Genomic DNA, 57,671 nt, shown 5'->3' with positions numbered 1-57,671 from the left:
TTCCACCTCCTCTGCCGACTGCGGTCCCAGATTATCGCCTGTATGGGCGAACTCCAGCACCTCATCCATCCCTTCCACATACCCCGGCGCCCCGTACTGGGAAGAATACTGGACGATGATCTGCTTCGTTCCATGTCTCCAGACGAATGTCTGCGGAATCTCAGGTACCATGGATGAAGCGTTGACTCCGATATGCAGGAAACGGATTCCCTTATCTGCCAGCGCATCCACTACTGCGATCGTATGCCCCGGCACGTCGGTCATTTTGGCCGCAATGGTATGTCTTTTGTAACGCGCCTCCAGCCTGCTGCCCAGCTCCAGGCCATATTGGAATAAATCCATGTCCAGAAGCTCCGTGTGAGTGGTGCTGGCAATCCCGTGCCAGCAGATATCTCCTCTCTCAATGGCGGCCTCCAGTTCGCTTAAGGCCTTCGCATCTGCATGTTTTAAATAGTAATCAATCAGGTACGATCCCACCGTCCAGATAAACCGTTTTTCCTTTCCTCCATTCATCTCCTCTGCCAGGCGGACGGAATGAGGGATATATTCCTTTACATAACGGTCCAGTACATTCCGGCCCATATCCGTGAAGCCGATGTCTAAGTGAGTCTTGTATACGACGTGCACTTTCTTGATTTTCTGATAATCCATGATACTCCTCCATTGATTAAGGCTTATTTTACTGAAGCGGCAATCACAGCCACCGGTTCTTTTTTATCGGCTCCGGCCGGCCGGACGCGGTATTTCTTTACAGCCGCCGGAATAATAAAGGTTTCTCCATAATGAACTTCAAAGGGTTCAAAGGCGCCTTCCGGACTTTCAATAAACGCTTTCTCCCCTTCCACCAGGTTCAGCACGTGAACGCTGTCTTCCATGGAACATTCTACCGGCTTTGTCAGTGTGTAACGGTGGGTTTCGATAAACTCCCGGCTGTGAAGTCCCGTACGTTCCAGCTTAAGGCCTTCCTCCTCCCGTATGGTCCGTTCCTGATGAACCAGATTGTCGTATACCCAGTCCGTATCGCGGTCCCACTGGATGTTCGCTGCTCCGTGCTCTAAATGGATGGGGCGCGGAAGACCGTCCAGGCCCACTCTGCCCCAGTCCCACAGCTTAAAGGTAAAGATATAAGGCGTGGCGCTGATTTCCAGCACCATGGCATTCTTTCCGGAACAGTGGATCGTTCCGGCCGGGATCAGAACGTGATCGTGCTTCTTCACCGGAATCCGGTTCACGTAATGCTCTGCCGGAAAGAGGATTTTCCCCTCTCTCGCCTCCTCTAAATCGTGGAACATGGCGTCTCTGTCCACGTCCTTTTTAACGCCCAGATAGACACAGGCGTCGTCTCCTGCATCCAGAATATAGTAACTCTCATCCTGGGTATAATGCATCCCGAACTGATCCTGGATATATTCGGTCAAAGGGTGCACCTGCAGTGATAAGTTTCCGCCTCCCATGGTATCCAGAAGGTCGAAGCGGATAGGGAATTCTGCCCCGAACCTTGCATGGACACGGTCGCCCAGCAGCTTTACCGGCTGGTACAGCACCAGGTCCATGGCCGGAATTTCCACCGTCACCTCGCCGAATTTTAAGTTTAAGCTGTTCTCCTCCGGCACGCCGTCAAAGCTCCAGGCAAAATTATCTTCCGACGGGTCCAGACCGAATCTGGTTTTCATCCACTGGCCGCCCCACACGCCGGGATCGAAGTAGGGCTGCAGGCGGAACGGCTCGCTGCTGACTCTGCAGAGCGCCTCCCGGAACGCTTCCCCGGTGATCATCTTCGGATTATTTCTCTCATTGGTATCCACTACATAATCGAACCGCTGGAACCGCTCCTTTTTATAGCGGTCCGCCAGCCTCCATTCAATAAAAAAGCCCCGTTTGTATTTACTTAAGACCGGATCCCCGGTATTGGAACAATTCCAGTTAGGCATTCCGGCCCGGTAACGGAGCTGGATCTCCCAGCGGGCCATATCAAAATATACGTACACATCCCCGTATGTAATATAGGAAGCGCCGGTGCCGTACACCACCACAAGACCCGATTCCGTCTCTTCCACCGCTTTTCTTGCCGCTTCCAGCTTCTCCTCCGAAAAACAGTCCTTAAAGCTCTTATGGCATATCACGCCAAAGACCCGGTCATCGGTTAAATAGTCCTTCCACTGTGCGGTCAGCTCCTCTTCCGGAACTGCGCACGCATCTGCATCGATGAGCAGCGCCGGTTCCAGCTGTTTTAAAAGTCCGGCAGCCTCTTCCCGGTCCACGCCGGGATAGAAATCACAGACGATCACCCGTTTTCCCGCTTTCTCTTCTGCTTTTAGCTGAGCCAGAACAGCACAGCCGCCTTCCAGGGCGTGCCCCTCATATCCTTTTATCTCTTTATATGGATGCAAATCGTAATTTCCATAGCCTTCCCGATTTATCATAACTTAGTTTCCTTCCATTGTATTCATTTCGCCCCGGTAACCGGTTCCATCACGGCGTACAGGCCCTCCATCGCGCGGATTGAAGTATCCGGCTCGGTAAATACAGCAGTTCCCGTATGCCTGCATACCTCACGCAGCTGCATTCCAAAGTGGGGAAAGCTCTTTGCGATCTGTCCGCCCAGCACCAGTCCCTGGGGCCGGAACGACTTGAGGAAAGGCGTCAGCGCTTCACTTACATCCTCACCAAATGCAGCAAAGACTTTCGCGGCCTCCTCGCTGCCGGCCTCTGCCAGTTCAAAAAGCTTCGCCCCGTCAACAGCCTCCGGCCGCGCAAATACGCCTTCCGTAAGCCTTTTTAGCCCTCTGACTGATACGTAATCATCGATCACGCCCTCTTTAAAGGGTGTATTGTAGATCCAGCCGTTTTCCGGTACGCCTCCGCCCGCTTTTTTTACAACACAGCCGTTTTCCACAAATGCAGAGCCGGCGCCTGTTCCAATGCACACGCACATCACCTTTTTACACCCGGCCATGCGTCCCTGCCGACAGGCGCCGATGGCAAACGCTTCTACATCGTGAAGAAACAGGAACCGGCAGCCGCGCGCCACGCTCTCGGTTTTGCCGATTCTCTCCAGCTGTTCCATCACACCCTCCCGGACGGGAATCCCGTAGACCGAATCGTATTTGTCCAGCCCTCTCATCAGGCTGATTCCCTTTTCATAGTCAAAGGGACCGGGAAATGCCATGCCAATCCCTTCCACCATCCGGTCTTTTGCCATCTCCTGTATGATACAGGCAAAATTCCGGAATATCTCCTCACGCCCCTCCTTCGCCCTTGCCGGAAAGGAACGGACGCGTTCCACCATCTCTCCGGACCGGGAAAAAAGCCCTGCTTTTATCCCGGTACCGCCGACATCCATCATCAGATAACAGGATTCCATACTCTTCCTTTCCCGGTCAGCATGAAGCTACGCCTTCTCTATGTAGAAGGCCAAAAGTCCCTCATTGTCTGTTTCACAGCTTTCAAGGGCTTCCGGCGCAGATACGTTCTCCATGGTTCTGACCGTATAGGCAAACTCGTAAAAGCCGCCTAAGTCTGCCTTAAAATTCGTTTCCCAAAAATTGTTCATCACCCAGGAATACAGCGGCCCGCGGTTCTTCCCTTCATCTGCTCCGTCACAGAGACGGACCGGCGACGCCTTTAGATCACCGAACACTGCCATGGGCGAGTCTTTGAACGCCGCCGTCACGATCCGGCCGTCCTGCTCCCACGCCACGCCGTTCTGGAGTAAATAAAAATCCTGGCAGCTTCCCGGAAGCTGATCGATACCGGGGCGGATCACACAGCCGGTCTTATCTAAATAGCTGACACCGCCGTCTCCCGCAGTAAATGGAAGTGCGATATAGAGGTTTTCCGGTTCCCATACACTGTTCTTATGAATCCGTACACGTGCCTCCAGCTTTCTCACAGTTTCATAGATTTTCAGATACACGTTGTAAAAACCGCAGCCCTCGAGGCTGTATTTCAACTCCACGGCCGTATAGACAGGACCGCGTTCCACCACCTCTATGCTCCTTAAACTGCTTTTGTACCGTCTGGTGGCGGTTGATTTCCGGTTTCGGCCCATACTTCTCCTGATCTCCTGTGGACCGCCCTCCATGGCGGTTATCTCGTAGATTCCTGAAAACGGCGCCTCCGTCCGGTCACTCCTTAAAAGCTCTCTTCCCCAGATCTTATCAGTAACAGACGAGATACCGGACTCCTGGTCAAACACCACGCGGTAATATGGCGTCTCCACACAGCCATGGTCCTTACGCAGCCCTGCTTCCATCAGATCGGCTACGCCTTCCGCCCCCATATAAGGAGTATTCCGATATGTAACCAGCGTTCTCCTGTGAACCAGCCGGATCTCCACATCTCTTTCTTCCTTCGGCTCCATAGCCAGTGCGATCTGGACCGCGGCAGCTCTGGCCGTCATACGGACCTGGCTCAAAATCACTTCTCCGGTGGCGCAGTCTCTCACCTCCACCGGTATCGCTGTATCATACCGGACACCTTCCACATACTCCCAATGCTCTATATACAAATCCACGCTGTCGTGAACCTTCCTGTTGTGAGGGTTGATAATCCGGTAACGCTGTCCTTTTTCGCTGCAGATGGTGATCTCCCCTCTTTTTGCCAGAAGCCGGTCCAGCCATTGGGAGGCCGCTGAATTCCCATTAACCGCGTAAGAGGCCTTCTTCCATTCCAGGCTTCCCACCAGCGGTTCCCACGGCTCTATGACAGAGGACGAGTATCCCCATGTATGTTCGGCGTACAGCATCATGTTTTCGGCCGCCTCTTCCTTTAATTCCTTTTCCCATGAATCCTCTTCTTCCGACAGCTTTCCGCAGATATCATACTTTCGCCTCGCATCCAGATAGATCCGGACGGCCGCAGGCGTTGATCCGACACCGTCTGCCCACCAGTCATTCCAGTCTCCCCGGTAACACGGTATTTCCCGGCACCGTTCCTTCACCGTTTCAAAAAACTGGTCCAGATTCACCATCTGAAACGTGATCTGTCCCCCGTACACCCGGTTCAGCTCATTGACCCGCTCTGCCACGGCCATGCTGGGAGGCGCATTGTCCGTGATGCAGCCCGAAATCATAAAAGGTACGAAATCCCAGGGATACCCCTCAGCCTCCAGATTCTCCAGGTAGCGCCCCAGACGGATTCTTCCGATCTCCCGCTCCCTCTCATCCGTGTCTTTAGAGGATCGGTTCAGGATCATATGGCGATTCATGGGGTCATGAAACTCATCCCTGATCTGATACGTATTTCCCCCGTGAGGGGCAAAGAACAGCTCGTTTCCCAGATGGTAGTAGTCTCCGTTCCAGACAAGAATTCTGTTTCCCTTCGGTGTTTCCCAGTAAAATGGAAGCTGTTTCTTATACAGGGGAAACATGCCGTGATGGGGATGAATACAGGTAAAGAAATTCGTCACACCGTGATCATACAGGGCATCCCCGTATCCCCATGCCATGCCGTTGATATCCGCACACATACCGCTTACAACCGGCCGTCCGATCCGTTCTCCGTATTCTTCCGCCAGACGGATTCTGCTGTCTAAAACATCTGCAGATACCAGCTCTGTCATATTTAAGTAATTGCCGGACAATCCGATCTCACCGGTCTTTACATAGCGCTCGAAGTCCCGGATGTACGGTTCCGGCGCATTCTCATAAAAGTTCCTGACCTGCCAGAAATTCTCACACTGCCATACGAAGCCTTTCGCGTCTTCTGCCCTGCCGTCGTGAATTCTGTTTAAAATATCGATGGCCTGCATCACAAAATCACAGTGGTATCTCATAATTTTATCCTGGCGCTCCGTGTACCCGATGTCGGTATGGGAGTGATGAATCAGATACACCTTCCAGGCTTTCTTACATGCCATATTCTTCCTCCTGTTCCACAGCCCATTTCCCGATCCGGTTCATCTTGCAGAATCCCGCTTCTGCCGGATCGCGGTGCCGCTTCATCCAGTCTGCAAAGTTGTTTTTCATTTCCAGCAGAAGCGGAGCCCACTCCGCTTTCCGTGCCAGATTATTCATCTCAAACGGGTCCGCCTCCAGATCGAAGAGCTGATCCATATCACCTGCGGTGAAGATATATTTATATCTCCCCTTCCGGTACATCCGCTGGGTCGCTACGATATCCAGCGCCCCCATTCCCTCGGTCACGATCTCATCGCTCCATGCCTGTTCCGGGTTTGTGATAAATCCGCTTAGATCACGGCCGTCTCCGAAGCCGTGGTCATCCTCCGGCACAAAGCCTGCCTGCCCCAAAATTGTGGCATAGATATCACACGTGCCCACCAGCGCCTTCTGATGATACCCTTTTAAGCCTTCCCCAATCTCCGCTCCATCGGCTGCCGGTTTTATCATAAGAGGGATTCTGGCGGTGTCATCATACATTCCGTAGGACTTGTTCTCCAGCTTTCCGTGGCAGCCCTGATTGTCCCCATGATCAGCGGAAAACAGAATCACCGTGTCATCATAAAGCCCGTTGTCCTTCAGCCATGTAAGATATCTTCCGATCTGACTGTCAATGTGGCTGACACATGCATAGTAATGGCGCAGCGTCTCCTGGAAAAACGTCCAGTTTTTCTCCGGTCTTCTGAGCATCTCGTAGATCCGCGGCATATTCTCCGCCGGTTCCTCAAAGCTGGGCCACTGCGGAAGCTCCATATGGCGGTAGACATCCAGCCAGGCAGAAGGTGCGAAGAACGGTTCGTGGGGGCCCCAGAAGTTTAAGTTCATGAAAAACGGCTTTCCCAGTCCCGCCATCTCTTCCGTCAGCCTGATGGCCCGTTCAGTTACATAATATTCAATTGTCGTTTCAACCGGTGAAACCACCTCCCCCATAAAGGAGTGGTCCCCCGGCCTGCGGTCCGGCCCCTGATTGATGATCTCAAGGGTGAGTCCGTGATCCCTTAAATACTCCTGATACTGCGGATAAGCCCAGCCGCCGTTTCCATGGCCCGGAAAATCGTCTCCCAGATAGCCAACATCTGTGGGAAGCGTGCCGTACCCCATGTAGGCCGCGCCTTCCATACTTCCGTGCTTCAGCCGGTCCAGCAGAATCTGCCCCTCTGCCGACGCCTCTTTATCCCGTCCAAAGCCCAGATGCCATTTCCCGGTATAGGCCGCGGTATAGCCGGCCCGGAGGAGCCTCCGGCTGAGTAAGTAATCCGTATCCTGAAGCTCATGGGTTCTCGTTCCGGTCTGGTATAAATTGGTCTCCATTCCGGTCTTCGACGGATACAGTCCCGTCTGCATGGAACATCGGGCCGGTGAACAGACCGGATTGCTGGCATATGCGTGGTCGAACACCACGCTCTCCGCCGCCAGGGCATCCAGGTTCGGCGTGCGGCATACGGTATCCCTGCAGTATGCCGACAGCGTATCGGTCCGGTGCTGATCCGTACAGATAAAGACAATGTTTTTCTTTTTCATGCAATTCTCCATTTCCTTTACAGCTCTACCGAATATTTATACCGTTCTCCGGGATAATAGCAGATTGTGTACTCCAGGACGTCGTTATCCTGGTCGTACGTATTGCGGATCCGTTTAAACACAGGCTGTCCGGGATCAATATTTAAGAATTTCCCTGTCACTTCCGTGGCTAAAACCGCTTCAAATGTATCCCTGCCCCTGGCTATCACGATGCCGTATTCTTCCTTTAAGAGCTTATACAGCGAATCTTTATACAAATCGTTGTCAATGGGCAGACGGTACTTGTTGGTCAGCCATGTGATGGAATACACAACAGGAATATTCTGTGCACAGCGAACCCGCTCCAGCTTATAGCAGTAACTGTCCTGATCCAGTTTTAAGTTCTCAGCCACTGTTTTTCCGGCCCTTTCCCGGCTCATGACGCAGTGACTGGTCATCATGGTGATGCCGTGGCGGCCCATTTCCTCGGAGAAGCTGATCACCTGCTTTAAATTCTCGTCTATTTTATTAAATACCACGGTGGTTCCGACGCCTCTGGAGCTTTGCAGATACCCTTCATTCACCAGTTCGCTGACTGCCTGGCGGACGGTGACCCGGCTCACATCGTATTTCTCCTGAAGCTGCCGTTCCGTCAGAAAGATATCGCCTTTCTTATATTTTTCTTCTTCGATCTCCTGCTTCAGGATCTCCTTCAGCTGATGGTACAGAGGCGGCGCACCTTTTTCCCGGTTAAGCATCGTTCTCCCCTCCTCTCTCACTTTGTCGTGTATACAAAACCGCTGTCAAAATTCTTCTGCAGAAGGATAAAGAGAATGATCGTCGGCAGAGACGCCACAAGGCACGTCAAAAACAGCACCGGCACATTTCCCCTGTCCATGAGGGAAACCGTAGCCATCACGGTCCGTATCCCCTGTGTCTTGGTAAATGTCAGACCAAACATCAGATCGTTCCATGACCAGTTAAACTGTGACATGAATAAAATCGCAATCGGCGCCTTGGCCATGGGAACGAAGATCCGCGTCAGCACCTGAAGCTTTGATGCGCCATCCACTCTGGCAGACTCACTGATCTCCTTATCGATTCCCATAAAGAAATTGCGCAGTACAAACATGCAGAACGGAATGCAGATCGCCATATAAAACAGGATCATGCCGGTTCTCGTATCATAGAGCCCGACCCTGGAATACGCTTTATAGATGGGAATTAAGTAAATCTGAAACGGGAAAATCGTTCCGCTGTAAATAAACAGAAACCAGAACATCGGGTGCTTAATCCGTAAATGTGCAATTGCATACGCCGCCAGAATCGCCATAATGAGCGCTCCTCCGGCTCCCAGCACCGCGTACAGAAAGCTGCTGGCCATCCCGTCAAAGATCACTTTACTGTCAATGATGTATTTGAAATTCTCAAACAGCTGACTGCCCTTTGGAAGATCCCACAGGCTGCCTAAGTTGTACTCCTGTTTGCCCTTTAATGTATTCAGCAGTACAAAGACCACCGGTGCAATCCACACAAGGGTCATCAGACACAAAATGCCGTTAATCAGCCACTTATACTTACTCTTCATATCTTCCTCCCTTTCTCAGTCTTCCTGGAACGTATTTCTGATATTAAAATAAGAGACAATCAGAATGACAACCGTCAGCACCACGGCTACCGCCGCGCCCGCTCCAAGCCTTCCGTATGCGAAGGATTCCAGATACATGGTAAGCGCCAGCGTCTCACTGGTCCGGTAGGGACCTCCCTTTGTCATGACCCAGATGCTGTCGAATACCTTGAAGCTGTTTACCAGAGACATCAGAAGCACTACGATGATCGTAGGCTTTAACAGCGGCAGAATAACCTTCCGATACAGCTGTATCGTCCCTGCCCCTTCGATCTTTGCCGCCTCCACAGGGCTTCTGTCCATGCTGTTCAGCCCTGATATAAACAGCAGGATATTGAGTCCGATTCCCTGCCACAGTCCGGTTGCAATCATGATAAACGTATTCACGTATGGAATTGACAGCCAGTCATAGACCAGTTCATCCATTCCAAGCAGCTTAAAGATCTGGGGAAGTCCGGAAAGGGAGAGGATGGTTGCAATCACGATGCCGCCCACGGTCCCTGACAGTGCAGTTGGAAAATAGAATACATTTTTAAATCCTGACGGCCAGAAGCTGTTGGATATGAGAATTGCAAACAACAGGGGAATGATCAGAGAGACCACCAGAGAGCAGACTACCCAGATAATGGTATTCATGCAGGAAATTCTGAAATTGGGGTCCTGGAACAGTTTGACATAATTAGAAAAACCGGTAAACTTCATGGGAGAAAAGCCATCCCACTCAAAAAAGCTTAAATTAATGGTAAAAATAATAGAACTGATAAAAAAACAGCCGACGAACAGTACCGCTGGCGCCAGGTATAAGTAGTCGGTATTCCATTTTATTTTTCTGTTTTTCTTCTGCTCCTCCATGTTAATCCTCCTTACAGAACGCCTTGGCGGCAGCCTTTATGAACCCGGCGCCGCCGCTTACGGGGACGCCGGGTCTGTAACCTTACTATTTTGCGCTGGCCCAGTATTCATCGGCCTTTGCCTGAATCGTGGCAAGCACGTCTTCAATGGTGCCGTTGCCAAGTTCAAAACGCATCAATTCATCCAATGCCACATTTCTGATATCTTCCGGAGTATTCTCATAATATCTCAGCATCAGTGTTATCTCATCCGGTTTCGCTGAGTATTCCAGGGTCCTCTTGTATGCCGGATCCGTGACATCGACTGTGCTCGTATTGGCTAAACCAATGTTCTCGTAAATATAATTCTGGAGTTCCTTGTTATACCACGTCTCCATAGCCTTCATGGCAGAACCTTTGTCCGCACTGGCTTTTGCCACACAGATGGGAGCCGCCTCAAAGAAGATTACCTTCTTATCCCCGTTCATGGAAGGAACTACAAAGGACTCCAAGTTCTCCCCGGATACCATGCCGTAGTCCTTCACCAGCGGGCTGATCTCACGATTCGGTTCAAGCATCATGGCAATCTCGCCGTTTGCCATCTGCTTCTCCATATCGGTAATGGAGATCGGTTTTGTAAAGTAGCCTTTATCAATCATATCCTTCCAGATATTCATCACCTCTGCAACACGCTCATCGGTGTACTTAGCCGTCCCGTCACACAAATCCTGATAAAGCTGCGGCTCATACGCTGCAATCAGCGCCTGGAACCAGATAAATCCCGCCCAGGAATCGTTCTTGAATGCAATCGGAGTAACACCGGAGGCTTTCAGCTTCTCACATACCCCGAGGAATTCATCGAAGGTTTCCGGTTCCTTTACGCCGGCCTTGTCAAATACTTCTTTGTTGTAAAGAATTACATTGTAAAGGATGCTGTAAGGAGCCGCATAGACCTTTCCATCATAGGTAAATGCATCGGCGATATCTGCAGAAACGCCCGCCGGAGTAATATAGTCCTTCCAAAGGCCGGTTAAATCCTCAACCAGCCCGTTGTCAACCAGCGTCTGAAGCTGGTAACCGCCCCACCAGGTAAACATGCCTGGCGCACTTTTATCATGAATGCTCTGCTGGATAGATGTTTTGTAAGCGGCCACATCCGGTGAGGTCACAATCGTCACGTCAATTCCCGTTACGTTTCTGGCGCTCTCCTCGTATCCCTGAATGATGCTTAAGTCGAGATTAAGCAGCTTGTCATTGGCGAACTCCGTCTTACCGGTAATCTCCCCGCCTTCCGCTGCCGCCGTGGTTTCTTCCCCCTTCGCCGCCGGCTCCTCTTTCTTTGCAGTCTCCTGTTTCTCTGTGGCCTGCGTGTCCGCCGTCTGCCCGCTGTTTCCGCCGCATCCTGTGATCGAACATGCCATCATAGCTGCAGTCAATAACACCGCTATTGCTCTCTTCCTCATGCGATATGTACCTCCCTGATATTTGGTATTTAAATGTAGTATTATTACAATATTATATTATCATAATTATTATTTATTGTCTATAATGTATATTTATTTCATGATTATGCTGTTTTTTTAAGATATTTTTGATGTAAATTGCCAAAATCCGGCTGGCACATGTATTAAATTCACTTCATTTTTAATACATTCAGGCTTTAACTATGTATTAATTCCGATACAGGACAGCCGGTAGGCCGCCAAAAAACACAGCAAAAAAGCCCGGCGGAATGTTGTTCATCTCCGCCGGACTTCCGGTCTGCAATTCTATTTACAATATGGCCCCGTTGCTCTTAATCACATCTCTGTACCACCAGAACGATTTTTTCCGGTATCGTTTCATGCTCCCCGTACCATCGTCATTCCGGTCTACGTAGATATACCCGTACCGCTTTCTCATCTCTGATGTGGAGGCACTCACAAGATCGATACAGCCCCAGGAGGTATATCCCATGACTTCCACTCCATCGCGGATGGCCTCCCGTACCTGCAAAAGATGGTGATGCAGGTAATCAATCCGGTAATCGTCAAGGACCGTCTTCTCCCCGTTCACCGTCACCAGCTCATCCTCGGCTCCAAGCCCGTTTTCCACGATAAACAGCGGAAGCTGGTACCTGTCGTAAAGCCGGTTCAAGGTGTAGCGCAGCCCCTTCGGATCGATCTGCCAGCCCCAGGCTGAGGCCTTTAAATACGGGTTTTTATAGCCTCTCGATAAATTTCCGCCGGTCGGTTCGCTTAACTCGGGATGCGTTGTGGCGCAGATACTGGAATAGTAGCTGAAGGAGATGAAATCAACAGTATGCTTAAGCATCTCCTCATCTCCAGGTTCCATACGGATTGAGATTCCGTGATCCTCAAAGTAGTTTAAGAGATACTTCGGATATCTTCCTCTGGCATGAATGTCCGCAAACAGCAGCGTCTCCCTGTCCTTTTCCATCACCGCAATCATATCGTCGGGATCGGGGGTCAGAGGATACACGGTAATTCCCAGGATCATACAGCCGATCTTTGCCCCCGGCATCAGTTCATGGCCCAGCTTTACCGCCATGGCGCTGGCTACCAGCTCGTGGTGCATCGCCTGGTATAAATCCTGTTCCGTAAGCTGGTCCGGCGGTGTTTTAATTCCGCCGCTCATAAACGGAGCATGAAGAAGTGAATTGATCTCATTAAATGTCAGCCAGTATTTCACCTTACCGCCATATCTGGTAAATATGGTGCGGCAGTACCGCTCGAAAAATTCTACCAGCTTTCTGCTTCTCCAGCCGTCATATTTCTCCGCCAGCCCCAGCGGGGTCTCATAGTGGGAGATCGTAACCAGCGGTTCAATTCCATATTTCAGGCATTCGTCGAACACAGCGTCATAAAACTCAAGTCCTTTTTCATTGGGCTGCTCTTCATCTCCCTGAGGAAAGATTCTGGTCCAGGCAATGGAGGTACGGAACACCTTAAAGCCCATCTCCGCCAGCATGCGGATATCCTCTTTGTAATGATGGTAAAAATCAACCGCTTCCTGCTTCAAATTATCAGCAGACGGTCCTTCCGCCCGCTCTCCCCGCAGGCCATGGGGGAGTACATCCTGAACGGAAAGGCCTTTCCCGTCCTCGTTATAAGCGCCCTCGCACTGATTGGCTGCAACTGCCCCGCCCCACAAAAAGTCATCAGGAAATGTTCTCATTGTTACCTCCATCGCTCAGCCGCAGCAGATCTGCTCCCGCCTCCACCTGGCCCCCGGCCACGGTTTCGACAGCGCTGTAGTTAAAATGATTCGATATTATGACAGGTGTAATCACGTCATATCCCTCGGCTTTTATCGCTTCTAAGTCGAATTCCAGAATACAGTCCCCTGTCTTTACCCTGTCACCGGATTTTTTCTTCACGGAGAAATATTTTCCTTTTAAATTTACGGTATCGAGCCCCACATGGATCAGGATTTCGGCCCCGTCCTCCGACACGAGCCCCATGGCATGACCGGTCTCAAAGATCGTGGCAATCGTTCCGTTTACAGGAGATACCACCCGCCCAACAGCAGGCCGAATGGCAGTGCCTTTTCCCAGAATCTCTTCTGAAAAGGTAGGATCGTTTACCTGTCCCAGCGGAACCACTTCGCCGGTAAGCGGAGCGGCAATGGTAACTGCCTTTCCGCTGCTCCTTTCAGCAGAATCCCATTCAGAATCCTGCTTCGCGGATTTTGTTTCACCGCCTGCCCTCTCCCCATTTTCATCGCTGGGATCCTTATAGAGAACGTAAGAGGTGATAAATGCGATTACTACGCTGACAGCTGCACCGGCACAGGCAAAGTAAAAGCTGGTGAGCGTATCGCCTCCCAGATAACTGGGCAGCGTCAGGAAGCCCGGTGATCCGCCTGAGTAGTTCTTAACATTTAAGATTCCCATGAGGAAGCCGCCCGCGCCGCCTCCGATCATGGCCGCATACAGCGGTGTCTTGAAGCGAATGTTGATACCGTAGAGCGCAGGCTCCGTAATTCCGCAGACAGCCGTGATTCCGGCGGAGGACGCCAGCTGTCTGATCTCGGATTTCCTGCTCTTTAAGGCTACCGCCAGAGCTGCTCCGCCCTGGGCCACGTTGGAGCCCAGCATACCCGGATAAATCAGGGTATCGTATCCCATGGTCATACGGTTGTTGATACCGATGGGTATCAGGCCGTAATGAGTTCCCGTCATAACTAAGAGCGGTGTAAATGCGCCTACCAGAGCCGGTACGAGCCAGCTGCAGTAATTGTTTAAGCCGTGTACGCCGGAGGCGATCAAGTTGCTGATAATCGTTCCGATCGGCCCGATGACCACCAGACCCACAATCCCTGTCACAATCGCGGTAATCAGCGGTTTTGTAAAGAATTTAACAGGTTTAGGGGAAATTCTGTCCGCAATCGGTTCCACATAGGACATGAACCATACGATCAGAATAATCGGAAGTACGGAGGAGGAGTATCCCGCATTGGTGATGGGAAGCAGGAAGATCCGAATCGCTTCCCCGCTCTCCTTCGAAGCCGCCACCATGTTGACAAAATCCGGATGGAGCAGCATGCCGCCCAGCATCATGGCCAGGTACGGATTGCATTTGAATTTTTTAGCCGCCGAATTGGCCAGCAGGACCGGCAGGAAATAAAACGCCGCGTCCGCCATAAAATTCAGGGTCTGATACGTGGTTCCCGTCTTGTCCACCAGGCTGAACGCCGTCAAAAGCGCCAGAATCGCCTTAATCATACCGGCCGCAGTGATAGCCGGAAGGATCGGTGTAAAAATGCCGGAAAGCGTGTCGATCAGCTTTTCCACAACCTTCCTGTCATCTTTTTTCTCCCGGGAAGGCTGACCGCCCTCCCCTGCCGTCACTTCGCACAGCTCCGTAAGCGGCCTGTACACGCTGGCTACATCGCTTCCGATTACCACCTGGTACTGGCCGCCCTTACTGATAACGCCCATGACGCCGTTTACTTTTTTGAGTGCCTCCGTCTGTGCTTTTCCTTCATCCTTTAAGTTAAAGCGAAGTCTGGTTGCACAGTGGGTCAGACCGGAGATATTCTCCTCTCCGCCGACCTTTGCAAGGATGTCTTCTGCAAGTTTTTTATAATCCATTTACTCAGTCCCCTTTTTCTTTTGATGGTCTCATCGTAACACATCATTCCCCTTTCTTCACTACGCAAAACACGAAATGGTTCACCGTTTCAAAAATCACCAAAAAAACCGCTGTTTTTTGAAACAGCGGTTCAGGAAAGCCTGTGTACGGCTTCAAATCATGGACTTGTCCTCTTCCTCCGGTGAATCCTTCAAATTCCAGTAATCCACGCCGATCCGGAGTGTCTCGTGGCACACCATTTCAAGCGAGGATTTCACATGGCTTTCATAGGTCTGGGCAAGCAGCATGGAGAAAAAGATATCCAGCACATAGGTGGTGGCTGTAAAGGAGGTAATCACCTTAAGGCTCAGCAGAGAGTCCCGGGAGGGGATCTCCACGATCTCGTGGCACCATTTGCGGATCTCCTCGTTATGCCGTCCCACAATTCCAACTACATATGTCTCTGTCGTCTCCTTTAAGTATCTGGCGGTATCAATCATACTCTTATTTGCCCCGGTAAAGGTGATGACAAACGACACGGTCTTCTTCGTTTTCCCCGCAGACAGAAAATGAGCATTGACACTGTCGTAAGCGGCGCACTCCATCCCCAGGGTGGCAAATTTAAATGCGGCTGACTGCGCCAGGATATAGCTGATTCCATTTCCGTAGATATCGATCCGGTCTGAGGTTCTAATACGGTTGCAGATGCGTTTTATAACATTCTTGTCCATACACAGCTCTGTATCAGTAATCGCCTTGTCGTACAGCTTGGGAAGCGTCTGGAGGATATCCTGCAGCGTGCTCGTTTCCGTAATCGGCTCCCTGTTCAGAAGCTGGTTGACACGGATATTCTGTACCAGCTCTGAAACCAGCTTCAGTTTCAGTTCCTGATAGCCTGCCGTATCCAGTTTCTTGCAGAGACGCACCACCGTAGCCTTACTGGTATAGGATACTCTGGCCAGTTCTTCGGTGGACATCTGCTGGATTTCCTCCACGTGCTCCAGAATGTAGCGTGCCACCGCCTGCTCCTGGTGGGTAAACCCTTCCATGCGTTTTAATTTTTCCAGAATCATCCGATCACCCCTTTGAAAGTAATAAGAAAAGGCCGGCCGCCCCGGATCTGTATTCTTATCCGGAGACGGTCGGCCCGGCTCAGTCACAAGGATGGTTCCGTCCTAAAAACGGAATTTATCCTCAAAGTAATTCTTCAGTTCGGCGATCGGAACTCTCACCTGCTCCATGGTGTCGCGGTCACGGACCGTAACTGCATGGTCTTCTTCAGAATCAAAATCGTACGTTACGCAGAATGGCGTTCCGATCTCATCCTGTCTTCTGTAACGCTTGCCGATGTTGCCCCTGTCGTCAAATTCACAGTTATAATACCTGGAAAGCTCCGTGTAAATCTTCTCAGCACCCTCGTTTAACTTCTTGGAAAGCGGAAGTACGCCGATCTTCACCGGTGCAATCGCCGGATGGAAATGGAGAACCGTACGGACATCTCCCTCCCCAATCTCTTCCTCATCGTATGCGGAACATAAGAACGCCAGTGTCACACGGTCGGCGCCGAGAGACGGCTCGATTACATACGGAATATATTTTTCTTTCTTTTCATCATCAAAATACGACATGTCCTGACCGGATGTGTTCTGATGCTGCGTCAGGTCGTAATCCGTTCTGTCCGCAACACCCCAGAGTTCTCCCCAGCCAAACGGAAATAAAAACTCGATGTCTGTGGTAGCCTTGCTGTAGAAGCAGAGTTCCTCCGGAGCATGGTCGCGGGCGCGCATCTCATCTTCCTTCATACCAAGCGCCTTCAGCCAGTCGATACAGAACTGTTTCCAGTAGGAGAACCACTCTAAGTCGGTACCCGGCTCGCAGAAGAATTCCAGCTCCATCTGCTCAAACTCTCTGGTACGGAATGTAAAGTTGCCAGGTGTAATCTCGTTACGGAAGGATTTACCGATCTGTCCGATGCCGAACGGGATTTTCTTTCTGGAGGTTCTCTGCACATTCTTAAAGTTTACAAAGATTCCCTGCGCAGTCTCAGGCCTTAAGTATACGGTGTTCTTCGCATCCTCCGTCACGCCCTGGAAGGTCTTGAACATTAAATTGAACTGGCGGATATCGGTGAAATCATGCTTGCCGCAGCTGGGACAGCAGATGTTGTTGTCATCGATATACTTTTTCATCTCCTCCTGAGACCAGGCGTCTACGGAGCCTTCGATCGTGATGCCATGCTCGGCCATGTAATCCTCAATCAGCTTATCTGCACGGAAACGCTCCTTACAGGCCTTGCAGTCCATGAGCGGATCAGAGAAGCCGCCTAAATGGCCGGAAGCCACCCAGGTCTGTGAATTCATTAAGATGGCGCAGTCCACACCCACGTTGTAGGGGCTTTCCTGTACAAATTTCTGCCACCAGGCCTTCTTTACATTGTTCTTCAGTTCCACACCCAAGTTACCGTAATCCCAGGTATTCGCAAGGCCGCCGTAAATCTCAGAACCCGGATAAACGAATCCTCTCGACTTTGCCAGCGCTACAATTTTCTCCATTGTCTTTTCCATGTCCTCAAACCTCTCTTCTTTTATTCCATCCGCATCCGGATACTTTATTTGAATATGATGTAATTCTTTCCTTCCGGGATCTCTGCTATGAAGCTGCTGTTTAATTTCACTCCATCGGAAGTATACATAATCTTTCCTTCTGTCTGAATCTTGACTGGTCCTCCATCCACGGCGACCACGTGGTAATCGGTCTTCTTCGCAATCTCATCCGTAGATGCCGTCTTGCCGTCTGCCGTCTTGATAAAGATCGTTCCGGCAGTTCCAGCTTCTTCCAGGGCCTGGGCCACAGGAATGATATCGATGGAGTTCACTGAATTGGCAGTGTCCTCATAAAGTGCGGTAAACTGGGCCAGATCGCTTCCTGTCGCATAATCAAAGATCATGCTGGCTGTACCCTCCTTTAAGCTGCATGACTGCAGGGTAACCGCTCCCTCTCCGTGTTCCGCATTATAGGAAGCCACATTTTCCTCAAGGAAGGTCTTCCATTCCTCTTCATTATAATAATCCTGGTTGTCGTATGTCTCGACGGTAGCCGTCGAAAATGTTCCCGCATCCGTCACGAATATGCCGCTGCTCTTCGGCTCGAAGGTACTTGTTCCCCCTCTTCCGGCACATCCGGCAAGTAATCCCGCTGTGATGAGAACCGCCAGGACCGCTTTCATTTTTTTCATTCATCATCCTCCTGCAATTGGCGCATATGAAAGCATTATACCAAATGCATTCCGTCATTTCAATACTTTATAGATCCTCCGAAGTTTTTTCGCTGCATTTATTACTGTTTACAGCCCCTGCCTTCGCGAAAAACTTCCCAATAACCATTTCTATTTGAGCCGACCCGGCGGATCTGTCCCTGATTGTTTAATATTCTCATAAGACTCTGAACCTGTTTTCTGGACAAATTCAGATTTTCCATGATTTCTCCCTGTGTTATATGGGGATTTTGTTTTATCAATAACAGTATTTTTTCTCTTCTTTCCTCCATCTTATGAAACTGCTTTTTTTCGGCTCCTTTTTCGGCTCCTTTTTCGGCTCCTTTTTTATAGTTAAGGTTCTTCAGTGTCAGGATAAAAGTGTCTTTATCTGAGTAAAACTGAGGCCGCATTTCATCTGTATACAAATATTGTGATTGATAGACGCTTTGAATTTTCTTAAATCCGCTCCCTCTTCTTTCCATATATTTCAAACGGTTAAATATATCTGCAATAACCGGATTTCTGCGTTTGGATGGAACTTTATCAATATCCTGCTCCTGTACAAGTGATCCGTCACACATTCCTCCCGGCGAGTAAACTTCCAGTCTGTCATCAAACAGATCAATGTGTACCTCACTTCCCAAATCCAGATATTGACGATGAATTAATGCATTTACCAGCCCCTCTAAAACACTTCTTTTCGGATAATCCGGCAATTCGATCCTTTCTTCACCGGCCTTTTGCCACTTCACTTTTGAATTCGTTCTTACAAAATCCAATCCATTTTCCAACAGCACCACCAGACTTCCTGAAAATTCCTTATCATCCAGCGCATCCATCGTTCCTGCCGCTTTATCTAATCCATTCCATCTCGTACAAAATAAACGAGAATGTCTAATAGGGGATTCATCTGCCAGCAATGCCCCTGCATTTGTCAATTTTCCATCTTCCGACACAATCCCGTAATACTGTCATCGTCTGCCACACCGAAAATCAGCCTGCCGCCATTCCCATTTGCAAATGCACTTACACTTTTACACCAGCTTTTAGGCCGGCGTTCCTCTAATGCCTGCTTTTTATCATAAGCATTTGTCTCACCGATCAGTTTTTTTATATTCACTCCTATTCCCCCTGACTCAAAGAAAAAGCTCAGCAGAAACTCACGGCCATACTTATAACACCGGCCGCCTTTCTCACAGAGGCCGCCGCCCCGTCATCGCCTCCAGAATATCGAGCGAGTGAAACTCCCGGTCGATAAACCGCTTCTTATTGATCTCCACGCACCGCCCGAACTCTTCGAACACAGCATCGGTCAGTGCAAAGGTATACAGATGCTCGACCGGCGACAGCACGACGAATTCCCATGCGTAATTGGCCGAATCGCTGACTTCCCTGGGAGGCTTTTCCGTATACTCCCCGTTGATGGCCATCGCCTTCAGCTCGTACACACGCCGGACCAGTTCATTGGGCACCGCAGGTTTCATCAGGGCTCTCACTGACTGGTATAACAGCTTCAGCATGGCCGTGCCGTCCATATTTTCCCTGGTATAATAGTCTGAAAACTCCAGGAAATAGGAGCCATAGCACGTTCCCTCCACATCCGTGGATAGCTCGTCAAAGTAATTGGAGATTTCCGCAGACTGCAGGGAATAGGCATCCCGTCCTTCGTACAGCGTAAACTGCCCGAAGGCAAAGGGACGGCCGCAGGCCATAAGCATACTGCCCGGCCTTCTGGCGCCCCTGGCAAATGCCGTAACTTTTCCGCGTTCCTTCGTAAGGATCACCAGACGTTTATCCATCTCCCCGGATGGAACGGCCTTTAACACCATGCCGGTAAGCCTGACAGCCTCTCTCAATTCTATCACCCGCTCCTAAATTTCTTTCTCATTGTATCCGTAGTTTTTCATATACAGCTCGCTGTCACGCCATTCCTTCCGGACCTTGACCCAGATCTGCAAATTCACCTGAGTGTCCATCAGATCCTCGATCTCCCGGCGGGCCGCACTGCCGATTCTCTTTAACATGGCGCCGCCCTTGCCGATGATAATTCCCTTGTGGGAGTCCCGCTCACATACAATTGTGGCCTCAATATCCATCATACCGTTTTTCCGCTCGGTCATCTTCTCGATGGTAACGGCAATGCCGTGAGGGATCTCATCACTCAGCAGTCTCAGCGCTTTTTCGCGGATAAGTTCCGCCGCAATCTGACGCATGGGCTGATCCGTGACAGTGTCCTCATCGTAATACTGAGGACCGCAGGGCAGATACTTATAGATCAAATCCAGCATCAGATCCGTATTTTTATCCTTCAGCGCCGACACCGGAACGATCTCGGCAAAGCTGCACACATCCTTGTATGCAGCGATAAATTCCAGAATCTCATCCTGATTCTTTATGGTGTCGATCTTGTTGATGACCAGGATCACCGGAGTCTTCACATTCTGCAGCTGCTCCGCGATATGGCGTTCTCCCGCTCCGATAAATGTGGTCGGCTCCACCAGCCAGAGCACCACATCCACTTCTTTCAGGGTATGCTCCGCCACGCTCACCATATACTCTCCCAGCTTGTTTTTGGCTTTGTGGATCCCCGGAGTATCCAGAAAGATAATCTGTCCCCTCTCGTCCGTATAGACGGTCTGGATACGGTTTCTGGTAGTCTGGGGCTTATCTGACGTGATGGCGATCTTCTGACCGATCAAATGGTTCATCAGCGTGGATTTCCCCACATTGGGCCGTCCGATCAGCGTTACAAATCCTGATTTATAATTATTATCCATTGATTCTCCTTCGTAGTTGGTTTTTATTATGAGTGGAACAGGGTCTCCGTCTCATGGAACAGCTCCTTATTTGCCTCTATCTTTTCCTCGTTGCCGATCACGCATAAGCTTCCAGTGGCAAGAACCGCCTTAACAATCGGTGCCAGCGCCCGGATATCCTCCTTCGTGGCATTTAAGATCTCATCTCTCTCCTGCTGCATCATGGCTTCATCCACACCGGAAAGGTATGCGGACAGACCGCGGCTTCCCTTCGTGGAAGGCGGGTACGGCACATCCATATCGCTGATGGTGCCGATGACATACTTTGTCATATCACGGTCATCCACATCGAAATGCTCCAGATATTCCACAATCCCCTCGTAGATTTCATTCGTCTCCTTTAAGTTTGGATCGCGGTAAGAGGTTAAATATCCTTCTCCGGAGCGCCCGAAGCCGCTCATACAGCCGTAGGCACCTCCCTTTACCCTCAAATTAATCCACAGGTAATCATAGCTTAAAATAACCTTTAATATGCGCAGTGCGCCCGTATAGGCGTATCCGCTTCCTGCAAAGGTTCCGCACCTGGCCACGTAATTAACCTGGGAGGCCGTCTTAAAGCCTTCATTCCGGTTGCCGGCCGGAAACGTAAAGGGATACGTCTCCTCACTGCCTTCAGGAAGCATTTCCTTCAGGCTCCGGAGTGCCGCGGGAAGCAGCCGGAAGCCCTCCTCATCGGCCGTATAACTGACCAGCAGATTTTTCACGGTAAAAAGACGCGCCATCACCTGTTTTAACCTGGCGATAATCTCCTTCTTATGCTCCGGATACTCCCTGTCCAGCTGCTCCAGAAACTGGTAATACCCGATTCCGCCTGTGCGATCGTTATAATAGGATGTCGGAGAGAAATAGGATGTAGCTCTGGCTACCGCCGCTGAATGGCATGCTCCCTCCAGCTTCATCCTGCCTCTCGACCTTGTCTCACTGATCACCTCTCCCAGCCGCTTCTCGTCATCCAGAATGGAATTCTTCAGTATCTCACCGAGAATGGAGAAGCCGAAGTCCAGTTTATCGTACAGAACTCTGACGCTGGCGATAAAAACGCCTTTAAAATCAGCGCCGTCCTTTAAATTCGGATAAGACGTGACACTGAGGTTGATGCCTCCGCTGTTTAAATGGATCTCACTCGTCAGATCACCATACGTATAATGCTCCGTATCTACAAATCCCAGCACGGATTTTAACAGACCGACGTAACACAAATCTTCTTCCGGAACCCGGGAGGTATCAAACAACAGTTTCAAATAGCCAATACCGGAGGTAAACATCTTATGGTGAATCACCTTCACGCCTTCGACCTCTTTTTCTTCCCAGATAATCGCTTCCGGCTCCCTGCCGATGTCTTCCCTGGAAAGCATGGGGATCTTTTTCAATTCCTCCTGAGGGGATGGCGTCTCCTGATACTCGCGAAGCGCCCTGGTCTGCTCCACGAGAGCAGCGATCTCCTCGTTCGAAAGCGAGGCCTTATAGGCGGCCAGCCGTCTGGCAGTCTTCTCATCTTCCTTTGCGGTCAGATTCTTCTCCGGACTGACCACCAGAACTGCCTCAAACGGATTATCCAGCAGATAGTCACGGATCAGCCGCTCAAAATACCCCTCATCCACTGCCTGCTTCAGATAATCAAAGGTCTTCTGATAGGTCAGATGCACCGTGGGGTCTCCGTCGTAAAGCCAGCTGTCCATGCATTGAAGACCGTACATCAGCCCCTTAGGCGCAGAACCGTAATCCGCCTCACGGTAACGGAATTCATAGAAATTCAGACCAGCCTTTAAACTCTTCTTATTGATTCCCTCATCCGCCAGCTTGCGGAGCGTTCCCTTTACTACGGCAAGAAACTCTCCCTTCTGCTCCTTATCCGCGTTCTTCGCAATCACGGAAAAATAAGGCTGAAGAATTCCATTCTGATATCCGCCAAGTATGTCCTGTCCGATTCCCGCGTCGATGAGCGCCTGTTTAAGCGGTGCTCCCGGAGCGTCCAAAAGGGTGTACTCCAGGACCTGGAACGCCACATACAGATGCGGGTCTAAATCATCTCCGACCACGGTATTGATGGAAAGATAGGTAGCCTGCTCCTCGGACTCCCCGTCCGTGATGGAATAATGGGTCTCTTCCTCCACCGGCCGGTCAAAGGGCTCCTGCGGCAGAATCCTGGAATCGATCTCCAGGGTATCGTATTTCGAGAGATACTGGTCATCCAGCCATTCCAGCTTTTCCGCCATATCCATATCGCCGTACAGATAGATGTAGCTGTTGGATGGGTGGTAATATCTCCTGTGAAAATTCAAAAACTGATCGTATGTCAGGTCCGGAATAAAGGCCGGATCACCGCCGGATTCCTGCCCGTAGCAGTTATCCGGGAACAGAACTTTTCTCGTATAGCGGTCCAGTACCTCCTCCGGGGAGGAAAACGCGCCCTTCATCTCATTATAGACGACGCCGTTGTAGATTAAATCCGCCTCCGGGCTCTCCAGCTCATAGTGCCACCCCTCCTGCATGAAAATCTTCGGTTCCTTATAAATGTTGGGATTGAACACAGCATCCATATAGACATCCATCAGATTCTGGAAATCCTTTTCATTGCAGCTGGCCACGGGGTATACCGTCTTATCCGGATACGTCATGGCATTCAAAAAGGTATTTAAGGAACCCTTTACCAGCTCTACAAACGGGTCCTTCACCGGGAACTTACCGGAGCCGCACAAAGTACTGTGTTCCAGAATATGCGCAACTCCGGTACTGTCCTCCGGCGGTGTACGGAATCCTATGGAAAACACCTTATTCTCATCCTCACAGGACACAGCAAAAATCCGCGCTCCGCTTTTTTTATGGCGCAGCACGGTTCCCGTGGCATTCATCTCATCCAGCTGTTTTTCTTCCACAACCTCATAGGCTGTCAAATTCTCTAACTGTCTCATATATTCTATATTCCTTCCTTAACATTTTCTCTTTATTACCATCTTGCCCATTCTCCGGTGTTTTCATTATCATGCAGAAAAGAAGAACAGAATTCCGCTTTTTTCCAGTCTCATACAGCATACCGCCAATGGTTCGGTTCTACATATTGCCGACCAGTTTATCTTTTAAAATCGCAGCGCATTCCCGAACACAGAAATGGACCAGCAGCACAGGATCTGATTCGCTGGAAATTCCATAGATATCCGGAATCCCCCATTTCTTCGCGATCTGTTCTGCCCGGAACACATGGAAGTCACTGGTCAGAACTCCGATTCTTATGGGTTTATCCGAAATTTCTTCGTAAGTTCCGGGCTCCATGATGATGTCGGTCCTGGCATGACGCGCTTTGCGCTCCGCCTGATCTTCCTCGATCGCAATCCTGCTGTAGGCAATGTTCTCCACCGTACTGAAAGAACGGGTCTCCAGGATCAGCTGCCGCTCGCTCACACCGTTAAACACGAGATAGTCCCGCATCGCAGCCGCTTCGCTGACCGGCTCATCCTCTCCCTGTCCGCCTGAAAGCACAAGCACGGTTCCCGGATTTTCCTCCAGATAATCGATCGCTTTGTCGAGCCGGCTCTTCAGCGATTTGCTGAGCCCGTCTTCTTTTACTCTGGCTCCCAGCACGATAAGATAATCGAGATTCGACGCATCCCGGCTGGCCACTCCTGTAAAAATCAGGATCTCCACCATGGAAAACACCAGAATTCCCGTACAGCAGAATGTGATAACCGACACCGGCAGCCAGAGCGGCACCCGGTCCTTATGCTTCATATAATATTCCCAGCCCAATGCCAGAAACAGGCAGGCGGCTGCAAATACCATCCAGATAAAGGAAAATGAAGTGGTAAAACCCGAATAAATGACGATAACTACATAGTATATGACACAGGCTGCTGCCAAAAGCCATAAGATCCATGTCATGATTAAAACCTCCGCTTCCATCAGAGTTCAGACTCCGATAAGTTCGTGAGATACCTCAGTAAGTTCTCATAGTATACCATAATCGAAGATTTTCTACAAGAAAAAGCAGAAGTATGACGCATTGGAAGAGTACACAGAGGGGTACGAGGGCAGCCGCCATAAAGGAAGCCGCCAGATCGCGGATCAGATCTGGCGGCTTATCACTGCCAGGGAATGAATATTCCCGGCAGCCCCGGCTTTATTCTGCTTTCAACTACCTACTGTACTCCACTCTCACATCTCCGCAGAATATCGTACTCCTCCATCTCAATCCCCAAATCCACATCGACCATCTGCCGTGCATGGGGGGCGCTCTCCTGCGGGTTTCCCTCCTCATCGTAAATGGCAGAAACGACAGCCTCCAGATTCCTTCCATCCGGCTTCATCACCTCGATAGTCTCTCCCACCGAGAATTTATTCTTCTGCTCGATCCTCGCGTATCCGCGGCCATCCACAGACGCCACCGTCCCCAGATACGTATAATCCTTTACATACGTACTGTTTTCATAAATCTGAGCGGACGCATCCGGCTTTCCAAAGTAAAAGCCTGTCGTAAATTCCCGGTTGACACACTTGGCAATCTCCTCCCGGTACCAGGCTAAATTGGCTTCATACAGCTTCGGATCTTTTAAATAATCGTCTATGGCCTTCCGGTAGGCACGGGCCACTGTCGCCACATAGAGCGCCGTCTTCATGCGCCCCTCGATCTTAAAGCTGTCGATCCCGGCTTCAATCATCTCCGGAATGTGGTCGACCATGCATAAATCCTTGGAATTAAAGATAAAAGTGCCCCTCTCATTCTCATAAACCGGCATATACTCGCCCGGCCGCTTCTCCTCAACGATGGAATACTTCCAGCGGCAGGGATGGGTACAGGCTCCCTGATTGGCGTCCCGTCCCGTCATGAAATTACTCAGCAGGCACCGTCCCGAATAGGAGATGCACATGGCGCCATGGATGAAGCTCTCGATCTCCATATCCTCCGGAATCTGATTCCTGATCTCCTTAATCTCCTTTAAGGAAAGCTCCCGGGCCGTCACCACACGTTTGGCGCCCAGCTCGTACCAGAACCGGTAAGTCCCGTAATTCGTATTATTCGCCTGAGTGCTGATGTGGATCTCCATCTCGGGAAGTACGCGCCTGGCAATGGCAAACACTCCCGGATCCGAGATAATCAGCGCATCCGGTCCAATCTCCTTCAGTTCCTCAAAATACGCCTCCACCCCCGGCAGATCATCGTTATGGGCCAGGATATTGGCAGTAATATAAACCTTCACACCGTGTTCATGGGCAAAGGCGATTCCTTCTCGAATCTCTTTGTTGGTGAAATTCTTTGCTTTCGCTCTCAGTCCGAAGGCTTCTCCGCCGATATAGACTGCATCCGCACCGTAGATCACTGCGGTCTTCAGTACATCGAGGCTTCCAGCCGGAATGAGCAGTTCTGTCTTTCTCATCTTTTTACATCTCTTTCTCTCCCGCTGATGACGGGCACACATTAGTAATCTCAGGCACCTTTAAAACACTGAAAGCCACGCCGTCCCCGATGGGGATAATCGACGTAGCCAGACGGTCCGTATGCTTCAGTTCATATAAATACTCCCTCATCCGCGCATGGATCGTCCTGTCCCGCCGTTCCACCGCGTAGCGGGATTCAATAATATCTCCATCCTGCAGCACATTGTCCGAGACAAGCATACTTCCCGGAACCATGAGTCTCATGATTTCGGGAAGCCATACAAGATACTGTCCCTTCGCCGCGTCCATAAAGATAAAATCATAGGGACCGGTAAGTTTCTTCAAGATTTCTCCGGCATCGCCGGCGAGAAGAGTGATTCGGTCACTCTCCCCCGCTCTCTCAAAGTTTCGAAGGGCTTCTGGTATCCGTTTTTCATATTTTTCAATCGTTGTAATACGGCAGTTCTCCGGCATGGCGCCCGCCATCAGAAGCGTTGAATAGCCCACTGCGGTGCCAACCTCTAATATAGCCGCCGGCCGCTTCGACTCCACCAGAGAGATTAAGAAAGACGCGGTTTCCTCTCGTATAACCGGGACCCGTTCCTTCCTGGCCTTCGACGCGATCTCCGTCAGGAGCGGGCCCCGGCTTCTCTCCAGTGAATTGATGTAGTCCGTAATTCTGTCGTTAACAATCATTCTTTCTCTTCCTCTTCCCCGGTATTTTCGTTCATCATCTGAAGAATCTCCTTGGAGGTCATAGAGGTATTCACGGTATACGTCCCGGGATTCACTTCATAGTCGAAGAAGATGGCCTGTATGACAAATGAATATTCATTCGTAATCAGCCCGTAGGACTTAAGGAGCTTTGCTGCATCCGTGATGGAAGTCCCCTCCTCCACGGTAATGCTCCTGTCCCTGCCCGGCGCGGCTTCCACTGACGTGGCATAGAAAATATCATGACCAAACTCATAGCCCTTTGTCACGCCCTCGTAAAGAAGCAGCACGACCAGCGCGCAGACAATCAGCCTTCCGGATATCCCGATGATGGCTCCCGTTATTCTGTTGATCTCTTTTGTAGCACGGCTCATACTGTCATCCCTTTCATCACGAAAGTCCTGATTCTTTGATGCTTATCCTGTTTCTTGTGCGGCCTGTACAGCTGCTGCCTGTACTTCCCGTCTGCCTATACTTCCATAATAATCGGCAGAATCATCGGATTCCGTTTCATGCGTTTCCACAAGAAATCGCTTAAGCTGTCACGGATAATATTCTTAATCTTGCCCCAGTCGTTGACATGACGGTCGAGGCAGTCCTGCACGGCGTCGTTTACGACCGCTCTTGCATCCTCCATTAAATCTTCTGATTCCCGCACATATACAAAGCCTCTGGACACGATGTCCGGGCCTGCCAGCAACTGGTTGCTGTATTTTTCCAGCGTCAGCACGACGATGATAATACCGTTCTGAGCCAGGTTCTGTCTGTCGCGCAGCACGATATTGCCGACGTCGCCGACCCCCAGTCCGTCTACCAGGATTCCGCCTGACTGGACGTGGTCCACGATGCCCCAGGACTCCTGTCCCAGTTCCACCACATCCCCTGAGGACATGATAACGATGTTGTCCTTCGGAATTCCCATAGCCTGTACCAGACTCTTCTGAGCCATCAGATGGCGGTACTCTCCATGTACCGGAATCGCATATTTCGGACGCACCAGCGCATAGATCAGTTTGATCTCTTCCTGACATGCATGTCCGGAAACGTGCGTATCCTGATTGATGACTTCGGCGCCCTTCATGGCAAGTTCATTGATAACCTTGGACACGGCCTTCTCATTGCCCGGAATCGGTGTGGAACTTAAAACCACCACGTCGGTCGGCTTAATCGATACCTTCTTGTGGGTGCTTCCCGCCATACGGGAAAGAGCCGCCATGGATTCACCCTGGCTTCCTGTCGTAATGAGCACGGTCTGCTCGTCCGGATAATTCTTAAGCTGATCGATGTCGATTAAGGTTCCCTCCGGAATGTCAATATAACCCAGTTCGCTGGCCGTTCCGATGACGTTCACCATGCTTCGTCCCTCTACCACGACCTTGCGTCCGTATTTGGCTGCCGAGTTGATCACCTGCTGCACGCGGTCCACATTGGAGGCAAAAGATGCAACGATGATACGGTTAAACTTATGATCTGCAAAAATATTGTCAAAGGTCTTGCCCACCGTCTTTTCCGATGGAGTAAATCCCGGGCGGATGGCGTTGGTGCTGTCGCACATCAGAGCCAGTACCCCCTTCTTTCCAAGCTCCGCAAAACGCTCTAAATCGGCCGGCTCACCGAATACCGGCGTGTAGTCGATCTTGAAGTCGCCGGTGTGTAAGATCACGCCCGCCGGTGAATAGATCGCCAGTGCGGAGGCGTCTGCAATACTGTGGTTCGTCTTTATGAATTCAATACGGAAACAGCCGAGGTTGATGGACTGTCCGTGCTTGATTACTTTCCTCTTCGTGTTTTTTAATAAATTGTGCTCTTTTAACTTATTCTCGATCAGAGCAATGGTCAGCTTCGTTCCATAAACAGGCACGTTGACCTCTTTTAAAATATACGGCAGAGCCCCGATATGGTCCTCATGGCCGTGGGTGATGACAAATCCCTTCACCTTATCGATATTCTGTTTTAAATACGTCACGTCCGGAATGACTAAGTCAATCCCCAGCATGTCGTCGCTGGGGAAAGCAAGTCCGCAGTCCACCACGATGATGCTGTCCTCATATTCAAATGCGGTAATATTCATACCAATCTGTTCCATTCCGCCAAGGGGAATGATCTTAATTTTTGCATTGCTGTCCTGTTTCTTCAATCTGTTACCTCCATTTTCTATTATTTTCCGTCCTGTTCTTCCTTTTCCATGATCTTCTGACAATCCCTGCAGTACCCGTAGAGCTTTACCTCATGATCCGTTACCTTAAATCCCATGGTGTCGGATATGGTCTGCTCCAGCGTATCAAGGAGGTCTCCTTCAAATGAAAATACTCTGCCGCAGCGGCTGCATATTGCGTGATGATGGTGATGTCTGGACTCGCTTTCAAGGCCCCCTAATTCATAGCGGGCAAAACCGTCGTCAAAGCTTACCTTATCGATTACCGATAAGTCCACCAGAACCTGCACAGTCCTGTAGATCGTGGCCAGTCCGATCTCCGGGCATTTCTTTTTCGCGAGGTCATAGATCTCCTCCGCCGTTAAATGTTCACCCGGGCGCTCCGCCATGATTTCCAGTACCAGCATGCGCTGATTCGTCACTTTGAGTCCCTTTTTTCGAAGCATGTCTTTAAAAACTTCCTGATCCATATATGAGTCCCTCAAAATCACTTTTCAATATCCACATCCGCGTCTTCCAGCAGTTCGGAAAATATCTTATATAAATAATCTATCTCGTTATCATCCTCTACAAACTCGTAAAGAGCATCCGCATCGCCGCTCTCCGATAAGTCTTTCAGAATGTAACATTCTCCTTCTTCGTCATCATCTGCCGCATCTGTCACCAGCAGATAATTCATACCATTAATTCTGGTCTCCTCCAACACAAAAAAATCCACGGCCTCGCCGTCGTCTGTCACCAATGTGATCTTCTTTTCTTCACTGTTCATCGTTTCTTTACTCTCCTCTGGTCGTGCCGCCCGGCAGACTGTCCAAATATCCCTGCAGAATCAGTCCGGCCGCCACTTTGTCGATGACCGCCTTCCGGTTTTCCCGTCTGACTCCGCTCTCCTGTAAGATCCGTTCCGACTGAACGGTTGTAAGCCTCTCATCCCAGAGCACGACCGGCAGTCCGGTCCTTCTCTCCAGCATGGCTTTAAAGCTCTCTGTCTTTTCCACACGGTCTCCCAGAGTATTGTTCATATTCTTAGGATAACCCAAAACAATGGTTTCAATCTCATATTCCCGAATCAATTCTTCAATTCGGGCGCAAGTCTTTCTCAATTTGTTCTCGTCTTCTCTCGTAATTGTCTCCAGCGCCTGGGCAGTCAAGCCAAGGGAGTCGGACACGGCGACGCCAACAGTCTTTGAACCGTAATCAAGGCCCATGATTCTCATTCTCATTTTCTCCACATCATAAAGAGTTCCGCGGGTGAAGCTCACACAGCGGAACACGGCAGATCAGACTGTCATGATTCCGGTGCAGAGTCATAATCCCCCCGGACGTTGTCATTTCATCACAGCAGGACGCAATTCCCACTGATCGTCAAACCTTTTGAACCTCTTTCCTGTGATACAAAAACAACTGTCAGAGTCCGTTCGTTCCTTCATCTGACAGTCAAATTATTCCTGTACCCGGCAATCGGTATTCTATGACTTCCACGCAAACTACTTAAGCATCGTATCAATATAAACCCTCATAAGCTCCTCCAGGATCTCATCCCGTTCTACCTTCATGATGAGACTTCTGGCGTTCTTATGACTGGTTATATAAGTAGGATCTCCAGACATGATATAACCCACGATCTGATTGACCGGATTATACCCCTTCTCCGAGAGGGCAATATAAACCTGTTCCAGAACCTGGCTTACATCCAGTTTGTTTTCCTGTACTGAACCAAAAAATTGTGTATTATGAATATCGCCCATTGTTATCACGTCCTTTAACTGTTCTTCTCTATTCTAAACCATAAATCCCGTTTCGGCAACCTAAAAATAAAAATTCCTGTTTTTACCGAGTGAGAAGAATTACTTCATCATTTACCATCTCTGTTAAGGTTCCGCAGACCATGGCTCCTTTTAAGCCTTCGTCAAACGGCACTGCGGCCTTTACGTACTCTTTTGTATGGCCGATCATATAGCGGCGGCCGCCCCATTCGAATTCTTCCTCCATCAGCACCTCTGTCATCTTCCCCAGGAACTGCTTCCGGTATTCGAGGGACATGATCTTTTCCAGAGAGAGCAGGACACCGCTCCGCTCCGTCTTCACCGGCTCAGGCACCTGGTCCGGCATGACGGCCGCACGGGTTCCCTCCCGTCTGGAGTATTTGAATACATGCATTTCATAAAAATGCACCGTCCGTAAAAATGCTTCCGTCGTCTGAAATTCTTCGCCCGTCTCCCCCGGAAATCCCACGATGACATCGGTCGTGATCGCCGGATTGTCAAAGGCGGCTCTCAGGATATCACAGCGCTCCAGATAATCTGCGGTCGTATAATGGCGGTTCATCCTTGCCAGCGTCGCGTCGCACCCGCTCTGCAGAGACAGATGAAAATGCGGGCAGACCTTGGGAAGTACCGCCAGCGCCTCCGCAAATTCCTTCGTGATGATGCGTGGCTCCAGAGACCCCAGGCGGATTCGCAGAAGTCCCTCCACCTCATGCAGATACACAATCAGATCGAGAAGTGTCCTTCTCTCCTCCTCCCGGAAATCCACACCGTAAGAGCTTAAATGGATTCCTGTCAGCACGATTTCCTTATAGCCACCCGCCACCAGACGCTCCACCTCCGCGCGCACATCCTCCATCCTTCTGGAGCGCACACGCCCCCTCGTATAGGGGATTATGCAGTAGCTGCAGAACTGGTTGCAACCGTCCGTAACCTTAATAAACGCTCTCGTATGGTCGGCGATTTTATGAATCGTTAAAGCCTCGTATTCCTTCGCGGCGCTGATATCAATCACCGTTTCTTCTTCGATACGGCCTTCATGGGAAAAGTACTCTTCGAGGATCTTTACCAGTTCCGTTTTCTTATTGTTTCCAATGACCAGATCCACGGCCTCATCCATTTTAAGTGCGTCTCCCGCTGACTGTACGTAACAGCCGGCCGCCACAACCACGGCCTGCGGATTCATCTTCTTTGCCCGGTGAAGCATCTGCCTCGATTTGCGGTCCGCGATATTCGTCACGGAACACGTGTTGATGATATACACATCCGCGCCTTCGGCAAATGGAACAATCTCATATCCCGCCTCTTCCAGAAGCTGCTGCATAGCCTCCGTTTCATATGAATTCACCTTGCATCCAAGGTTATGCAGGGCTGCCTTTCTCATTTTGTTTTCTCCTATCTAAATAAACAGTATGTGATCTTTATTTTCATGTAAATTTACCATTGACTTTTACCCCATATGCCAGTACTATTGAACTTGAACAAGCGGGGATTCCCTGATAAAAAAAGAACAATCTCAAGGAGGTTTTTTCACATGAAAACAGTTCGTATATCTTTAAACTCCATCGACAAAGTAAAATCTTTTGTAAATGACTTAACCAAGTTCGATACCGATTTTGATCTGGTATCTGGAAGATACGTAATTGATGCGAAATCCATTATGGGCATCTTCAGTTTAGACTTATCCAAACCGATCGACTTAAACATTCATTCTGAGAGCAGTGTCGATGAGATCGTAAACATCTTAAAGCCATACATCGTTGACTAATCCGGATCCTGACCAGTCTGTAATTTAAACCGAACCGTAGTCCAATCCGGTCAGGATACCGTCATACGCTGTAAAACTATCGGGTATAAGTGAAATCAACTGGTAAATCGCTTCAATCGTGTAAAACGGTTGAAGCTTTTTTTGACCGGAAAATACTCCTGATCAGCACCACACCTTTTCCACCGTACTTATGGCCGTCTCCACCATCTCGTCGATCTTTTCTTTCAGCTTCTCTTCCGAGCGCTCAATCATCTTCAAATTCGGTTTCGTCACCGGATGCTTTGCAACGAAGATCGTACAGCAGTCTTCGAACGGCAGAACCGAAGTCTCATACGTTCCGATCTTTTCAGCCACATCCACGATCTCCTGCTTGTCGAAGCCGATTACCGGACGGAATACCGGCATGGTACACGCGGCGTCTGTGGCGGCCAGGGACTGCATGGTCTGGGATGCCACCTGTCCGATGCTCTCCCCCGTGATTAAAGCCTGTGCTCCCGCATCTGCAGCCAGACGCTCCGCAATCCGCATCATATAGCGGCGCATGATGATCGTCAGCTCCTCGTGGGGACACTGGTCATAGATGTAGAGCTGGATATCGGTAAAGTTCACGATATGCAGATGAATGGGGCCTGAATATTTAGAAACCAGCTTCGCCAGATCAACGACTTTCTGCTTTGCACGCTCACTCGTATAAGGCGGCGCATGGAAATAGACGGCGTCAATCTTCACGCCGCGTTTGGAGATCATATAACCTGCCACAGGGCTGTCGATTCCGCCGCTTAAGAGCAGCATGGCCTTTCCATTCGTGCCTACCGGCATACCGCCCGGCCCCGGAATGACCTTTGAGTAGATATTGATCCGGTTTCTCACCTCCACATGGAGCATGACCTCCGGCTGATGAACATCCACCCTTGTCTCCGGAAACGTGTCCAGGATCACCTCGCCCAAATCTCTGTTAATCTGATCGGAATTAACCGGGTACTTTTTATTTCCCCGTCTCGCATTGACCTTAAATGTAAAATTCTTATCCTCGTAGGCCTCATCCACGTAGGCAAGTACCTGTTTCTTTAAATCCTCATATCCACAATCGTCCACCTGGACCATAGGACAGATGGCCGCAATGCCGAAGATGCGTCTAAGCGCTTCAACCGCCTCGTCAAAATCATACTCCGATTCCGCAGTGGCATAGATTCTTCCTGACTCCTTCACCACCATAAAATCTCCGTCAATATCCTTTAACGCGTGGCGGATCTGTGTCACCAGAGCGTCCTCAAACATAAAACGATTTTTCCCTTTTACGCCGATCTCGGCGTACTTTATCAAAAATGATTTATACTGCATAGTAATCCTTTCTTTTTCCTCAGCCTCTCTGATACCTTCGAAGTACCGGCAACAATTCCTGCAACACGGAAATACAGTAGTCCACCTCGTCCTTCGTGTTAAACACGCCGAAGCTGAACCTCAGTGTAGAATCCAGAAGCTCTTTCTTAACTCCGATCCCCTTTAAAGTCCCGCTGACCGCCGGATGATTTGAGGAACACGCGGATCCGGAGGAAACATAGATCCCCTTCTCCTCCAGCGCATGGAGCAAAACCTCGCTTCTCACCCCGGAAAAGCTGGCACTCACAATCTGGGGGGCGGACTGGTCTCCCGGAAGGCTGTTGACCGTAGTCCCCTCGACTTCACCCAGCCGGCTGATCATATAGTCCTTGATCTCATACATCCGCTTAAGCCTTTCGCTGTGATCCCGATACATCTCGCGGGCCGCCGCTCCGAGTCCTGCTATTCCCGGGACATTCTCCGTTCCGGAGCGCAGTCCCCGCTGCTGTCCGCCTCCGTAGATCAGTGGTTTTATCTTCACCCGGCTGTCCACGTAGAGAAAACCAATGCCCTTGGGGGCGTGGATTTTATGCCCGCTGACGGAAAGCAGATCAATCCCCTGACGTTTCGGCCGTATCACGAACTTTCCATACGCCTGAATGGCATCCACATGGAAGAGGATCGCCGGATTAATCTTATGGATGAGCTTCGCAATCTCCTCCACCGGCTCCACCGCTCCGATCTCGTTGTTCACATACATGACGGATACGAGAATGGTCTCCCTGCGGACAGCCCGTTCTAAGTCCTCCAGGCTGATATGTCCGTTATGATCCACCGGTAAATACGTCACTTCAAAGCCCTGCTCTTCTAAATAGGCCAGCGGATTATAGACGGAAGCGTGTTCAATCGCCGTGCTGATAATATGGTTTCCCGCCCGCCGATTGGCCATAGCCGTCTCGATCAGCGCCATATTGTTGGATTCCGAACCGCCGGAGGTAAACACAATCTCCTTCGGGGACACCTTTAATGTACCTGCAATGATTTCCGCAGCCTCTTTGATATACTGTTCCGCGCGCATTCCCTTACCATGCTTTGCGGACGGATTTCCATAGTCCTCCGTCATCACCTTCATCACAAGATCGGCCACCGGCGCAAGCACCTTTGTCGTCGCTGAATTATCAAAATAAACGTCCATATAATTTCTCCTCTTTGTCAGCTCTCCATCTGAAACATTAAGACGGACAGCACCGCAAGCCCGGCAGTCTCCGTGCGCAGAATCCTTTTTCCGAGTGTCACCGGCTTTACGCCGGCTTCCGATGCCCGGGATATCTCTTCATCCTCAAAACCGCCTTCCGGACCGATGAAGATCCCGCAGCTCATCCCCGGCCGGATTCCGGCAAAATACGCCTTTGTATCCGCCATCCCTTCCGCATGCTCGAACGGAATGATATTTTTATCAAATCCGCCCGCATAGTTAAGCGCTTCCTGAAACGTCATCACACCGGTCACCTCCGGAATTATCAGCCGCTTTGACTGCTTCGCCGCACTCTCTGAGACTGCGTTCCATCTGCGCACCTTTGCCTCTTCCTTCTTTGCGTCCAGCTTTACCACAGTACGCCTCGTCTCCACAGGAATTACCTGGTAAACGCCCAGCTCCACCGCCTTCTGGATGAGGAACTCCATCTTGTCACTCTTCGGGAGCCCCTGAAATAAATAGAACTTAGCAGGCAGCTCCGTCCCGCCTTCCGTAACGGTAACAATCTCCGCAGTCACAGCATCCGAAGTAATCGTCTGAAGCCTGCATACATAATCTTTATCCACACCGTTGCTGATCAGAACCTCTTCTCCCGGCTTCATGCGCAGCACATTTTTTATATGGTTCACATCCGGGCCGGTCACCGTGACGGTATCCTGTCCGATCTGCTCCTGATTTACGAAAAAATGATACATCGCTCTTCCCTATTTCTTCCTGGCCGTAACTGACAGCCACTCTCCCTGATACGTCACCTCGATCACTTCAAACGCGTCGTTGGCCGCAAATGCCGCTCTCACTGCCTCTTCATTCATGTTAATGATGCCTGAGGTAATGAAAATGCCGCCCTTCTTCAAGTGTACCGGAATCTCCCTCTGAAGCATGATAATGACATCCGCCAGAATATTGGCCACGGCGATATCGTACTTTTCATAGCCGGCCGCGTCCTGTACCGCCTTATCATCAATGATATTTCCCTGGAGAACCGTAAAGCTCTCTCCACTGATCCCGTTTGCCTCCAGATTTTCTCCCACCGCTGTAATGGCGTTCTCGTCGAGATCCGTACCGAACACGGTGTTTGCACCAAGCTTTAAGGCTGTGATTCCAAGGATTCCGCTTCCCGTTCCCACGTCGAGAAGAACCGTCTCGGGAGTCACGTATTTGCGGAGCTGACGGATACACAGCTGGGTCGTCTCATGCTGTCCCGTGCCAAAGGCCGTACCCGGATCGATCTGAATCAGGAGCTTGTCCTTATGCTCCTCCGGAATCTCCTCCCAGGTTGGCTTGATCAGGATATCGTCTACGGTAAACGGTTTAAAATACTGCTTCCAGTTATTGATCCAGTCCTTATCCTCCGTCTCGCTTTCGGTGATGGTGCGCTCTCCTAAATCCGTAAACATGGACAGGTCGTTAAGCCCTTCTTCCACACGCTCCAGAATACCGGCCACGTCCTGGCTGTCATCGAGATAGAAGCTGACAAAGGCCACGCCTTCGTCTGGAGGCAGCTCCGGAAGGATGTCAATGAACATTCCCTTCGTCTCCTCCGCGGTCAGCGGAATATTATCCTCAATCTCGATCCCCTCGATTCCAATCTCGTCAAACATGCTGCTGACTAAATCCACGGCCTGTGTCGTGGTCTTCAGCGTAAATTTTTTCCACTTCATAACGATCCCTTATCCTTTCACAATTTTTACAAAGAGACACATAATCACCACCAGAACCACCGGCCTTACAATCTTCCGGCCGCTCTTAACCACCAGCCCGGAGCCGATATAATGGCCTGCGATACAGAAAACCCCTGCCGTTACGCCTAACGGAAGCAGAACCTTTCCATTGATCAAAAAGGTCACCAGCGCCGCGATGTTGGAGGAGAGATTGACCACCTTCGTCGTGCCGGACGCGGTTCTCAAATCCATTTTGGCAGCTCCCGTTAAAACCAGAAGCAGGAATGTTCCTGTCCCCGGACCGTAAAAGCCGTCATATGTACCGATTAAAAGCGCCGCAGCCATGCTGACGGCCAGCATCTTCTTCTCCGGGAGGCTGCCTGTATCTTTATTATCACCCATATCTTTGTTTTTCAAAACATAGAACGCCACAACCGGCAGGGCAAATAACATCATTCCTTTCAGAAATTTCTCACTTGCCAGCAGGGATAAATTGGAACCGATGATGGAACCAACGATCGCACAGGCCGCAGCAAATAAGGATAACTTCCATTTAATAAATCCGCTTTTCGCAAATCTTGCTGTGGATATCACAGTTCCCATGGTCGATCCCATCTTATTCGTCCCCAGCGCCAGATGAGGCGGAACGCCTGCGGCTAAATAAGCGGGAAGCGAAATCAGTCCGCCGCCCCCGGCAATGGAGTCCACAAAGCCGGCCAAAAATACCAGCGGACATACAATCAGATACTGGTGCATTTTCACTGTTTCCTTTCTCTCGTCTGTAGAAGACGGAAATAAACCACATGATATCATAGCATAGATTTCATGGGCTTGCAACCGCAACGTTTATCGCTTTTTTCAGAATCCCGCGAATCCATGATTCCGGTCATTTTCATCCTGGAATCTTTAAAACAACAGATTCAGAAAAAAATTTTAAAAAATTTTGAAATAGATGCAATAAAACCTTTTGCTGATGCATTAATCTATTGAACGGATGAAAATCACTTCTGTTCCATACTGATAACAAAGGGCAAACATATCAAGAAAAACGAAATTCCTTGATGCATTACACCACATCACACTCGCCCCGAGTCATGAGGGACCGGATACAGAGCGCATTTTCACATATTACAATCTAACGGCAATTAGAGTTTGTAATCGAAATGAAAAAGGCTGAACCCGCGGCAAGCAGGTTCAGCCTTTTTCTATCCTCGAACTATTTTCTGATCTGTCAGGCTCCAGGGGTTCCCGGAGCTCCGCCCTCCGTGTTCCCTTTATTGAGCCATGATACCGTCTGTACCCACATGATATCCATCCGGCGTCGTTGTATTTACAAGGAGCCGTCCCAGAGTTCCATCGGACATCGTGTTAAAATAGTACGCTTTTCCGTCAATAATCTGCCACCCGATTCTCATGGACCCCATCGTTCCGTCGTCGGTTGGATTTAAATAAAATTTATATCCGTTTCCATCGGTATACCATCCGGTCATCATGTGGCCGCCGCCGTCAAACATATACCATCTTCCGTCGATATACTTCCACCCGTTGGACGGCCAGCTTCCGTCACTGTTCTGGAACCACCAGCCGCCCGGGCTGTAGCGCCATCCCCTTTTATAGGTATAGGCTCCCGGTCCGCTGTTATCGTCATCGCTGTCGTCCTCATCATACCAGCAGTCATAGGAAATGCTTCCCTCGATCGGTCCGGTCTGCTTCGATCCGGAACCGTTAAATCCCGGAAAATCCCGCACTTCCTGGGCATTATCCGCAAATGCTGCCATGGAAAACCACAGAACCGTGCAGCATGCCAGTGCTGCCGTCAAAACGAATTTTCTTATTTTTCTCATCTTTCTTCCTCCAGATTATGTACTAATTACGTTCTAATTCTTCTCTCTGCTTTTCCAGCCCCTCCACAATGCGGCAGCTGATCATGCACGCCTCTTTTTCCCCCGGCCACAGCACTGACTGGGCACGCGTATGCACGTAGCAGTTCATATTCCGGTTCCAGACGAGGCTCGATGCACTGGTTCTGACAGAATCCAGAAGAAGCATGGGACAGCCCTCGCACATCCGGTCGGCTCCAAAAAATGCCCGGTAACAGACGCCGCCGTTTACCGCCTGAGGATCCCGCTCCTGCACCTTTTTGCTGGTGTAGAGAAACTCACACGTCTCCATATCGAGAATATAGAACCAGTCCCGCTGCTCCTCCAGCGCCGCGGAAAATCCGTTCATCGCCCTGCAGAGACGTTCCTGGGCTCTTTCCTTCATCAAAAAGATACCGAGAATCCTGGAAATCGTCTGAAGCAGCCGGATCTGGCTGCCGGTCCAGTACCGGTTTTCCGTACATTCATCGAAACCAATGAAGCCCCTCGGCTTTCCCTGGTCCATGATTCTGCACTGAAGCACCGACTTAATCCCCTGACTTTCCAGCAGCATGCGCTGATGTGTCAGAAGCGTACTGACATCCCTGCAGAAAAAGATCCCTTCTTCACTGAAATTATCGTAGTAATGATCAAGAGAATCCATGTCTATGCTCTGCAGGTTCTCCTTTTCCGGCTGGATCCCCTCTTTGCACCACTCAAAGGTGTTGGATGAGATGCTTCCATCCTCGTCGTCTTCGAAAATATAAACACGGGACACATCCACCTGTCTCCCAACGATCTCCAGCAGCTGGTTGATCGATTTCTCCATGCTGTGGGATCGGCTTAGGATATCCAGCACATAACCTGTCAGGTTCTGGTCTGCCAGTTTCTGATCCATCACCGCCGCTTCAGCCACATCAGTCTGGCTCTCCGGCTGAATCACGTCCTCCAGCGTCTCCGCATAGAAAGCATATCTGTTTTTCCCCTGCCTCTTTGCCTGATAGAGGGCTGCATCGGCATTTTTATAGATGCTAGCAAAATTATCGCCATTTTCCGGCGCAGTGGAAATACCGATCGAGCAGGATATCATATCATTCTGCTGCTTCAAGATTGACCGGAAGCTTTTGAGAATTTGGTCCGCTTTCTCCGCCGCCTCCTCCATGGTTTTCACATGGTACAGGAGAACCGCAAACTCATCACCGCCGACTCTCGCCAGCACCGCATTTTCCGGAAACAGCCTGCGAAGCATGTCTGCAATATCAACTAACATCGCATCACCGCTCAGATGGCCGTATATATCATTGACTTTCTTAAAGTTATCCACATCGAGAATCATCAAAACGCAGCGGTCTGACGGCCGTGCTTTTACCACATACCGCTGTATCAGCGTCTGAACCGCCCCCCGGTTGTAGAGGCCGGTCAGCGAATCCTGTTCCGCCAGCTCCAGCAGCCGTTCCTTTTCCCGCTTCTCCCTGTCGATGTCTGCAATCAGCCCAATCGCCCGGGCCGGCCGCTTCTCCTGGTCTGTCTGCAGAGTGTACCGCACCCTGCACCAGATGTAGCGGCCATCCTTTGCAGCCAGTCTGATCTCATTTTCCCCATAGGGGGATCCCAGAAGGACCTCCTTCTGCATCTGTATGAATACTTTCTCGTCATCACTGTGCAGATTGCCCCGTTTTAATATCTTTTCCGATATGTGATCGCTCACCGCCTGATAGCCAAATTTTTTAACCCAGTTCGGGGAACAGGTCAGCGTATCACTCTTAATATCCCACTCGAATATGATGTCTGTCGCCTGATTCAGGATAATCTGATACCGCTCCAGACTCATCTTCAGCTCTTCATCGGCCTTTCTGCGCTCTGTAATATCTATCAGAATACAGTAAAAAACGGGCTGGCCGTCCCGCATGACCAGCTGGCCCCTGTCCTGAATGACAAGATAATTTCCATCCCTGCAGATCACACGGTATTCGATTTCCTTGGTGTTCCCGTTCTTCATCTGGCGTATCACCTCAAGACGGGTGCTCTTAAGATCCTCCGGCACGATCATACGGCTGAATTTATTTTCAAAGATTGTCTCCATCTCATCTCTTGTGTAGCCGAACATCTTTAAAAAACCGTCGCTGTAGAAGATCAGTTCCAGATCTGCATCATCCCTGCAGCAGATAACGCCTCCGGGAATATTCTGAATCAGTGCGTCCAGGTTGGAATTTTTCTCCTCCAGCTCTTTGGACTGCAGGCCAACCAGGCTCCGGAGAGCCCACACCTCCTCCTGTGTCATGTGCTGCAGATCAGACTCCCATGCGCGGTTTGGAAGAGAATGATGAAGTCTCATCATGTATCCGGCTCCGTCCTCAAAACGGCAGATCCCCGACACACGCACCACGCGTTCTCCATCCTCCTGCTGCTTCCGCCTGCATCTGACATAGCAGCTTCCTGAAAAGGAATAGATATGTCCGGCAAGAGCAGATGCCGTGTAATCCGCATTCAGAATCTGATATTCATGGAGATCACTGTTCTGATTCGCTGCATAAGCGTTCAGGATATTCTCCCGTCCCTTTATTCTATTGTAGATTCCCGCACCAGTCCATTCAATATCGTCAGAAAGCATCTGACCGATCTGTTCAACATCCTGCTGTTCCAGGCAAGTCTGGTGAAACCGCCTGACAAACTCTATAACCTGCCGCTCTTCTGTCATCCCTTATCCTTTCCGGATTTCCCCAAAACCGAAACAGACATGCTTCGTATATTGATTTCTATTTTACTGGTTTTCACTGTTTTTTACAAGATAAAACCAATTATATTTTGTGTATTCCATATAATAATAAGGAATCATGTATTTTTACAGGAATTATCAGTAAATGAAAAGGCCGCCATCAGGATTTTACTGCCTGATAACGGCCTTTTATATGACTGTTATTTAAAAATACCTTTTTTTCTGTGCTTCTCGCCTTCAGAGCTGTCGCCGCCCATCGCCTCATCGAATCTGCGCAGCGCCTCCTTCTGAGCCTCATTCATACGCTCCGGCACCTGAACCACCAGTGTAACATAATGATCGCCGCGGACCGCTTTATTTCGCAGAGACGGAACACCCTTGCCCTTTAAGCGGACCTTGGTGTCTGTCTGGGTTCCGGGTTTTACTTCGTATTCCACGTCTCCGTCCACCGTCTTAATGCGGATCGGACCGCCCAGCGCCGCCCTGGTGAAGGAAATCGGCACGGTGGAGAATATGCTGGTATCCTGGCGCTTGAAGATGGGATGGCCGGAAACTACGGCCTCAACCAGTAAGTCGCCCCGCTCTCCGCCATTGGTTCCCGGTTCACCTGCTCCGGCCAGACGCACGCTCTGCCCGTTATCGATGCCCGCAGGAATCGTAACCTTAAACTTCTTACGCTTCGTGATATATCCGGTTCCGTAACAATCCGGACATTTTTCTTTTATGATGCGGCCTGTTCCGCCGCAGTCCGGACACGTCTGGACATTCTGTACCTGACCGAAGAAAGACTGCTGGGTATACATGATCTTTCCTTTTCCGTTACATTTCGGACAGGTAACGGGTGAAGTGCCCGCCTTCGCCCCGCTTCCGTGACATGACGCACACTCTTCTTTATAATTGAGTTCAATCTCTTTTTCACATCCGAAAATCGCATCCTCAAATGTGATCCGGACACTGGTCCTGACATTGGCGCCCCTCGATGGTCCATTATAACGGGCACTGCTTCTGGATCGGCCGCCGCCAAAGATATCTCCGAAGATATCGCCAAAGATATCTCCCATATCCGCGCCGTTAAAATCGAAACCGCCGAATCCGCCCGGTCCGCCGCTTCCGTCAAACGCCGCGGAACCAAACTGGTCGTACTGACGTCTCTTATCCGGATCACTGAGCACGCTGTACGCTTCGGATGCTTCTTTAAACTTCTCCGCCGCGGCAGCGTCGCCGGGGTTCGTATCAGGATGGTATTTTTTTGCTAATGCCCTGTAGGCCTTCTTAATCGCCGCGTCGTCTGCGTCTTTGGGAATGCCGAGGACTTCATAATAATCTCTCTTTTCTGCCATCTTAGGTCTACCTTTCACTCATCGCTTTGCCTGGCACCGGCCATTCATGTCTGCCGGACAGCCAGATAGGAAAACTGCGGAAAAAGTGCTGTATCACTACAACACTTTTTCCAAAGCCCTGCGGGCTGACCAGACTATCTTACACCTCTTTGTAGTCTCCGTCAACTACATCGCTGTCCTGATAGGAAGCTCCGCCGCCGGCATTCCCCGCACCGGCGCCCATATCAGGGCCGGCACCTGCAGAACCCTGGGCAGCCTCATATACTTTTGCAAACAGTGCCTGAGCGCTGTTCATCAGCTTCTCTTTGCCTGCCTTAATATCTTCGATCTGAGCGTCTGTCATCTCTTCAATCGGAGCTCTGTTAATAGCTTCTTTTAAAGCGTTCAAATCAGCTTCCACGGCAGCCTTGTCATTGGCGTCAATCTTATCGCCAACTTCCTGTAAAGCCTTCTCTGTCTGGAATACCATGGAGTCGGCGTCGTTTCTCGCATCGATGCCTTCCTTGCGCTTCTTATCCTGAGCCTCGAATTCAGCCGCTTCTTTTACTGCCTTATCGATATCATCATCGGACATGTTGGAGCCGGAAGTGATGGTGATGTGCTGTTCCTTGCCTGTTCCAAGATCCTTTGCGGATACGTTTACGATACCGTTGGCATCGATATCAAAGGTAACCTCGATCTGCGGAACGCCTCTTCTTGCAGGCGGAATTCCGTCTAAACGGAACTGGCCCAGCGTCTTGTTGTCTCTGGCGAACTGTCTCTCGCCCTGTACAACGTGAATATCAACCGCTGTCTGGTTGTCTGCCGCTGTGGAGAAGATCTGGCTCTTCTTTGTCGGGATTGTGGTGTTTCTCTCAATCAGTCTTGTCGCTACGCCGCCCATAGTCTCGATGGATAAGGACAGTGGAGTAACGTCCAGAAGAAGAATGTCGCCTGCGCCGGCATCGCCTGCCAGCTTACCGCCCTGGATGCTGGCACCGATTGCCACACACTCATCCGGATTTAAGGTCTTGGACGGTTCTTTTCCTGTTAACTGTTTTACTTTTTCCTGAGCTGCCAGCATACGGGTGGAACCGCCTACCAGCAGAACTTTTCCAAGCTCGGAAGCGGTGATTCCGGCATCTCTTAATGCATTCTGTACCGGAACAGCCGTGCGCTCGATCAGATCCAGTGTCAGCTCGTCAAATTTTGCTCTTGTTAAGTTCATATCGAGATGCTTCGGGCCTTCTGCCGTAGCAGTAATGAACGGTAAGTTGATGTTGGTGGTTGTGGAGGAAGATAATTCCTTCTTCGCCTTCTCTGCAGCTTCTTTTAATCTCTGCATAGCCATCTTGTCGCCGGATAAGTCTACGCCCTCTGTCTTCTTGAATTCGTCTACCATCCACTGGATGATGCGGTTGTCGAAATCATCGCCGCCCAGACGGGTATCGCCGTTTGTGGAAAGTACTTCGATAACGCCGTCGCCGATTTCGATGATGGAAACATCGAATGTACCGCCGCCTAAATCGTATACCATGATCTTCTGCTCTTTTTCATTGTCAAGGCCGTATGCCAGCGCTGCCGCCGTCGGCTCGTTGATGATACGCTTTACATCAAGGCCGGCAATCTTGCCTGCGTCCTTGGTTGCCTGACGCTGCGCGTCGTTGAAGTATGCAGGAACCGTGATAACAGCCTCGGTCACCTTCTCACCTAAATAAGCCTCTGCATCTGCTTTTAACTTCTGCAGAATCATGGCGGAAATCTCCTGCGGCGTATAATTCTTTCCGTCAATCGCTACCTTATAGTCTGTACCCATATGTCTCTTAATGGAAGAGATGGTTCTGTCCGCATTGGTAACCGCCTGACGCTTTGCAGGCTCGCCAACCAGTCTCTCACCATTTTTTGTAAATGCCACGATCGATGGTGTTGTTCTCACACCCTCGCTGTTCGGAATAACAACCGGTTTTCCACCTTCCATAACAGCCACACAGCTGTTAGTAGTACCTAAGTCAATACCAATAATCTTGCCCATAGTTTTTTCCTCCTATATTGTCTTTTCTCTCATTTTTAATAAAACGGTTTATAACGATGTGTTCGCACGAAACTTGAAAGGATCCCGTTCAGTGCTCACAGTCAGTTTGCTACCTGAACCATGGAATGTCTCACCACGGTATCACGGTAGGTGTAGCCCTTTTGGAGTTCCATGGCAACCGTATTCTCGCCAAGGGACTCATCATCAATATGCATCACAGCATTGTGGAAATTCGGGTCGAATGGCTGACCCACCGCTTCGATCGGCTTTACACCGGTGTCTTCCAGCGTCTTCATAAGCTGTTTATATATTTTTTCCATTCCTTCTGCAAACGGAGTGCCCTTATCCTCCTCCGGAACGGCTGCAAGGCCTCTCTCGAAATTGTCGACAACCGGAAGTATCTTTTCAATGATATCTCTGGCGCCGATTTCAAACATGGCAGATTTTTCTTTCTCTGTTCTCTTTCTATAATTATCGAACTCGGCCATATTCCGCTGCAGACGGTCGGTCAGTTCTTCAATCTTGGCATCCTTCGGATCTTTTTTCTCTTTTTTCTTTCCAAAGAATCCTTTCTTCTCCGGTTCCGCCTGCTTTTCTTCTGCAGGCTCCTCATCTCCGGATTTCTCATCGGCGGCATCTTCGGCACACGCTTCGGTTTCCGCGGCTTCTGTTTCGCCTTTTTCTATTTCTTCGTTAACGGAACCGGTGTCTTCTGCCTTCATGGCCTCTTCTGCCAGTTCCTCTTCTATTCTCGTCTCTTCGCTGCTCACTGTTCTTCCCTTCACCTTTCATCTTTTTTCAGGATCGAATCCAGCTGCGTCATGAGATTCCGCAGCGTATTCAAAACCTTTTCATAGTCCATACGCTTCGGACCGATGATACCGATCGTTCCTCTCAAGCCCTCGCCCAGCTCGTAATTCGCTGTCACGATGCTGCAGTCCCTCATCGTCTGCACCGGCGCTTCCTCGCCGATATAGACCTGAATTCCCGAACTGCTCTCTGAACTGTTCACATCATCGACCAGCTCCTGAAGGAGTTCTTTCTGTTCCAGCGTACCGATCAGCCGGCTTGCCATCTCTCCGTCGCTCAACTCCGGATACTTGAAAATGTTCGTGGCACCGCTGGTGTAAATCTGCAAATCATCGTCATCTGCCCGGATTGCTTCTGCAACCTCATTGAGTACCCGGTCGACCACCTCGCTGTGTATGCCGGCCTGCTCCTTTAATCTGCTGATTACGTCCAGATTGATTTCCTCTATGGTCAGCCCGTTTAAGGCATTATTAAGAAGAATGTTAAGATTCAAAAGCCCTTCATCGCTTAACTGCTGGCTGATGGGGATCATGGTGTTCTTAATCATATTCCCTTCTACAACGATGACCACCAGAAGCTTTCCATCATCAACCCTGGACAGCTGGATGAACTTCAGCTTGTTTCTGTGATACTGGGGGGCGCTGATCAAAGCCGCGTAATTCGTGTTCTGCGCCAGGATTCTCGCCATCTGCTTTAACAGAAGCTCGACCCGGTCCACACGCTTTAGCATCAGGTCCTTGATTTCAGTAACCTCTTCTTCTTTCTCCTGCATGATCTGATCCACATAAAAGCGGTATCCCTTATCAGAGGGAATCCGCCCGGCCGACGTATGCGGCTGTACAATGTATCCCAGCTCCTCCAGATCAGACATCTCATTCCGGATCGTGGCTGAACTCAAATTCAAATCGGTGTACTTGGAAATAGTTCTGGAGCCAACCGGTTCGCCGGTTTCTAAGTACGTTTTTATGATGGCCTTCAAGATCGTAATCTTTCGGCCGTCTAACTGGTCCTTATCATTCAACCCGCCACACTTCCTTTCTGAGTCTTCCTGTTAGCACTCAACGTTTGGGAGTGCTAACATCTTCATTTCATAATATATTCTTTTTTCCCTCGTTTGTCAATACATTCGATTGAAAATTTTTTGAGAATTTTCTGTGAACTTCTTCTTTATAAATCATAAAGTGTTTTACCAAAATAAGACAAATGTTACAAACGTATTGACAGGATTTCCTTGACATTTAACATTTTTGTAATATAATGAAAATTGATACACCATAACAACGGTTTTTCCATCATATTAATATGGAAAAATCATGATATTGCGAGGTAAATCATGAAAAAGAAATCAGGTAAGGTTCTTCTTATGCTGTGCGTGACGCTCCTCTGTACCCTGTTTTTATCCATGACTGCTGCCGCCGAGGAAAAGGGCGCCCTCACAGCCGTGGATGGAACTCATATCACAGGGTGGCTGAAGAATGATGCGGATTCCGGCGAAGCAGCAGTGGTTGAACTGCATATCTACAAAGACGGGAATAGCGAAGCTGCAAAGGTCATTACAGTACCGGAAGAAAGCTACAGCGATGAGGCGGGAAATTCCACTGGGGACGGCCGCCGTGTCTTTGACTATAAGATCAACTGGCAGGAACTGGGCGGAACTGCCTGTAAAGTGGAAGCCTTTCTGGTGTCCGGAGATAAAAAAACACTTCTTACCGGCGCCATGGAATACAAACCGTCATCAGAAGTCTTAAAGAAAACGGAGAGCTCCGGCGAGGAAATCGGCCCGGGAATTCCGAAAAAAGAAGAAATACCGGCGGAACAAACCTTTGAAGGCTATAAAAAAGGGGAATCCCTCGGGATCTTCAAGACCACCGGATACTGCAGCTGCAGCAAATGTTCCGGCGGCAGCGGTCTCACCTATTCCGGTACCGTGCCGCAGCCAAATCACACCATATCCGCAGATATCACAGTACTTCCCCTTGGAACAAAGGTGATAATCGGCGAAACGGTTTATACCGTGGAGGATATCGGGAGCAGCGTAGACGGCCATACCGTGGATCTCTACTTCTCCAGCCACCAGGAAGCACTGGCCTATGGAGTAAAAAAACAGGAAGTATTTCAGGCAATTGAATAACAGGCATCAATGACCATTCCGTATGGCATGCGGTTTTAAAATAAGATAAAAAAGAGAGACTCCTCATACACAATCAGGAATCTCTCTTTTTTCATAGCAGAATATCAATTCTCAACCTTTTTCCACTCCCGGAACCAGCCTCTCACCAACTCAATCTCCTCCTCACACAAGCCTGCCACATCCTCTTCTGTCATACCCCGTAAATACATATTTTTTGCCACAATCTGCTCCGCCTCTAATTTTCCTTCTAGCCTTCCATCCTCAATCATTCCCCGTATCGCTTCGCACATGTTGATTTTTTCCCCTTTCTCTCTGTATGTTTCCTTTACTGCTTCCAGTTCCTTCGATCCGGACATCACGGTGATTACATCGTATGCATCTTCACTCAGCTGCTCAAAGCTTTCCCGGTGTCCAAACACATAACTGCGCTCTGCTTCCTTATCCCCGGAAAACCCTATAAACCCAAATACTTCCCGCAGATCGGTCCGAAAGAGATCGGTATCTTTAAAACGTCTGACCTCCAGAACATGCAGCCTGTAGTTGTTAAACAGATTCTTCAGACCTTCCGGTATCTCCTTAAAATTAATAAGCGAATACAGATCCCCTGCGCCATCCCACGGTTCTGCACCGTAGTACAGAACGATGGTAAAAATTGCGTTTAACCGGTCTTCTTTCCGAAAACCGCCGAGAAACTCCCCTCTCGACAGGCCCCTGGCCTTTCGATTCTTTTTCTGGATTCTCCGCATCTGTTCGTCGTATCCGGCGGCATCCTCGAGCATGACCCGGACCGGCATCCCATAATGAACCAGGTCCTGATGCTCCAGAGCGATAACCGCAAAGTTCATCCCCATGACTACCCGCTTTACCGCATCACGGTATTTCTGGACTGCAAACCACTTTCTCACTGTCCCCAAAACACCGGTCACCAAGATATTTTTTTCTAAAATATCTGAGCCGGATACCACCTGTTCCCCGGAAAACACGTATCCGTTAATCAGATCCGCATATCGGTCCTCATCTTCAAAATATCTGGCCAGGGCAATATCCTTTTTTCCCATACACATGTACTCCCGCTTTCAATTTTACGCAGGAAGAGAAGAATTCCATACCATAATTATAGAGGGCATCTACGTAAAATACAAGTGTTGGAGCTCTTTTTACTCTTCCTTTTGTTATTATTTACTTTTAATAGTTTTGCTTTATTTTGGATTCTATTGGCGAAGTGCCGAAATTAAGAAAATCTGATCGAGCAAAATAACTTCATGCCGTAATGATTCACTTCAAATTTTATTATATAATACCACTTTTAATAGTAAAACACAAGAAAAATAAATATTATCTCACAAAAAAACGAAAAATAATTGTTAGTCTCCCCTCGTCCAGGCCACCGCAATCCCGCCTGAATCCTAATTAAAGTCCACATCTGAGCCAGCCCTCGCTGTCTTTTTTTTTATTCATATCCTTGACAAATTTGGAAAATAGTGTAAAATGTGTACTTGTACCTCATTTATTACAAAACTGTTACATATATTTATTATATATTAAAATATGTTACAGTCAGTAAAAAAGAAAGGATGTATTTATTACATGAAACGATTGAAACGAAACCAACTGTTCTTCGGAACTTTACTTATGATGACATTTTTATTAGGCTCCAGCCTGCCGGCGTTCGCAGGGCAGACTCCCGGAGTCCTCGATTGCGTGGAAGGTGACAGCGTCCGTGGCTGGGCCTGGAACAGCTCCGATCCGGCTTCCGCGGTAGAGGTTAAGGTCACAGTCACCAACCAGGCCACGGGCCAGACAGAGGCTGAATACACGGCTCCTGCCGACGACTACCGGGAAGACCTGGTAAGGAAAGGCACCGGAACCGGCAATTACGGTTTTGAAGTGACCGTACCGTGGGAAACGTATGAAGACGGTTCCTATCTGGTTGAGGCCTATGCGTCCGGCATGAAGCTTTCCAACCCGAAAGTGCACAGTGTCGGCGATATACAGGCCATGGGCTCTGGCGGAACCACCGGGACACTCCGTTCCCTCGGTGTCTTTAAAACTACCGGCTACTGCCCATGTTCCATCTGTTCGGAGGGCTGGGGACGCCATACCAGTACGGGAGCCATCGCCTCCGCCAATCATACCATCGCGGTTGACCCGAGAGTCATTCCTTACGGAAGTAAGGTCATGATTAACGGCGTGATCTATACCGCAGAGGACCGCGGCGGTGCGGTTAAGGGAAACCACATCGATATCTTCTTTAATACCCATGGGGAGACGAGGGCATATGGTACCAGAAGTGCAGAGGTATTCCTGGTTCAGTAAAACGGGCAGTCATCCAAAATAATTAAAACCGCTGTCAGATTTGGAACAGATCCAATTCTGACAGCGGTTTTTCAATTCTCCTGATCGTTCCTTCCGGCCGGCACGAAATCCGCCTCCGTCAATCCAGCAAAAACAAACTCATCGCATAATTACTCAAATCGAGTCCGCGCTCCGTCAGACGGTAATAGCCGTTTTTATGTTCCAGCAGGCCCTCACGCTCCAGCTTGTCAATCACACCGCCGTAGACATTGCGTATGCTCTGTCCGAACCGGGTAATAAAGCCTTCTGCCGATACGCCCCGGGTCAGGCGGAGTCCCAGAAACATGAACTCTTCCATCTTGGACTTTACGCTCAGCTGCTCAAAATCCTGTCGCAGCGTCTGATTGAATTCCGCTTCGTCGTCGAAATGGGCCGATACGTAGCTCTGGAAATCGGACGTATTATGGAAACGGCAGCCCTCCAGATAGGAGGAGGCGCCCAGTCCCAGTCCCAGATATCCGGTTCCGGTCCAGTATCCCACATTATGGCGGCATTCGAAGCCCGGTCTGGCATAATTGGATATCTCATACCGTTCATATCCCTGCTCACCCAGACAATTCCTGGTCATGTAATACATTTCCCGTTCCGTGTCCTCATCCGGAAGGTCCGGAAGCGCCATTAAGATTCGGCGTTCCTCCGGAGACATCTCATAGCCTTCCATCTCCACATGGCCGCCGTAACGGTCGTAATACGGTGTTCCTTCCTCCACGATCAGGCTGTAGGCGGATATATGCTCCGGCTTCAGCATGGCCGTCTTCTTCAGCGTATTCCTCCAGGACTCCGGAGTCTGCCCCGGAATGGCGGAGATCAGATCCACGTTGACATTCGTAAATCCCGCCATGCGCACCCTCTGGAAGCTCTTTAAAAACTCGTCATAGGTGTGAATCCTGCCCAAATAACGGAGTTCCGTGTCATCTGCCGACTGAAGCCCCATGCTGACACGGTTGATTCCGGCTTCCCGGTAGGCAGCCAGGCCTTCCATCTTCACCGTACCCGGATTGACCTCGATCGTGACCTCTGCATCGGGTGCAATGTCATAGTGCTCCTTCAGAGCCCCCATGATGGCCGTAATATCAGCGGCATCCAGGATGGAAGGCGTACCCCCTCCCAGGAAAATGGTATCAATCTGATACTCCCGGACAAAGCTGCTCTGAATTCGTATCTCTTCCAGCAGCTTGTCCGTATACTCCCGGCGCATCCGCATGTTACCCGGAAACGACAGAAAATCGCAATAGGCGCATTTCTTTGCACAGAAAGGAATGTGCACATAGATTTCCAATTTCTTTTTATTCATCATCTAACTTCAGTACGCTCATAAATGCCTTCTGTGGTATCTCTACGTTACCAATCTGGCGCATACGTTTTTTACCTTCCTTCTGCTTTTCAAGGAGTTTTTTCTTACGGGTTATATCACCGCCGTAACACTTGGCAAGAACATCCTTGCGCATGGCCTTGACGGTTTCTCTTGCAATGATCTTTCCTCCTACGGCCGCCTGGATGGGAATCTCGAACAGCTGTCTCGGAATCTCCTCCTTCAGCTTTTCACACATCCTGCGTCCCCGGTCGTAAGCGGATTCCGCATGTACAATGAAAGACAGTGCGTCCACTTCTTCTTTATTAACCAGAATATCCAGCTTCACCAGTTCGGAACGCTCATATCCCTTTAAGTCATAGTCGAAGGAGGCGTAGCCTCTGGAACGCGACTTCAATGCGTCAAAGAAATCATAGATAATCTCATTGAGAGGAAGCTCGTACTTCAAAAGTGCGCGGGTTGCCTCCATATATTCCATTCCGAGATAGACGCCGCGCCTCTCCTGGCACAGCTTCATAATCGCTCCCACAAACTCGGTGGTCACCATGATTTCCGCGCTCACGATAGGCTCTTCCATATACTCGATTTCCGACGGATCCGGGAGGTTCGACGGATTCGTCAGCTGAATCATCTCACCGTTCTTCTTATAAACCCGGTAAATAACACTGGGGGCCGTGGTTACCAGATCCAGGTTATACTCCCGCTCCAGACGTTCCTGAATGACCTCCAGATGCAGAAGTCCCAGAAAACCGCACCGGAAGCCGAAGCCCAGCGCCAGAGACGTCTCCGGCTCGAAGAACAGGGAAGCGTCATTCAGCTGAAGCTTCTCCAGCGCGTCCCGCAAATCGTTGTATCTGGCGCCGTCCGCCGGATACATACCGCAGTACACCATGGAGGTGACTTTCTTATACCCCGGAAGCGGTTTATCACAGGGATTGTCCGCATCCGTGATCGTATCGCCCACAGCGGTATCCTTCACGTTCTTGATACTGGCTGTCACGTAACCAACCATACCCGCGGTCAGTTCATCGCATGGGATAAACTGGCCCGCGCCGAAATACCCGACTTCCACCACCTCTTCCACCGCTCCGGTCGCCATCATGCGGATTCTTACTCCCTTTTTTACACGGCCTTCCATGATACGGCAGAATACGATTACCCCTTTGTAAGAATCATACAGGGAGTCGAAGATCAACGCCTGAAGCGGCGCATCCGCATCTCCCTTGGGCGCCGGAATCTTCTTCACGATCGCCTCTAAAACCGCCTCAATATTCTCGCCGGTCTTAGCCGAGATCCTCGGTGCGTCATGGGCTTCGATTCCGATGACGTCCTCAATCTCTCCCACCACACGTTCCGGCTCCGCACTTGGCAAATCGATCTTATTCAGTACGGGAAATACGTCCAGATCATGATCCAGCGCCAGATAGACATTGGCCAGCGTCTGGGCTTCGATTCCCTGAGAGGAATCCACCACAAGAACAGCGCCGTCACAGGCCGCCAGACTCCGGGACACCTCATAGTTAAAATCTACATGGCCCGGCGTATCGATCATATTGAAAATATACTCTTCTCCATCTTCGGCCTTGTATACGGTACGGACGGTCTGGGCCTTAATGGTGATCCCGCGTTCCCGCTCCAAATCCATGTTGTCTAAAACCTGGGCCTGCATTTCACGGCTGGTTAAAAGACCGGTCTTCTCTATGATTCTGTCCGCAAGGGTTGACTTCCCATGATCAATATGGGCGATAATGCAAAAATTGCGAATTTTACTCTGGTCAACAGTTGCCATTTGCTTTCCTCTTTTCCATTTTTCTGCAGTTGATGATACAAATACAAAATGACACAGCAATGATGTTCCTGCTTTAAAAATATACCATTTTTTTAATTCCCTTGCAACACCATATTCAGAACTTCCGCCAGCGGCTCCATGGCATTTCGCGCTTCCTGGTAAGTATTTGTCTGTGCACCGACCTCAATCAGCACGGACCTCGGACGGAGATGGAGGTTATAACGGAGCCCCTTAATATATATTTTCCTGGTCAGGCCCGGAAAATAGGCTGCCGCATCTAACTGCATCTGAAAGCTGAAGGCCAGATTGTCACTCCGGTACGGATTCGGCAGATACTCAATCGGTCCCTCGGGAGTCTGGCTGACGCCGTTGAAAAACATAATGGGAGCTGTCGGCTTTCCATTCACTTCATTGACCATGTGAAGGCTTTCATTGACCCCATCCCGGTGCAGATCCAGGATGACCTCGATGGAAGGATTCTCCTGAAGAATCCTCGTGACCCCATCCAGGGCATATGTATACGCTTTATTCCGGTCCAGCTTCCCGTTCTGGAGATCGTAGACCGATTTGTCATGGATCACATTGTACCCCTTTGCCGTTAAGAGCTCCGTCAAATAAGTTCCGATCCCGATTACGGTTGCTTCCTTATTATTAGGTCCATAATCGGAAAATTCCTCCTGAGAATGGGTATGGTAAATTAAAATCTGCGGTTTATCATTCTTTCCTTCCAGGGTAAAATCCTTAGCCAGAAATTCATCCGCCTTCATCAGATCACGCCCCGCGGTCGTCGAGGTATGCACGCTGTAGAAATGTTTCATCATATAGTCGTAGTCAGCCAGCTGTTCTTTTCTGTATGTGGTTCCTATGAGCGGCAGAACACTGGCCGCACACGTCATATTCTCGCTTTTTTGCGGAATGCCTGCCGCGTTTGCATCGGCGCTGCCGCCTGCAGCACCGGCCTCTGAAGCCGGTGATCCCGCCATCGCGCCATTTTCTGCATTCCCGCCTGCCACAGTTCCCTGTCCGCCGGTGTTTCCGCCTCCGTCTGCTCCATTGCCGCCTGCAGCCATCACCGTCGTGCCTGCCTGCTCCATGGTACCGGCTCCGGTCTCTTCTCCGCCGTCATACATCAGATACTGGTGCTCTTCATAGAATTTTCCGCTTTCCAGATATCCGGCAAATGCCGGATCCTCTTCCCTGTAGTTACGTTCGCCGTCCTCTTCCCTTCCCAGATACCGGTACAGCGGTGACTGCCCGAAAATCAACCGGCAGATAAAACCACTGATGCTTTCTTCTTCCGCCTTCTCCGCCTCTGTCTCACGTTCGTCATTGTGTCCTGCTGCCGGATAATTCATACGCCAGATCCATTCCAGCCCGGCATCGGCCTGGCCGCTTAACAGGGCTGTAAGCCGTTCCCTGCTCTCCGCCAGCCCGGTTCCCGCCGCTCCCCTGACCAGGAGGAGGACGGCAAGTACCAGGCCGGTTATAAGCATCATATGTCTGATGAGCCAGTTAATCCTTCCGCCCTTCTCCTTCATAAACACCTTCCTGCATTTCTTTCACGGCGCCCCGGAAAGAAAAAAGTCCCTCGCTTATATACTATGCAGGAAAATCACCGTTTACCCCTTACTCCTCTTCCTCTCCCATAAAAGCGAGATGGATTCCCTCGGAAATGGTATAACTCAACTGTTTTACCGTCTCATCAATATCCGGCGGCGTCACATAAAGGGGGCCGAATTCCGGCTCCAGCAGTTCCCGGATCAGGTCGTACTGCTCGTCGGAGCTCATGCTTCCCACAAAATCCCCCATCCCTTTTGTCTCCATACTCTTTGACAGGGCTCCGATCATGGCTGATACCGTATCGTGCACGATGGCTGCCGCGCCAACCACCGTAGGAACGCCGATGGCCATGACCGGAACCCCCAGGCTTTCCTCTGTCAGGCTGTGGCGGTGGTTACCGACGCCGGAACCCGGGTGGATCCCCGTATCGGTCAGCTGAATGGTAGTTCCCAGACGTTTTACGCTTCTTGCCGCCAGGGCGTCGATTGCGATAATCAGATCCGGCTTCGTCTCATGGATAATTCCCTTTAAGATCTCGGCGCTTTCCATCCCGGTCTGAGCCATGACCCCCGGAACAATACCGCTGATAACCGGCATGCTGCGTCCACTCCAGAACTCATCGCCGTACTGCACCTTCAAATGCCTCGTAACCTGCAGATTATGAAGCACTCTTGGCCCCAGGGAATCCGGCGTCACCGAGCTGTTGCCCAGACCGACGGCCAGAACGTGGTAGCTGGAGCTTCTGTAATTTTTTCCTTCCAGCAGCCTCCCGATCTGCCGTGCCAGTTCCTCCGACACCTCTCTGTGGTAATCTTCGTCCTTTCTGGACAACTGATCGGCCTCCAGTGTAATATAGGACCCCATCGGTTTGCCCATGGCCTTTTCGCCCTTTTTATCCAGTATCTTCACTTCCGTCATCTTGATCCGGCTGCCGGCACGGTGCCATTCTCTCAGAGATACACCGCTGATCTCTCCGCCGTTTCCCGGAAAACTTTCCGTTTCTTCTACCGCAAGGTCTGTCCGCACCCCAAATGTATTTTCCATATTTCTCACCTTTCATTACAGTTCACGGTGCCGCCGCACCTGCTATCTGGTCTCGTCCGGCCGGATGTCCGGTGCCTGCAAGGCCGTGAACCGCCGTTTTCTTTCTGTTCTCTGGTATTTTCTGCAAAAATTCAGGAATTATGTATTGACATTGGAAGCTTTATTCGTTAAAATACTAAGGTATGTTTACATTGAACTGTCCGTGTCCAGGCTTTGATGCAAAACAAAGAATAACCATATATCATTTAAATTGGAGGTGTACAGATTTGGCTAACATTAAATCCGCGAAAAAAAGAATTTTAGTTAACGAGACTAAGGCTGCTAGAAACAAAGCGATCAGATCCAGAGTGAAAACATCGATTAAGAAGGTTGAGGCTGCTGTTACTGCCGGTGACAAGGCTGCTGCACAGGCATGTTTAACAAGCGCAATCGCTGAGATCGATAAGGCTGCTACTAAGGGAGTATATCATAAGAATACTGCTTCCAGAAAAGTATCCCGTATCTCTAAGGCTGTTAACGCAATGGCTTAATTTATAGACGACGATAATACAAATTCGGAATCCCGTTCAGCTTAACCCACTGAACGGGATTTTTTTGCTTATCAGAGGCGCCTCCGGTTTCCGGGACTTAAGAAAGGATTTCACATATTTTATCACATTCTTGCTCTAATTTTGAAACATATTGTTCATTTCAAAATATTGCATCACAAACGCGAACAAGATACGTTATTATAGTGAGTTGTATTTTGCAGCTCATCCCCCCAGGGGCGGAGGTTATCCTTCTCCTCCTCCGCCCTTTAAAAATGAACTTCACTTCTCACGGCGTTCTTCCCGCCTGCATATGATAAAAAAAGCGCATAAGGAAATTCCCCTTGACTGATCTTACTTATCATTATCCATTTACCAATCCCCCACTGCCATATGCTTATCAGGCGCTGGAGCCTTATATCGATGAAAAAACCATGAAGCTCCATCACGACCGCCATCTTCAGACTTATGTTGATAATCTGAACAGGGCGCTGGCCGATGATTCCCGTTTTCACAGCTGGACACTGGAACAGCTTCTCTATAATATTGCCAGCCTTCCGGAGGCCATTCAGACAGCGGTTCGAAATAACGGCGGCGGAGTTTACAACCATCTGCTCTACTTTGCCGGCCTGGCCCCCGCATCGGGCACTCAAGGGCCATCCGGCGCTCTGTCCGATGCCATCCGCAGTGACTTCGAAAGCCCTGATGCCTTTTTCAAGAAGCTGAAGGAGGCCGCATTATCCGTTTTCGGTTCCGGATACGCCTGGCTGGTTGTCGCCGCAGACGGTTCCCTCATGATAACCACCACCGGGAATCAGGATACTCCGCTTCCACTGGGATTGTGTCCTGTCTTAAATATCGATGTCTGGGAGCACGCATACTATTTAAAGCACTATAACGTCAGAGCAGACTATATCGAAGATTTATTCCGCGTAATAAACTGGGAGCAGGCAGGCCGGCGTTATCTGGCATGTTTTCAGATGGAGTAACGTTTCGCGCTTGATATAAATCGAGTAGGAGGGAGTGATTAACTCCCGTCCTCTCACACCACCGTGCATACCGTTCGGTACACGGCGGTTTCAACGGTTGACGTGCACGGACTGATAGGCTGTGGCTAAATCATAATAGCCTCTGTTTATCAGTCTTTCTTTTGTCATTGCCATATTTACCGCTACCGTTTGTGTGGTAAACCAATAGCCTCTTC

Annotated in this window: 50 protein-coding genes (1 of these 50 running past the window's edge); 5 read left to right on the top strand and 45 right to left on the bottom strand. The window is 50.0% G+C overall.

The window, feature by feature from the left end; genetic code table 11:
* From NE473_RS09505 to mtaB, 29 genes are all read right to left on the bottom strand, one after another.
* On the bottom strand, positions 1-651 hold the 5' end (the start) of the coding sequence (locus NE473_RS09505; RefSeq protein WP_055651757.1) for a DUF5054 domain-containing protein. It extends 1,413 nt beyond the left edge of the window; 651 of the gene's 2,064 nt are visible here — the first part of the coding sequence; it begins with the start codon at positions 649-651; the stop codon falls past the left edge of the window.
* Between the two features lie 23 nt (positions 652-674).
* Positions 675-2,423, bottom strand: coding sequence for a class I mannose-6-phosphate isomerase (locus NE473_RS09500; RefSeq protein WP_055651758.1), 1,749 nt, complete (start codon positions 2,421-2,423; stop codon positions 675-677).
* Positions 2,424-2,446: 23 nt separating this feature from the next.
* Positions 2,447-3,364 (bottom strand): ROK family protein, encoded by a 918-nt coding sequence (locus NE473_RS09495; RefSeq protein WP_055651759.1) that lies wholly within the window; start codon positions 3,362-3,364, stop codon positions 2,447-2,449.
* A gap of 27 nt (positions 3,365-3,391) precedes the next feature.
* Positions 3,392-5,860: a glycoside hydrolase family 38 N-terminal domain-containing protein gene (locus NE473_RS09490; RefSeq protein WP_055651760.1), complete on the bottom strand. Its 2,469-nt coding sequence runs from the start codon at positions 5,858-5,860 to the stop codon at positions 3,392-3,394.
* Complete coding sequence (locus NE473_RS09485; RefSeq protein ID WP_055651761.1) at positions 5,850-7,421, bottom strand: sulfatase-like hydrolase/transferase; 1,572 nt, start codon at positions 7,419-7,421, stop codon at positions 5,850-5,852. The genes NE473_RS09490 and NE473_RS09485 overlap by 11 nt, the downstream gene beginning before the upstream one ends.
* A gap of 17 nt (positions 7,422-7,438) precedes the next feature.
* Positions 7,439-8,158, bottom strand: coding sequence for a GntR family transcriptional regulator (locus NE473_RS09480; protein WP_055651762.1), 720 nt, complete (start codon positions 8,156-8,158; stop codon positions 7,439-7,441).
* A 17-nt stretch (positions 8,159-8,175) separates the two neighbouring features.
* Entirely contained in the window at positions 8,176-8,988 is an 813-nt protein-coding gene (locus NE473_RS09475; RefSeq protein WP_055651763.1) for a carbohydrate ABC transporter permease, read from the bottom strand.
* 15 nt (positions 8,989-9,003) lie between these two features.
* Positions 9,004-9,879: a carbohydrate ABC transporter permease gene (locus NE473_RS09470; RefSeq protein WP_172682293.1), complete on the bottom strand. Its 876-nt coding sequence runs from the start codon at positions 9,877-9,879 to the stop codon at positions 9,004-9,006.
* Between the two features lie 85 nt (positions 9,880-9,964).
* Positions 9,965-11,320, bottom strand: coding sequence for an ABC transporter substrate-binding protein (locus tag NE473_RS09465; protein ID WP_055651765.1), 1,356 nt, complete (start codon positions 11,318-11,320; stop codon positions 9,965-9,967).
* Positions 11,321-11,630: 310 nt separating this feature from the next.
* Positions 11,631-13,034 (bottom strand): glycoside hydrolase family 1 protein, encoded by a 1,404-nt coding sequence (locus NE473_RS09460; protein ID WP_155521617.1) that lies wholly within the window; start codon positions 13,032-13,034, stop codon positions 11,631-11,633.
* A complete protein-coding gene (locus tag NE473_RS09455) occupies positions 13,018-14,952 on the bottom strand; it encodes a beta-glucoside-specific PTS transporter subunit IIABC (protein ID WP_055651767.1) in 1,935 nt (644 codons plus the stop codon). The genes NE473_RS09460 and NE473_RS09455 overlap by 17 nt, the downstream gene beginning before the upstream one ends.
* Before the next feature lie 153 nt (positions 14,953-15,105).
* Positions 15,106-16,005, bottom strand: coding sequence for a MurR/RpiR family transcriptional regulator (locus NE473_RS09450; RefSeq protein ID WP_055651768.1), 900 nt, complete (start codon positions 16,003-16,005; stop codon positions 15,106-15,108).
* Between the two features lie 102 nt (positions 16,006-16,107).
* Positions 16,108-17,496: a glycine--tRNA ligase gene (locus tag NE473_RS09445; protein ID WP_022031855.1), complete on the bottom strand. Its 1,389-nt coding sequence runs from the start codon at positions 17,494-17,496 to the stop codon at positions 16,108-16,110.
* 44 nt (positions 17,497-17,540) lie between these two features.
* Positions 17,541-18,167, bottom strand: a complete 627-nt coding sequence (locus NE473_RS09440; protein WP_055651769.1) for a hypothetical protein — start codon at positions 18,165-18,167, stop codon at positions 17,541-17,543.
* Between the two features lie 101 nt (positions 18,168-18,268).
* Positions 18,269-19,126, bottom strand: a complete 858-nt coding sequence (locus NE473_RS09435) for an ATP-binding protein (RefSeq protein ID WP_341465629.1) — start codon at positions 19,124-19,126, stop codon at positions 18,269-18,271.
* Positions 19,123-19,308: an AlbA family DNA-binding domain-containing protein gene (locus NE473_RS32815; RefSeq protein WP_055651771.1), complete on the bottom strand. Its 186-nt coding sequence runs from the start codon at positions 19,306-19,308 to the stop codon at positions 19,123-19,125. The genes NE473_RS09435 and NE473_RS32815 overlap by 4 nt, the downstream gene beginning before the upstream one ends.
* A gap of 73 nt (positions 19,309-19,381) precedes the next feature.
* Complete coding sequence (gene recO, locus NE473_RS09430) at positions 19,382-20,044, bottom strand: DNA repair protein RecO (RefSeq protein ID WP_022031853.1); 663 nt, start codon at positions 20,042-20,044, stop codon at positions 19,382-19,384.
* Positions 20,045-20,059: 15 nt separating this feature from the next.
* Positions 20,060-20,965, bottom strand: a complete 906-nt coding sequence (gene era, locus NE473_RS09425) for a GTPase Era (protein ID WP_055651772.1) — start codon at positions 20,963-20,965, stop codon at positions 20,060-20,062.
* A 26-nt stretch (positions 20,966-20,991) separates the two neighbouring features.
* Positions 20,992-23,916 carry an insulinase family protein gene (locus NE473_RS09420; RefSeq protein ID WP_055651773.1) on the bottom strand — a complete coding sequence of 975 codons (2,925 nt, stop codon included), beginning with the start codon at positions 23,914-23,916 and terminating at the stop codon, positions 20,992-20,994.
* Between the two features lie 139 nt (positions 23,917-24,055).
* Positions 24,056-24,880, bottom strand: a complete 825-nt coding sequence (locus NE473_RS09415; RefSeq protein WP_055651780.1) for a YdcF family protein — start codon at positions 24,878-24,880, stop codon at positions 24,056-24,058.
* 257 nt (positions 24,881-25,137) lie between these two features.
* Complete coding sequence (locus NE473_RS09410) at positions 25,138-26,373, bottom strand: peptidase U32 family protein (RefSeq protein WP_055651774.1); 1,236 nt, start codon at positions 26,371-26,373, stop codon at positions 25,138-25,140.
* Positions 26,374-26,377: 4 nt separating this feature from the next.
* Entirely contained in the window at positions 26,378-27,070 is a 693-nt protein-coding gene (locus NE473_RS09405) for an O-methyltransferase (protein ID WP_055651775.1), read from the bottom strand.
* Positions 27,067-27,462: an MltG/YceG/YrrL family protein gene (locus NE473_RS09400; protein ID WP_006773407.1), complete on the bottom strand. Its 396-nt coding sequence runs from the start codon at positions 27,460-27,462 to the stop codon at positions 27,067-27,069. Before NE473_RS09400 ends, NE473_RS09405 begins: the two co-directional genes overlap by 4 nt.
* Positions 27,463-27,557: 95 nt before the next feature.
* Positions 27,558-29,225, bottom strand: coding sequence for a ribonuclease J (locus NE473_RS09395; RefSeq protein ID WP_022031847.1), 1,668 nt, complete (start codon positions 29,223-29,225; stop codon positions 27,558-27,560).
* A 20-nt stretch (positions 29,226-29,245) separates the two neighbouring features.
* A complete protein-coding gene (locus tag NE473_RS09390; RefSeq protein ID WP_022031846.1) occupies positions 29,246-29,713 on the bottom strand; it encodes a Fur family transcriptional regulator in 468 nt (155 codons plus the stop codon).
* A gap of 17 nt (positions 29,714-29,730) precedes the next feature.
* A complete protein-coding gene (locus NE473_RS09385; RefSeq protein WP_006773410.1) occupies positions 29,731-30,012 on the bottom strand; it encodes a DUF1292 domain-containing protein in 282 nt (93 codons plus the stop codon).
* Positions 30,013-30,019: 7 nt separating this feature from the next.
* The gene (gene ruvX, locus NE473_RS09380; protein WP_022031845.1) at positions 30,020-30,460 is read right to left on the bottom strand and encodes a Holliday junction resolvase RuvX; all 441 of its coding nucleotides are present in this window, start codon (positions 30,458-30,460) and stop codon (positions 30,020-30,022) included.
* Positions 30,461-30,730: 270 nt separating this feature from the next.
* The gene (locus NE473_RS09375) at positions 30,731-30,991 is read right to left on the bottom strand and encodes an IreB family regulatory phosphoprotein (RefSeq protein ID WP_002602485.1); all 261 of its coding nucleotides are present in this window, start codon (positions 30,989-30,991) and stop codon (positions 30,731-30,733) included.
* Between the two features lie 82 nt (positions 30,992-31,073).
* The gene (gene mtaB, locus NE473_RS09370; RefSeq protein WP_055651776.1) at positions 31,074-32,393 is read right to left on the bottom strand and encodes a tRNA (N(6)-L-threonylcarbamoyladenosine(37)-C(2))-methylthiotransferase MtaB; all 1,320 of its coding nucleotides are present in this window, start codon (positions 32,391-32,393) and stop codon (positions 31,074-31,076) included.
* 150 nt (positions 32,394-32,543) lie between these two features.
* Here mtaB and NE473_RS09365 point away from each other — a divergent pair, with 150 nt between their 5' ends.
* The gene (locus NE473_RS09365) at positions 32,544-32,777 is read left to right on the top strand and encodes an HPr family phosphocarrier protein (protein ID WP_002602483.1); all 234 of its coding nucleotides are present in this window, start codon (positions 32,544-32,546) and stop codon (positions 32,775-32,777) included.
* Positions 32,778-32,939: 162 nt separating this feature from the next.
* On the opposite strand, the gene thiI is transcribed toward NE473_RS09365, so the two are convergent.
* The 11 genes from thiI to hrcA all read right to left on the bottom strand — a co-directional run bounded on the left by thiI (position 32,940) and on the right by hrcA (position 46,770).
* Positions 32,940-34,118, bottom strand: coding sequence for a tRNA uracil 4-sulfurtransferase ThiI (gene thiI, locus NE473_RS09360; RefSeq protein WP_006773416.1), 1,179 nt, complete (start codon positions 34,116-34,118; stop codon positions 32,940-32,942).
* Positions 34,119-34,137: 19 nt separating this feature from the next.
* The gene (locus tag NE473_RS09355) at positions 34,138-35,292 is read right to left on the bottom strand and encodes a cysteine desulfurase family protein (protein WP_006773417.1); all 1,155 of its coding nucleotides are present in this window, start codon (positions 35,290-35,292) and stop codon (positions 34,138-34,140) included.
* Between the two features lie 17 nt (positions 35,293-35,309).
* On the bottom strand, positions 35,310-36,047 hold the full coding sequence (locus tag NE473_RS09350) for a 16S rRNA (uracil(1498)-N(3))-methyltransferase (protein ID WP_022031842.1): 738 nt from the start codon (positions 36,045-36,047) through the stop codon (positions 35,310-35,312).
* Between the two features lie 9 nt (positions 36,048-36,056).
* On the bottom strand, positions 36,057-37,013 hold the full coding sequence (gene prmA / locus NE473_RS09345) for a 50S ribosomal protein L11 methyltransferase (RefSeq protein ID WP_055651777.1): 957 nt from the start codon (positions 37,011-37,013) through the stop codon (positions 36,057-36,059).
* A 9-nt stretch (positions 37,014-37,022) separates the two neighbouring features.
* Positions 37,023-37,769 carry a sulfite exporter TauE/SafE family protein gene (locus NE473_RS09340; RefSeq protein WP_022031840.1) on the bottom strand — a complete coding sequence of 249 codons (747 nt, stop codon included), beginning with the start codon at positions 37,767-37,769 and terminating at the stop codon, positions 37,023-37,025.
* Between the two features lie 518 nt (positions 37,770-38,287).
* The gene (locus tag NE473_RS09335; RefSeq protein ID WP_006773421.1) at positions 38,288-38,857 is read right to left on the bottom strand and encodes a hypothetical protein; all 570 of its coding nucleotides are present in this window, start codon (positions 38,855-38,857) and stop codon (positions 38,288-38,290) included.
* Positions 38,858-38,879: 22 nt separating this feature from the next.
* Positions 38,880-41,570: a diguanylate cyclase domain-containing protein gene (locus NE473_RS09330; RefSeq protein ID WP_055651778.1), complete on the bottom strand. Its 2,691-nt coding sequence runs from the start codon at positions 41,568-41,570 to the stop codon at positions 38,880-38,882.
* A gap of 218 nt (positions 41,571-41,788) precedes the next feature.
* Entirely contained in the window at positions 41,789-42,928 is a 1,140-nt protein-coding gene (gene dnaJ / locus NE473_RS09325; protein ID WP_022031838.1) for a molecular chaperone DnaJ, read from the bottom strand.
* A 139-nt stretch (positions 42,929-43,067) separates the two neighbouring features.
* Entirely contained in the window at positions 43,068-44,939 is a 1,872-nt protein-coding gene (gene dnaK, locus NE473_RS09320) for a molecular chaperone DnaK (protein ID WP_256265215.1), read from the bottom strand.
* A gap of 101 nt (positions 44,940-45,040) precedes the next feature.
* Positions 45,041-45,709: a nucleotide exchange factor GrpE gene (gene grpE / locus NE473_RS09315; protein ID WP_333492651.1), complete on the bottom strand. Its 669-nt coding sequence runs from the start codon at positions 45,707-45,709 to the stop codon at positions 45,041-45,043.
* 11 nt (positions 45,710-45,720) lie between these two features.
* Positions 45,721-46,770 (bottom strand): heat-inducible transcriptional repressor HrcA, encoded by a 1,050-nt coding sequence (hrcA, locus tag NE473_RS09310; RefSeq protein ID WP_022031836.1) that lies wholly within the window; start codon positions 46,768-46,770, stop codon positions 45,721-45,723.
* A gap of 312 nt (positions 46,771-47,082) precedes the next feature.
* Between hrcA and NE473_RS09305 the strand changes: the two genes are divergently transcribed.
* Positions 47,083-47,880 (top strand): 3D domain-containing protein, encoded by a 798-nt coding sequence (locus NE473_RS09305; protein ID WP_055651779.1) that lies wholly within the window; start codon positions 47,083-47,085, stop codon positions 47,878-47,880.
* A gap of 104 nt (positions 47,881-47,984) precedes the next feature.
* On the opposite strand, the gene NE473_RS09300 is transcribed toward NE473_RS09305, so the two are convergent.
* Positions 47,985-48,938 (bottom strand): transposase, encoded by a 954-nt coding sequence (locus NE473_RS09300; RefSeq protein ID WP_155560753.1) that lies wholly within the window; start codon positions 48,936-48,938, stop codon positions 47,985-47,987.
* 529 nt (positions 48,939-49,467) lie between these two features.
* On the opposite strand from NE473_RS09300, the gene NE473_RS09295 reads away from it, so the two are divergent.
* The gene (locus NE473_RS09295) at positions 49,468-50,196 is read left to right on the top strand and encodes a 3D domain-containing protein (RefSeq protein ID WP_022030920.1); all 729 of its coding nucleotides are present in this window, start codon (positions 49,468-49,470) and stop codon (positions 50,194-50,196) included.
* A gap of 118 nt (positions 50,197-50,314) precedes the next feature.
* On the opposite strand, the gene hemW is transcribed toward NE473_RS09295, so the two are convergent.
* The 4 genes from hemW to gpr form a co-directional block, all read right to left on the bottom strand.
* A complete protein-coding gene (hemW, locus tag NE473_RS09290) occupies positions 50,315-51,532 on the bottom strand; it encodes a radical SAM family heme chaperone HemW (RefSeq protein WP_055652473.1) in 1,218 nt (405 codons plus the stop codon).
* Positions 51,522-53,336: a translation elongation factor 4 gene (lepA, locus tag NE473_RS09285; protein WP_022030918.1), complete on the bottom strand. Its 1,815-nt coding sequence runs from the start codon at positions 53,334-53,336 to the stop codon at positions 51,522-51,524. The genes hemW and lepA overlap by 11 nt, the downstream gene beginning before the upstream one ends.
* Before the next feature lie 92 nt (positions 53,337-53,428).
* Positions 53,429-54,874, bottom strand: coding sequence for a stage II sporulation protein P (gene spoIIP / locus NE473_RS09280; RefSeq protein WP_055652472.1), 1,446 nt, complete (start codon positions 54,872-54,874; stop codon positions 53,429-53,431).
* 88 nt (positions 54,875-54,962) lie between these two features.
* Complete coding sequence (gene gpr / locus NE473_RS09275) at positions 54,963-55,940, bottom strand: GPR endopeptidase (protein WP_006777345.1); 978 nt, start codon at positions 55,938-55,940, stop codon at positions 54,963-54,965.
* A 266-nt stretch (positions 55,941-56,206) separates the two neighbouring features.
* On the opposite strand from gpr, the gene rpsT reads away from it, so the two are divergent.
* Positions 56,207-56,470: a 30S ribosomal protein S20 gene (gene rpsT, locus NE473_RS09270; protein ID WP_022030915.1), complete on the top strand. Its 264-nt coding sequence runs from the start codon at positions 56,207-56,209 to the stop codon at positions 56,468-56,470.
* Between the two features lie 341 nt (positions 56,471-56,811).
* Positions 56,812-57,456, top strand: a complete 645-nt coding sequence (locus tag NE473_RS09265) for a superoxide dismutase (protein ID WP_055652471.1) — start codon at positions 56,812-56,814, stop codon at positions 57,454-57,456.
* Positions 57,457-57,671 lie beyond the last annotated feature (215 nt).

The sequence above is a fragment of the Hungatella sp. SL.1.14 genome (genome assembly GCF_024460495.1).
Taxonomy (GTDB): Bacteria; Bacillota; Clostridia; order Lachnospirales; family Lachnospiraceae; genus Hungatella; species Hungatella hathewayi.
Note: the sequence above shows the minus strand (reverse complement) of the source record. Positions and strands in the feature narration are given on the sequence as shown.

What these genes read in the sequence shown, in the direction of transcription:
- NE473_RS09500 (WP_055651758.1), bottom strand. Translation starts at nt 2,423, where the DNA reads ATGATAAATCGGGAAGGCTATGGAAATTACGATTTGCATCCATATAAA.
- NE473_RS09495 (WP_055651759.1), bottom strand. Translation starts at nt 3,364, where the DNA reads ATGGAATCCTGTTATCTGATGATGGATGTCGGCGGTACCGGGATAAAA.
- NE473_RS09490 (WP_055651760.1), bottom strand. Translation starts at nt 5,860, where the DNA reads ATGGCATGTAAGAAAGCCTGGAAGGTGTATCTGATTCATCACTCCCAT.
- NE473_RS09485 (WP_055651761.1), bottom strand. Translation starts at nt 7,421, where the DNA reads ATGAAAAAGAAAAACATTGTCTTTATCTGTACGGATCAGCACCGGACC.
- NE473_RS09480 (WP_055651762.1), bottom strand. Translation starts at nt 8,158, where the DNA reads ATGCTTAACCGGGAAAAAGGTGCGCCGCCTCTGTACCATCAGCTGAAG.
- NE473_RS09475 (WP_055651763.1), bottom strand. Translation starts at nt 8,988, where the DNA reads ATGAAGAGTAAGTATAAGTGGCTGATTAACGGCATTTTGTGTCTGATG.
- NE473_RS09470 (WP_172682293.1), bottom strand. Translation starts at nt 9,879, where the DNA reads ATGGAGGAGCAGAAGAAAAACAGAAAAATAAAATGGAATACCGACTAC.
- NE473_RS09465 (WP_055651765.1), bottom strand. Translation starts at nt 11,320, where the DNA reads ATGAGGAAGAGAGCAATAGCGGTGTTATTGACTGCAGCTATGATGGCA.
- NE473_RS09460 (WP_155521617.1), bottom strand. Translation starts at nt 13,034, where the DNA reads ATGAGAACATTTCCTGATGACTTTTTGTGGGGCGGGGCAGTTGCAGCC.
- NE473_RS09455 (WP_055651767.1), bottom strand. Translation starts at nt 14,952, where the DNA reads ATGGATTATAAAAAACTTGCAGAAGACATCCTTGCAAAGGTCGGCGGA.
- NE473_RS09450 (WP_055651768.1), bottom strand. Translation starts at nt 16,005, where the DNA reads ATGATTCTGGAAAAATTAAAACGCATGGAAGGGTTTACCCACCAGGAG.
- NE473_RS09445 (WP_022031855.1), bottom strand. Translation starts at nt 17,496, where the DNA reads ATGGAAAAGACAATGGAGAAAATTGTAGCGCTGGCAAAGTCGAGAGGA.
- NE473_RS09440 (WP_055651769.1), bottom strand. Translation starts at nt 18,167, where the DNA reads ATGAAAAAAATGAAAGCGGTCCTGGCGGTTCTCATCACAGCGGGATTA.
- era (WP_055651772.1), bottom strand. Translation starts at nt 20,965, where the DNA reads ATGGATAATAATTATAAATCAGGATTTGTAACGCTGATCGGACGGCCC.
- NE473_RS09420 (WP_055651773.1), bottom strand. Translation starts at nt 23,916, where the DNA reads ATGAGACAGTTAGAGAATTTGACAGCCTATGAGGTTGTGGAAGAAAAA.
- NE473_RS09415 (WP_055651780.1), bottom strand. Translation starts at nt 24,880, where the DNA reads ATGACATGGATCTTATGGCTTTTGGCAGCAGCCTGTGTCATATACTAT.
- NE473_RS09410 (WP_055651774.1), bottom strand. Translation starts at nt 26,373, where the DNA reads ATGAGAAAGACAGAACTGCTCATTCCGGCTGGAAGCCTCGATGTACTG.
- NE473_RS09405 (WP_055651775.1), bottom strand. Translation starts at nt 27,070, where the DNA reads ATGATTGTTAACGACAGAATTACGGACTACATCAATTCACTGGAGAGA.
- NE473_RS09400 (WP_006773407.1), bottom strand. Translation starts at nt 27,462, where the DNA reads ATGAGCCGTGCTACAAAAGAGATCAACAGAATAACGGGAGCCATCATC.
- NE473_RS09390 (WP_022031846.1), bottom strand. Translation starts at nt 29,713, where the DNA reads ATGGATCAGGAAGTTTTTAAAGACATGCTTCGAAAAAAGGGACTCAAA.
- NE473_RS09385 (WP_006773410.1), bottom strand. Translation starts at nt 30,012, where the DNA reads ATGAACAGTGAAGAAAAGAAGATCACATTGGTGACAGACGACGGCGAG.
- ruvX (WP_022031845.1), bottom strand. Translation starts at nt 30,460, where the DNA reads ATGAGAATCATGGGCCTTGATTACGGTTCAAAGACTGTTGGCGTCGCC.
- NE473_RS09375 (WP_002602485.1), bottom strand. Translation starts at nt 30,991, where the DNA reads ATGGGCGATATTCATAATACACAATTTTTTGGTTCAGTACAGGAAAAC.
- mtaB (WP_055651776.1), bottom strand. Translation starts at nt 32,393, where the DNA reads ATGAGAAAGGCAGCCCTGCATAACCTTGGATGCAAGGTGAATTCATAT.
- NE473_RS09365 (WP_002602483.1), top strand. Translation starts at nt 32,544, where the DNA reads ATGAAAACAGTTCGTATATCTTTAAACTCCATCGACAAAGTAAAATCT.
- thiI (WP_006773416.1), bottom strand. Translation starts at nt 34,118, where the DNA reads ATGCAGTATAAATCATTTTTGATAAAGTACGCCGAGATCGGCGTAAAA.
- NE473_RS09355 (WP_006773417.1), bottom strand. Translation starts at nt 35,292, where the DNA reads ATGGACGTTTATTTTGATAATTCAGCGACGACAAAGGTGCTTGCGCCG.
- NE473_RS09350 (WP_022031842.1), bottom strand. Translation starts at nt 36,047, where the DNA reads ATGTATCATTTTTTCGTAAATCAGGAGCAGATCGGACAGGATACCGTC.
- prmA (WP_055651777.1), bottom strand. Translation starts at nt 37,013, where the DNA reads ATGAAGTGGAAAAAATTTACGCTGAAGACCACGACACAGGCCGTGGAT.
- NE473_RS09340 (WP_022031840.1), bottom strand. Translation starts at nt 37,769, where the DNA reads ATGCACCAGTATCTGATTGTATGTCCGCTGGTATTTTTGGCCGGCTTT.
- NE473_RS09335 (WP_006773421.1), bottom strand. Translation starts at nt 38,857, where the DNA reads ATGAGAAAAATAAGAAAATTCGTTTTGACGGCAGCACTGGCATGCTGC.
- NE473_RS09330 (WP_055651778.1), bottom strand. Translation starts at nt 41,570, where the DNA reads ATGACAGAAGAGCGGCAGGTTATAGAGTTTGTCAGGCGGTTTCACCAG.
- dnaJ (WP_022031838.1), bottom strand. Translation starts at nt 42,928, where the DNA reads ATGGCAGAAAAGAGAGATTATTATGAAGTCCTCGGCATTCCCAAAGAC.
- dnaK (WP_256265215.1), bottom strand. Translation starts at nt 44,939, where the DNA reads ATGGGCAAGATTATTGGTATTGACTTAGGTACTACTAACAGCTGTGTG.
- NE473_RS09305 (WP_055651779.1), top strand. Translation starts at nt 47,083, where the DNA reads ATGAAAAAGAAATCAGGTAAGGTTCTTCTTATGCTGTGCGTGACGCTC.
- NE473_RS09300 (WP_155560753.1), bottom strand. Translation starts at nt 48,938, where the DNA reads ATGGGAAAAAAGGATATTGCCCTGGCCAGATATTTTGAAGATGAGGAC.
- NE473_RS09295 (WP_022030920.1), top strand. Translation starts at nt 49,468, where the DNA reads ATGAAACGATTGAAACGAAACCAACTGTTCTTCGGAACTTTACTTATG.
- hemW (WP_055652473.1), bottom strand. Translation starts at nt 51,532, where the DNA reads ATGATGAATAAAAAGAAATTGGAAATCTATGTGCACATTCCTTTCTGT.
- lepA (WP_022030918.1), bottom strand. Translation starts at nt 53,336, where the DNA reads ATGGCAACTGTTGACCAGAGTAAAATTCGCAATTTTTGCATTATCGCC.
- spoIIP (WP_055652472.1), bottom strand. Translation starts at nt 54,874, where the DNA reads ATGAAGGAGAAGGGCGGAAGGATTAACTGGCTCATCAGACATATGATG.
- gpr (WP_006777345.1), bottom strand. Translation starts at nt 55,940, where the DNA reads ATGGAAAATACATTTGGGGTGCGGACAGACCTTGCGGTAGAAGAAACG.